General features: G+C 46.5%; 50 protein-coding genes and 1 pseudogene (1 of these 51 running past the window's edge). 27 read left to right on the forward strand and 24 right to left on the reverse strand.

The features are described from left to right. From Q0882_RS11145 to Q0882_RS11160, 4 genes and pseudogenes are all read left to right on the forward strand, one after another. Positions 1-195, forward strand: a pseudogene (locus tag Q0882_RS11145) (isocitrate lyase); the annotation flags it as partial. A 202-nt stretch (positions 196-397) separates the two neighbouring features. Continuing rightward, the gene (locus tag Q0882_RS11150; protein ID WP_299181548.1) at positions 398-877 is read left to right on the forward strand and encodes a DUF523 domain-containing protein; all 480 of its coding nucleotides are present in this window, start codon (positions 398-400) and stop codon (positions 875-877) included. Positions 878-899: 22 nt separating this feature from the next. Continuing rightward, positions 900-1,736: a mechanosensitive ion channel family protein gene (locus Q0882_RS11155; protein WP_299181550.1), complete on the forward strand. Its 837-nt coding sequence runs from the start codon at positions 900-902 to the stop codon at positions 1,734-1,736. A gap of 75 nt (positions 1,737-1,811) precedes the next feature. After that, a complete protein-coding gene (locus tag Q0882_RS11160; RefSeq protein ID WP_299181552.1) occupies positions 1,812-3,536 on the forward strand; it encodes a proline--tRNA ligase in 1,725 nt (574 codons plus the stop codon). Positions 3,537-3,567: 31 nt separating this feature from the next. Here Q0882_RS11160 and Q0882_RS11165 read toward each other — a convergent pair whose 3' ends face one another. Genes Q0882_RS11165 through Q0882_RS11175 form a run of 3 tightly spaced genes read right to left on the reverse strand, consistent with a single transcriptional unit; the run spans position 3,568 to position 6,169 of the window. Continuing rightward, on the reverse strand, positions 3,568-4,581 hold the full coding sequence (locus Q0882_RS11165) for an HDOD domain-containing protein (RefSeq protein ID WP_299181555.1): 1,014 nt from the start codon (positions 4,579-4,581) through the stop codon (positions 3,568-3,570). Positions 4,582-4,627: 46 nt separating this feature from the next. Continuing rightward, a complete protein-coding gene (locus Q0882_RS11170) occupies positions 4,628-4,903 on the reverse strand; it encodes an acylphosphatase (protein WP_299181558.1) in 276 nt (91 codons plus the stop codon). A 9-nt stretch (positions 4,904-4,912) separates the two neighbouring features. Further along, positions 4,913-6,169, reverse strand: a complete 1,257-nt coding sequence (locus Q0882_RS11175; protein ID WP_299181561.1) for a YihY family inner membrane protein — start codon at positions 6,167-6,169, stop codon at positions 4,913-4,915. 146 nt (positions 6,170-6,315) lie between these two features. On the opposite strand from Q0882_RS11175, the gene arsC reads away from it, so the two are divergent. The 8 genes from arsC (at position 6,316) to Q0882_RS11215 (ending at position 11,583) form a co-directional block, all read left to right on the forward strand. Then, positions 6,316-6,666, forward strand: coding sequence for an arsenate reductase (glutaredoxin) (gene arsC, locus Q0882_RS11180; protein ID WP_299181564.1), 351 nt, complete (start codon positions 6,316-6,318; stop codon positions 6,664-6,666). 1 nt (position 6,667) lies between these two features. Beyond that, positions 6,668-7,261, forward strand: a complete 594-nt coding sequence (gene wrbA, locus Q0882_RS11185; protein WP_299181567.1) for an NAD(P)H:quinone oxidoreductase — start codon at positions 6,668-6,670, stop codon at positions 7,259-7,261. A 29-nt stretch (positions 7,262-7,290) separates the two neighbouring features. Then, a complete protein-coding gene (locus Q0882_RS11190; protein WP_299181570.1) occupies positions 7,291-7,731 on the forward strand; it encodes a DUF2069 domain-containing protein in 441 nt (146 codons plus the stop codon). Positions 7,732-7,741: 10 nt separating this feature from the next. Next, complete coding sequence (locus Q0882_RS11195; protein ID WP_299181573.1) at positions 7,742-9,388, forward strand: SufS family cysteine desulfurase; 1,647 nt, start codon at positions 7,742-7,744, stop codon at positions 9,386-9,388. A 19-nt stretch (positions 9,389-9,407) separates the two neighbouring features. After that, positions 9,408-9,878, forward strand: a complete 471-nt coding sequence (locus tag Q0882_RS11200) for a nucleoside triphosphate pyrophosphohydrolase family protein (protein WP_299181575.1) — start codon at positions 9,408-9,410, stop codon at positions 9,876-9,878. A gap of 5 nt (positions 9,879-9,883) precedes the next feature. Further along, positions 9,884-10,138: a zinc ribbon domain-containing protein gene (locus Q0882_RS11205; protein WP_299181576.1), complete on the forward strand. Its 255-nt coding sequence runs from the start codon at positions 9,884-9,886 to the stop codon at positions 10,136-10,138. Between the two features lie 107 nt (positions 10,139-10,245). Beyond that, positions 10,246-10,650, forward strand: a complete 405-nt coding sequence (locus tag Q0882_RS11210; RefSeq protein WP_299181577.1) for a hypothetical protein — start codon at positions 10,246-10,248, stop codon at positions 10,648-10,650. A 36-nt stretch (positions 10,651-10,686) separates the two neighbouring features. Then, a complete protein-coding gene (locus Q0882_RS11215; RefSeq protein ID WP_299181579.1) occupies positions 10,687-11,583 on the forward strand; it encodes a LysR family transcriptional regulator in 897 nt (298 codons plus the stop codon). 92 nt (positions 11,584-11,675) lie between these two features. Here the strand turns inward: Q0882_RS11215 and Q0882_RS11220 are convergent, their stop codons facing one another. Next, the gene (locus Q0882_RS11220) at positions 11,676-12,539 is read right to left on the reverse strand and encodes a LysR substrate-binding domain-containing protein (RefSeq protein ID WP_299181582.1); all 864 of its coding nucleotides are present in this window, start codon (positions 12,537-12,539) and stop codon (positions 11,676-11,678) included. Positions 12,540-12,661: 122 nt separating this feature from the next. Between Q0882_RS11220 and Q0882_RS11225 the strand changes: the two genes are divergently transcribed. After that, entirely contained in the window at positions 12,662-13,855 is a 1,194-nt protein-coding gene (locus Q0882_RS11225; RefSeq protein ID WP_299181585.1) for a YbfB/YjiJ family MFS transporter, read from the forward strand. 169 nt (positions 13,856-14,024) lie between these two features. Here Q0882_RS11225 and Q0882_RS11230 read toward each other — a convergent pair whose 3' ends face one another. The 4 genes from Q0882_RS11230 to Q0882_RS11245 form a co-directional block, all read right to left on the reverse strand. Beyond that, on the reverse strand, positions 14,025-15,431 hold the full coding sequence (locus tag Q0882_RS11230; protein WP_299181587.1) for a lyase family protein: 1,407 nt from the start codon (positions 15,429-15,431) through the stop codon (positions 14,025-14,027). Between the two features lie 11 nt (positions 15,432-15,442). Continuing rightward, positions 15,443-16,054 carry a hypothetical protein gene (locus tag Q0882_RS11235; RefSeq protein ID WP_299181589.1) on the reverse strand — a complete coding sequence of 204 codons (612 nt, stop codon included), beginning with the start codon at positions 16,052-16,054 and terminating at the stop codon, positions 15,443-15,445. A gap of 323 nt (positions 16,055-16,377) precedes the next feature. Then, entirely contained in the window at positions 16,378-18,321 is a 1,944-nt protein-coding gene (locus Q0882_RS11240; protein ID WP_299181592.1) for a DNA topoisomerase III, read from the reverse strand. A 298-nt stretch (positions 18,322-18,619) separates the two neighbouring features. Beyond that, complete coding sequence (locus Q0882_RS11245; protein ID WP_299181595.1) at positions 18,620-19,612, reverse strand: serine/threonine protein kinase; 993 nt, start codon at positions 19,610-19,612, stop codon at positions 18,620-18,622. 155 nt (positions 19,613-19,767) lie between these two features. Between Q0882_RS11245 and Q0882_RS11250 the strand changes: the two genes are divergently transcribed. The 3 genes from Q0882_RS11250 (at position 19,768) to Q0882_RS11260 (ending at position 23,655) form a co-directional block, all read left to right on the forward strand. Beyond that, positions 19,768-20,325, forward strand: coding sequence for a DUF2058 domain-containing protein (locus Q0882_RS11250; RefSeq protein ID WP_299181597.1), 558 nt, complete (start codon positions 19,768-19,770; stop codon positions 20,323-20,325). A 31-nt stretch (positions 20,326-20,356) separates the two neighbouring features. Further along, a complete protein-coding gene (locus Q0882_RS11255) occupies positions 20,357-22,342 on the forward strand; it encodes a monovalent cation:proton antiporter family protein (protein WP_299181600.1) in 1,986 nt (661 codons plus the stop codon). Between the two features lie 170 nt (positions 22,343-22,512). Next, the gene (locus tag Q0882_RS11260; protein ID WP_299181602.1) at positions 22,513-23,655 is read left to right on the forward strand and encodes a DUF5610 domain-containing protein; all 1,143 of its coding nucleotides are present in this window, start codon (positions 22,513-22,515) and stop codon (positions 23,653-23,655) included. A 62-nt stretch (positions 23,656-23,717) separates the two neighbouring features. Here the strand turns inward: Q0882_RS11260 and Q0882_RS11265 are convergent, their stop codons facing one another. Beyond that, entirely contained in the window at positions 23,718-24,086 is a 369-nt protein-coding gene (locus tag Q0882_RS11265) for a hypothetical protein (protein ID WP_299181605.1), read from the reverse strand. Between the two features lie 77 nt (positions 24,087-24,163). After that, positions 24,164-24,760, reverse strand: a complete 597-nt coding sequence (locus tag Q0882_RS11270) for a pyridoxamine 5'-phosphate oxidase family protein (RefSeq protein WP_299181608.1) — start codon at positions 24,758-24,760, stop codon at positions 24,164-24,166. 90 nt (positions 24,761-24,850) lie between these two features. Here Q0882_RS11270 and Q0882_RS11275 point away from each other — a divergent pair, with 90 nt between their 5' ends. From Q0882_RS11275 to Q0882_RS11285, 3 genes are all read left to right on the forward strand, one after another. Next, positions 24,851-26,293 (forward strand): PLP-dependent aminotransferase family protein, encoded by a 1,443-nt coding sequence (locus Q0882_RS11275; protein ID WP_299181611.1) that lies wholly within the window; start codon positions 24,851-24,853, stop codon positions 26,291-26,293. A gap of 86 nt (positions 26,294-26,379) precedes the next feature. Further along, entirely contained in the window at positions 26,380-28,137 is a 1,758-nt protein-coding gene (locus Q0882_RS11280) for a DEAD/DEAH box helicase (RefSeq protein WP_299181613.1), read from the forward strand. Between the two features lie 205 nt (positions 28,138-28,342). Beyond that, on the forward strand, positions 28,343-28,807 hold the full coding sequence (locus Q0882_RS11285; protein WP_299181615.1) for a cyclic nucleotide-binding domain-containing protein: 465 nt from the start codon (positions 28,343-28,345) through the stop codon (positions 28,805-28,807). 42 nt (positions 28,808-28,849) lie between these two features. Here the strand turns inward: Q0882_RS11285 and Q0882_RS11290 are convergent, their stop codons facing one another. From Q0882_RS11290 to Q0882_RS11310, 5 genes are all read right to left on the reverse strand, one after another. Then, positions 28,850-30,619, reverse strand: coding sequence for a diguanylate cyclase (locus tag Q0882_RS11290; protein ID WP_299181617.1), 1,770 nt, complete (start codon positions 30,617-30,619; stop codon positions 28,850-28,852). Positions 30,620-30,744: 125 nt separating this feature from the next. Further along, the gene (locus tag Q0882_RS11295; RefSeq protein WP_299181619.1) at positions 30,745-31,035 is read right to left on the reverse strand and encodes a HigA family addiction module antitoxin; all 291 of its coding nucleotides are present in this window, start codon (positions 31,033-31,035) and stop codon (positions 30,745-30,747) included. A gap of 116 nt (positions 31,036-31,151) precedes the next feature. After that, positions 31,152-31,910, reverse strand: coding sequence for a Ni/Fe-hydrogenase, b-type cytochrome subunit (gene cybH / locus Q0882_RS11300; RefSeq protein WP_299181621.1), 759 nt, complete (start codon positions 31,908-31,910; stop codon positions 31,152-31,154). Positions 31,911-31,956: 46 nt separating this feature from the next. After that, positions 31,957-33,765 (reverse strand): nickel-dependent hydrogenase large subunit, encoded by a 1,809-nt coding sequence (locus Q0882_RS11305; protein ID WP_299181622.1) that lies wholly within the window; start codon positions 33,763-33,765, stop codon positions 31,957-31,959. Beyond that, complete coding sequence (locus Q0882_RS11310) at positions 33,765-34,841, reverse strand: hydrogenase small subunit (RefSeq protein ID WP_299181625.1); 1,077 nt, start codon at positions 34,839-34,841, stop codon at positions 33,765-33,767. The genes Q0882_RS11305 and Q0882_RS11310 overlap by 1 nt, the downstream gene beginning before the upstream one ends. Before the next feature lie 376 nt (positions 34,842-35,217). Here Q0882_RS11310 and Q0882_RS11315 point away from each other — a divergent pair, with 376 nt between their 5' ends. Then, positions 35,218-35,625, forward strand: a complete 408-nt coding sequence (locus Q0882_RS11315; protein ID WP_299181628.1) for a hemerythrin family protein — start codon at positions 35,218-35,220, stop codon at positions 35,623-35,625. 471 nt (positions 35,626-36,096) lie between these two features. Beyond that, on the forward strand, positions 36,097-36,567 hold the full coding sequence (locus tag Q0882_RS11320) for a hypothetical protein (RefSeq protein ID WP_299181631.1): 471 nt from the start codon (positions 36,097-36,099) through the stop codon (positions 36,565-36,567). 110 nt (positions 36,568-36,677) lie between these two features. Here the strand turns inward: Q0882_RS11320 and nhaA are convergent, their stop codons facing one another. Both nhaA and Q0882_RS11330 read right to left on the reverse strand, forming a co-directional pair. After that, the gene (gene nhaA / locus Q0882_RS11325; RefSeq protein WP_299181633.1) at positions 36,678-37,943 is read right to left on the reverse strand and encodes a Na+/H+ antiporter NhaA; all 1,266 of its coding nucleotides are present in this window, start codon (positions 37,941-37,943) and stop codon (positions 36,678-36,680) included. 448 nt (positions 37,944-38,391) lie between these two features. Then, positions 38,392-41,394, reverse strand: a complete 3,003-nt coding sequence (locus Q0882_RS11330; protein ID WP_299181635.1) for an EAL domain-containing protein — start codon at positions 41,392-41,394, stop codon at positions 38,392-38,394. A gap of 119 nt (positions 41,395-41,513) precedes the next feature. Here Q0882_RS11330 and Q0882_RS11335 point away from each other — a divergent pair, with 119 nt between their 5' ends. Beyond that, positions 41,514-42,314 (forward strand): ABC transporter substrate-binding protein, encoded by an 801-nt coding sequence (locus Q0882_RS11335; RefSeq protein WP_299181638.1) that lies wholly within the window; start codon positions 41,514-41,516, stop codon positions 42,312-42,314. 114 nt (positions 42,315-42,428) lie between these two features. On the opposite strand, the gene Q0882_RS11340 is transcribed toward Q0882_RS11335, so the two are convergent. Then, entirely contained in the window at positions 42,429-42,830 is a 402-nt protein-coding gene (locus Q0882_RS11340; protein ID WP_299181641.1) for a DUF2750 domain-containing protein, read from the reverse strand. A gap of 272 nt (positions 42,831-43,102) precedes the next feature. On the opposite strand from Q0882_RS11340, the gene hisC reads away from it, so the two are divergent. Beyond that, positions 43,103-44,182 carry a histidinol-phosphate transaminase gene (gene hisC, locus Q0882_RS11345; protein ID WP_299181644.1) on the forward strand — a complete coding sequence of 360 codons (1,080 nt, stop codon included), beginning with the start codon at positions 43,103-43,105 and terminating at the stop codon, positions 44,180-44,182. Between the two features lie 5 nt (positions 44,183-44,187). Here hisC and Q0882_RS11350 read toward each other — a convergent pair whose 3' ends face one another. Beyond that, positions 44,188-44,970, reverse strand: coding sequence for a helix-turn-helix transcriptional regulator (locus tag Q0882_RS11350; RefSeq protein ID WP_299181647.1), 783 nt, complete (start codon positions 44,968-44,970; stop codon positions 44,188-44,190). A gap of 116 nt (positions 44,971-45,086) precedes the next feature. Here Q0882_RS11350 and Q0882_RS11355 point away from each other — a divergent pair, with 116 nt between their 5' ends. Together Q0882_RS11355 and Q0882_RS11360 are read left to right on the forward strand one after the other, a co-directional pair. After that, on the forward strand, positions 45,087-46,475 hold the full coding sequence (locus Q0882_RS11355; protein ID WP_299181650.1) for an SLC13 family permease: 1,389 nt from the start codon (positions 45,087-45,089) through the stop codon (positions 46,473-46,475). Positions 46,476-46,833: 358 nt separating this feature from the next. Beyond that, entirely contained in the window at positions 46,834-47,457 is a 624-nt protein-coding gene (locus Q0882_RS11360; RefSeq protein WP_299181653.1) for a LysE family translocator, read from the forward strand. Here Q0882_RS11360 and Q0882_RS11365 read toward each other — a convergent pair. The 3 genes from Q0882_RS11365 to Q0882_RS11375 form a co-directional block, all read right to left on the reverse strand. Next, entirely contained in the window at positions 47,441-49,507 is a 2,067-nt protein-coding gene (locus tag Q0882_RS11365; RefSeq protein ID WP_299181656.1) for a GAF domain-containing hybrid sensor histidine kinase/response regulator, read from the reverse strand. The two genes, Q0882_RS11360 and Q0882_RS11365, sit on opposite strands and share 17 nt — an antisense overlap. A 109-nt stretch (positions 49,508-49,616) precedes the next feature. Beyond that, positions 49,617-53,000 (reverse strand): PAS domain S-box protein, encoded by a 3,384-nt coding sequence (locus Q0882_RS11370; protein WP_299181658.1) that lies wholly within the window; start codon positions 52,998-53,000, stop codon positions 49,617-49,619. Between the two features lie 5 nt (positions 53,001-53,005). Continuing rightward, complete coding sequence (locus Q0882_RS11375; RefSeq protein WP_299181661.1) at positions 53,006-54,130, reverse strand: FIST N-terminal domain-containing protein; 1,125 nt, start codon at positions 54,128-54,130, stop codon at positions 53,006-53,008. A 255-nt stretch (positions 54,131-54,385) separates the two neighbouring features. On the opposite strand from Q0882_RS11375, the gene Q0882_RS11380 reads away from it, so the two are divergent. Beyond that, positions 54,386-55,477 (forward strand): two-component system response regulator, encoded by a 1,092-nt coding sequence (locus Q0882_RS11380; RefSeq protein ID WP_299181663.1) that lies wholly within the window; start codon positions 54,386-54,388, stop codon positions 55,475-55,477. Positions 55,478-55,528: 51 nt separating this feature from the next. Here Q0882_RS11380 and fghA read toward each other — a convergent pair whose 3' ends face one another. Both fghA and Q0882_RS11390 read right to left on the reverse strand, forming a co-directional pair. Further along, positions 55,529-56,371, reverse strand: a complete 843-nt coding sequence (gene fghA / locus Q0882_RS11385) for an S-formylglutathione hydrolase (RefSeq protein ID WP_299181665.1) — start codon at positions 56,369-56,371, stop codon at positions 55,529-55,531. 60 nt (positions 56,372-56,431) lie between these two features. After that, the gene (locus tag Q0882_RS11390; RefSeq protein WP_366915931.1) at positions 56,432-57,562 is read right to left on the reverse strand and encodes an S-(hydroxymethyl)glutathione dehydrogenase/class III alcohol dehydrogenase; all 1,131 of its coding nucleotides are present in this window, start codon (positions 57,560-57,562) and stop codon (positions 56,432-56,434) included. 105 nt (positions 57,563-57,667) lie between these two features. Here Q0882_RS11390 and Q0882_RS11395 point away from each other — a divergent pair, with 105 nt between their 5' ends. Further along, on the forward strand, positions 57,668-57,671 hold the beginning of the coding sequence (locus Q0882_RS11395; protein ID WP_299181669.1) for a LysR substrate-binding domain-containing protein. 869 nt of this gene lie beyond the right edge of the window; 4 of the gene's 873 nt are visible here — the first part of the coding sequence; its start codon is at positions 57,668-57,670; the stop codon falls past the right edge of the window.

A 57,671-nucleotide genomic window follows, 5' to 3' on the forward strand; every position in this document is an offset into this window, starting at 1 on the left:
GAGTACTTCGGTGATAAGGCGATGCTGGGCTACGTTGAAGGCGTACAGCGTAAAGAGATCCGTCAGGGTATCGCATGTGTTAAGCACCAGAACATGTCTGGTTCTGATATCGGCGATGACCACAAAGAATACTTTGCGGGCGAGAACGCTCTGAAAGCTGGTGGTGCGAAAAACACCTCCAACCAGTTCAACTAAGTAAGACGACTTAATAGTTGCTCTAAAAAGGACACTTCGGTGTCCTTTTTTGCATTCACCATTAAGAACTTAATCATCGGTTAGGATAAATTTCCATTAGCTGACCCTAATCAAGCATTTCACCTAACTTTTATACTTTAGTTTATTGCTAACTTTTTCTGCATCCGTAGAATGCGCCACAAAATAACAATAACGGCACATCATGAAAAAGATACTCATAAGCGCCTGCATGCTAGGCGACAATGTTCGCTATGACGGCGGCCACCACCTGATAAAACACCCCGTACTCCAGCGCTGGCAACAAGAGGGACGCCTGGTCCCGATCTGCCCCGAAATCGCCGGAGGCATGAGCACTCCGCGCCCTCCTGCGGAAACACAGTGTAAATTTCCTATTCTTGTCACCACTAAAGAGGGTGATGATGTTACTCCTGAATTTCTAATTGGCGCCGAGAAGACTTTGGAGATAGCACAGCGCGAGAGAGTCGCCTGTGCACTGATGAAAGCCAAGAGCCCATCATGCGGCAACAAGCGCATCTATGATGGTAACTTTTCAGGCAACTTAATCGATGGTGCAGGTATTGCGGCTGCCGAACTGATGCGCAATGGTATTCCTGTTTTCAGTGAAAAGGAGCTTCCTGAACTCTTTGCTTTCATCGAAGATTCTGAAAGGATGTCAGCCTGATAATTACATCTAAGGGCGATCAATGGATCAGGAACTACAGAACGAACTAGAAACACTTACCCGCCTCAGTAACGCTGTAATCGATTTCTTTGTCAATTACAGCTTCCAGGTTATCGGTGCGATACTGATATTCTTGATCGGGCTCGTCGTCGCTCGTTGGTTTGGGCGCTTTGCTCTACGGATTTGTGAAAAGCACAACGTAGATATTACCCTAAGCGGCTTCATTGCCAGCACTGTTAAATTGCTAATAATCGCAATGGTGCTGGTTGTCTGCCTTGGTAAATTTGGTATCAGCGTCGCCCCATTTGTAGCCGCTATTGGTGCCGTTTCATTAAGTATCGGTCTCGCCCTTCAAGGTGTTTTCTCAAACTATGGAGCGGGATTTACCATAATCCTTACCCGCCCCTTTGTCGTCGGCAATACGATTGAGATCAATAATATTTCAGGGATAGTCAAAGAGATTAAATTGGCTTACACCGTTCTCTCTACTGAGGATGGAGAGATGATTACTATTCCAAATCGTCACATAGTCGGTGAAGTCATCACCAACTCCTTTGAGTATAAAGTGGTCGAGGCCTCTGTAGGGATCAGCTACAGCAGCAAACCTGAGATCGCTATCGACGCAATTACAACCGTACTTAAACGCTTTGATGAGATCTCTCAGTCCCCCGCGCCTCAAGTGGGTATCGAAACGTTCGCAGACTCCTCCATCAATATCGGTTACCGTTATTGGGTTCCAACTGAGCGTTACTTCCAGATTCAGTACCAGATTAATCTGGAGATCTTTAATGCTCTTTCTCAGGCAGAAATTGAGATCCCTTTCCCACAAAGGGAAGTTACCTTAAAAAACGCCAGTTAATACTTGGCAGCATCCCAACCGCCCCCTACAATGTGGCGATTTTCAACCGAATTCAGATATTAATTGAGTAAAACTATGCGCACGAGCCAGTATCTCATCTCCACCGTTAAGGAAACGCCATCTGATGCAGAAGTTATCAGCCACCAGCTGATGCTTCGAGCAGGGATGATCCGCAAAGTGGCATCCGGTTTATATAACTGGTTACCACTGGGCCTGAAGACCTTACGTAAGGTAGAACGCGTTGTGCGTGAAGAGATGGATAGAGCGGGCGCGATGGAAGTACTGATGCCTGCGATTCAACCGGCTGAGCTATGGGAAGAATCAGGACGCTGGGAGATGTATGGTCCTGAACTGTTACGCGTAAAGGATCGACATAGCCGTGAGTTCTGTGTGGGACCAACTCATGAAGAGGTTATTACTGATCTGATCCGCCGTGAGATCAAAAGCTACAAACAGCTTCCTGCTAACTTCTATCAGGTCCAAACTAAATTCCGTGATGAGATCCGCCCTCGCTTTGGTGTTATGCGTTCGCGTGAATTTATTATGAAAGATGCATACTCCTTCCATGTTGGTAAGGAATCGCTACAACAGACTTATGAGTTAATGCACCAAACCTACAGCAACATCTTTAACCGGCTCGGTCTTGATTTCCGCCCAGTACTGGCTGATACCGGCTCAATTGGTGGTGCGTCATCTCATGAATTTCATGTACTTGCTGATTCAGGTGAAGATGATATTGCCTTCTCCAACGTTAGTGATTACGCAGCCAATGTTGAACTTGCTGAAGCACTAGCTCCAGAAGGAGATCTTGCTGCACCGACTATTGAGATGTCGACAGTTGATACACCGAACGCCAAAACAATTGCAGAGTTAGTTGACCAATTTGATCAGCCCATCGAAAAAACCGTTAAGACACTGATTGTTGTGGCATCAGAAGAGAGTGATTCAGACTTTGTTGCCCTACTGGTTCGTGGCGATCATGAGCTGAATGAGATCAAAGCTGAGAAGCTGGCTGAAGTAGCGGAACCTCTTGAGTTCGCAACCGAAGAGCAGATCCGCGACCTTATCGGTGCAGGTCCAGGCTCACTTGGCCCTGTGGGTCTTTCGATACCTGTTATTGTAGACCGTACAGTGGCTAAAACATCTGATTTCAGTGCCGGTGCAAATCAGGATGGTAAACACCATTTCGGTATCAACTGGAATCGTGATGTTGAACTACCTGAAGTTGCCGATATCCGAAATGTCGTTGAGGGTGATCCTAGCCCATGTGGTGAGGGGACTTTGGTTATTAAACGGGGTATTGAGGTAGGCCATATCTTCCAACTTGGACAGAAATACTCAGAGGCCCTCAAAGCTGAAGTTCTTGACCAAAATGGCAAGAATGTCACCATGGATATGGGTTGTTACGGTATTGGGGTAACCCGTGTGGTTGCTGCAGCTATCGAACAGAATCATGATGAAAGTGGAATTATCTGGCCAGAAGCCATTGCCCCCTTCCATGTTGCACTGATCCCTCTGCAATACGACAAATCGGCAGAGGTCAAAGCTCTCACGGATCAACTTTATTCAGACCTACAACAGGCTGGCTATGATGTCATAATGGATGATCGTGATAAGAAAACCAGCCCTGGCGTTAAGTTTGCGGATATGGATCTTATGGGTATCCCTCACCGCGTGGTCATCTCCCCACGTGGCATAGAAGCAGGAACACTTGAGTATAAAGGTCGTCGAGATGATGAAAAACAGGATGTTAAGATCGACGATGTGATCCCGCTACTTGCAGAACGCATAAATCTCTAAAAGAAAAAACGGGCCAAACGGCCCGTTTTTTTTACAAGGGATAAAATTCCCGAAACTCTTCAACCGTCGAACCAGCACTTTGTAAACGCCATACCAGCTCAAACTCAGTGATCTCTCCAGCAGCAAATAACGCATTTAATTCAGCAAAAATATTGGCTTGATAAAGCGCGATCGCATCAGGATTATTCATCGCATCAAACTCGGAGATCTGGAACTCATAGACTGGCTGACACCACCTATCTGGAAGCTCCCATACCTCACAAGCTCTTCGAGTCAAGGCGTCCGAGTAATCATTCAACAACGCACTGAACACAACGGGATGAGGTTCCTCTTTTTGTTGCGAAAAAAGCTCAACCAGCTTTTTAAAGATAATTAATTTACCAATATCATGAATCAAACCACAAAAATAGGCGAGGCTTGGATCACCTCCCCCTCTCTCAGCGAGTTTTCTGGCATTATTCGCGACTTCACCAGAATGTTCCCAAAGCGCTTTACCGAACGATCTGAAGTAATTGCATTCGATATCAAATTGATCACTGACCAAAGCGGACATGACAACATGCTTAAGCCGCGCCGTACCCAACATACTAATTGCGTGTTCAAGACTGGCAATCTCGATATCAGCACTCAGATAAGCTGGCGAATTAGCCATAGATATCACCTTACCCGCCAACCCTGGATCTTTGCTTATCGCTTCATCTAGCTGTTTAAAACCAACTTCAGGATCCATCATGACCTTAAACAGCACGATGGCATCATTCGAGAGTTTAGGAATCGAATCTTCACTAAGACCAATCAACTCCGCGTCGAGTAGCGCTCTCATCTGTGACGCCTGAACAGCAGACTCATCTGTCTCAAGCGCTCTTACACCGAGAAGCCCACTGATAAATGAAAGCGTTAACTCTCTTGCCTGCCTGACGGTCTCAGCACCTTCATGTGAAGCGCTAGAGTCGGTGCTCGATACAACCTCATCACAATTTAATTGCTGCTCTTTAGCTTTATTCTGCTTACCCTTCCCGAATATTTTTTTAAACTTTGATAACATTGCCAACTCCCTGACTACTAGCAACAATTAGCATCTACTCTACCGATTATCTAACTTCAAACAGTTGAGGGATATCAGGCTTTTCGATTATAGAACTGCTTACATCAATCACATTCGCCAATTCAGGTCCCTGACTCAACCAAGCCTCAAGCTGTCTGACAGCCAGCTGTTCACCAGCTGCGATCAGTTCAACCCGACCATCCTCTAAATTACGAACCCAGCCTGCTATTGCTAAGGACTCAGCCTTCTCTTTTGCAGATTGACGATACCAAACACCCTGCACTCGTCCACTGATATAGGCGTGAATACAAATCTCTGCCATCCTTCCACCTCAGCTTGTTTTACTATTCTGGTTTTCATTAGCCCGTTCAGGCATGCGTTTTGAAAACAGATCCTCTATCGATAAACTGAACAGATCCTGTTCTCGTTGATTGAACAGGTTTAGCTTGTCATCGAGTTGCCTTTCCCATTCAACGATCGAACTAACCCTTCCCGGTTTGGGCAACGGCCAGGGTAATAATTCGCATAATTGATAAATTGTAAAATGGCTCAAATCACGACTTAAAATATATTCGCCTTCATCGGTACGTGTAATGACCCCACCCTCTTTCAACATCATCAGGTAGGTATCCCATCGTCCCTGATCCAGCGACTCCACCTCTTTCAACAAGCGCCTGTCGCTAAGCGTTCGCCCCTGTTTCTGCGCATTCCACAAACAGTGTAATACCGAGATCACCGTAAACAGGTGCGGCGTTTGACCGATGTTTTCAGTTGATCGATATACAGTGACACAACGGGTCAACTCAGCTCCCAACAGGATGATCACCCAACTGATAAAGATCCATAAGAGAAAGAGAGGAACCGCAGCAAAGGCGCCGTAGATGAGTTCATATGAGGGGAACTGAGTGACAAACAGGGTAAAACCACGTTTTGCCGACTCAAATAGCAGTGCGACAACAACACCACCCAGCAACGCACTTTTAAACGGTACACGGCAGTTAGGTACAGCGATATACATCAAAGTAAACGCGGCTGCTGACAAAAATGTCGGCAACATACTCAACAGCCGTCCTCGTCCTACAACCTCTGTCGCCTCAGTCACCAGCGGTAAGGTGGCTATGTATGAGGTCAAACCTAACCCAAGACCGATCAGAATGGGGCCAAGACTAAGAACCGCCCAGTAAAGTAGAAAACTGGATAAACCTTTTCTCGGTTTGGCTACACGCCAAATGCGATTAAACGCTGCTTCAATGTTCTTCATCATCATGATCGATGTTACAGCTAGCAGGACAATACCCACGACCGTCAGCTTTCGAGCTTGCGAGGAGAAATCATTAAGGTAGTCCTGCACTACCGCCCCGGTTGCCGGTACAAAGTGCTCAAAGACCCAACCTTGTAACTCCTGGCCAACCCCCTGAAACGAGGGTACAGCGGCCAGCATCGCATAAGAGACGGTCATCAGCGGAACAACTGCGAAGAGCGTTGTATAGGTCAGCGCCGCAGCATTCAGGATCCCTTGATTAACCAGAAACTGCTTAAACAGGTATTGGATAAACAGGACAAAACGATGATTCTTTAACTGTTCCATAATTCACTCGCTAAACACACTGACGCAACACGAAAAACTCATTCAATCATGAAATATCGATTGCAGCCGTATACAATACCGCAACATAACCCAACACAAACATCTGATCATCAGCTCATGATGATCTATTAGTACGGTATAGCACAATGAGTGAAGTGATTATCTACCACAACCCACGCTGCTCCAAATCTCGTCAGACTTTGGCTCTTCTTGAAGAGAATGGGATTGAACCTCAGGTTCGTAAATATCTTGATGATGCTCCCAGTGCCGATGAACTTAAGTTAGTCCTGGCTCAATTAGGTATCACAGCACGTGATCTTCTACGTAAAAAAGAGGCCGAATTCAAAGAAAATGGTCTGGATGATAACGCTCTGACGGATGATCAGATCATCAATATCATGACCCAGGTGCCTAAACTGATCGAACGACCTATTGTCATTAAAGGTGATCAGGCACGTATTGGTCGTCCACCAGAATCTGTACTGGAAATCCTCTGATATGGGTTCGCCCTTCGTCCTGGTTCTCTATTACAGTCGCCATGGTGCCACACGGGACATGGCGAAACATATTGCCCGAGGTGTTGAGCAATCGGGTATCGAAGCACGCATAAGGACTGTACCCGCTGTTTCAGCCAATTGTGAAGCGACTGAACCCTCTGTACCCGATGCAGGTGCATTGTACTGCAGCGAAAGTGATCTGGCTGAGTGTTCAGGTTTGGCAATGGGCAGCCCAACACGCTTTGGAAATATGGCTGCGCCACTGAAGTATTTTATTGATAGCACTAGCAGCATGTGGATTTCTGGCGCTCTGATCAATAAACCTGCCGCTGTTTTCAGCTCAAGTTCAAGTCTTCATGGTGGGCAAGAGAGCACCCTTCTGTCGATGATGCTCCCACTTCTTCACCATGGTATGGTGCTTGCCGGCCTTCCTTACAGTGAAACCGAGTTATTGAAGACAACCACTGGCGGAACACCTTATGGGCCAACTCACCTTGCAGGACAGGATAATCGCGCGCTTGATCAGGATGAGATTGCTCTGTGCATCGCACAGGGCCGCCGACTAGGTGAATTGGCACAGAAGCTGATTAATTGATCCCTAAACCGTTTTGATGAGACCCTCTTTTGAAAGCTTATATACCTGACGATCACGACTATAAAACAAAATCACGCTTCAGCCGGATAGTTTGTCTCGCAAGTTATCTAGGCCTCATGGCTTGGTTCACTCTGTGGCATCTGTTTCTTATACCCGTACCCACAGGTAATCCCTGGGTGATCTGGTTAATTCATATGGCCCCTCTCCTGGCGTTTAGTCATGTCATGATCACCGGCAAACCTCGTGGTCATGCCTGGCTCTGTTTTGTCCTGTTGCTGCTTTTTATCCAGGCAGTGCTATCCGCTTCAAACCCAAATACAGTTGTGTATGGATTAGGTTATTCCATTTTGGTGAGTACACTGTTTACCAGCGCCATGATGTATACCCGCTGGCGCGCCCGTTATAACAAGCAACTCGCACACTGGGCGGAACAAAAAGATAAATCCGCCTCTGACAATCCAACAAAATAAGACTGAAAAGATGAGCATGCCCGAAGCGGATATTCTCAAGATCAGGCAGCAGTTCCCTACCCTGTCGACTTCAGTCAATGGTGAGCCGCTGGTCTACTTTGACAATGCAGCCACCACTCAAAAGCCTGAAGCTGTGATTCGCTGCATTGATGACTATTACCGTCGCACTAATGCTAATGTTCATCGCGCCAGTCATTATCTGAGTGCGATGGCAACTACACGTTTTGAACAGGCTCGGGAATGCGTTGCAAACTATCTTAATGCGCAAAGCTCTAAAGAGATAATCTGGACACGTGGAACAACTGAAGCGATCAATCTGATCGCTAACAGCTGGGGGGATTCACTAAAAGCCGGTGATGAGATCATGCTCAGCACACTGGAACATCACGCAAACATCGTCCCCTGGCAGTTACTGGCAAATCGTACCGGTGCAGTCATCAAGGTAATCCCGTTACTTGAAAACGGTGATCTGGATCTTAACTCTTACGCACAGCAACTGTCAGAGAGAACCAGACTGGTTGCCATTACCCATGTATCCAATGCACTGGGCACCATCAATCCACTTAAAACAATCATCAAGCAGGCCCATCAGTATGGAGCTCTTGTATTAGTTGACGGTGCACAAGCACTTCCCCATCTACGCGTTGATCTTCAGAAGCTTGGTGCAGATTTCTATGTATTTTCCGGGCATAAGCTCTACGCCCCCACAGGCATCGGTGTGTTGTATGGCAAAGAGGAAATACTGACAGCGCTACCACCCTGGCAAGGCGGCGGCGAAATGATTAAAGAGGTAAGCTTCTCAGGCACCACGTTTAATGATCTGCCTTTCAAATTTGAAGCGGGAACACCTAACATTTCAGGGGCTATCGCACTGGCTGAGGCGATCAACTGGCTACAAGCGCAAGATCATCAATGCTTGTACGACCATGAGAGTGCTCTGCTCCACCATGCACTTGAAGGGTGCCAAGGGATCAAAGGGTTTCAACGCATCGGAGCTCCAGAGAAGACAGTCAGTATGCTCTCTTTCATGATCCATGGCGTTCATCAGCAGGATATCGGTACCCAGCTAGATCATAAAGGGATCGCGGTACGCAATGGCCATCACTGCGCAATGCCGTTAATGGAGGCTTTAAAAGTACCCGGCACCACACGTGCCTCATTTAGTTTTTATAATACTTTTCAAGAGATTGACCGTTTCATACAGGCTCTGGATGAGATCTCTCAACCATTTTCCCTACCCGTCAATATCTCTGAAATAAAGTTGACCGGTTTATATGAGCGACTAATAACCCTTAAGGGCTGGAATGAACGTTACCGGGAGATCATGCTGGCCGGTAAACAGCACACGCCATTGGAGCAGCATGACAAGCAGCCACAGTATCTGGTCAAAGGGTGTGAGAGCGATACCTGGCTTATAACTAAGCTCAACAAGAATGGACAATACCAGTTCAAAGCAGATTCCGACGCAAGAATCATCCGCGGACTACTGGTGCTGGTACTGGATATTTTTAATAATAAAACAGCAAAACAGATAAAACGTATCGATATTGATTTATTATTCCGTGAGTTGGAGCTTGAGCGTCACCTCAGTCCCTCACGTGGAAACGGTCTACGTGCTGTTATAAACAAGATTTATCAGGTTGCCGATCAGGCATAACCCTATATTTGGAGCAAGAATGAGCAATTTTACTGATGTTTCATACCTCAATACAGTTTTCGGCAATGAACAGGGCGACCTGAAAAAACCGAACTGGGAAAAGGCAGACAAACAACTCCATCTGATTAAAGAGGAGCTGGCCGAATTAGTTGAGGGTATCGAAAACAAAGATGTTGCTGAAATTCGTGATGCTGTTGCCGACATTCTGGTCGTAACATATGGCATGGCACACATTATGGGGATCGATGCCGATAAGGATATGGCTGCAGTACAAGCAAGCAACCTATCAAAGCTATGTAAAACCCAGGATGAGATCGATCAGACTCTGGCGTTTTATCAGAATGAAAAAGGGCTCGAGGTTTATGCCGGAGGAGAACTTCCAGAGGCATATATCAAGTCCTCCAATGACCAAACCGGTAGTGACGGTAAGTTTTACCCCGCACATAAATTTCTAAAATCTATTAACTGGCACGAACCTAAGCTGGACTAACCACTATGCCCACTTATGATTATCGCATTGAAGCGACCGGCGATGTTTTTGAAGTAAAACATACCATGGCATTGACGCCACGAAACTGGGGTGAACTTTGCGAACTGGCAAATCTGAATCCACAAGATATTCCTGTGGATTCAGCGGTCACAAAGCTACTCACCACCGCAGGGGTTGTCAAAAGCACTACACTGAAAAATCCGGAAGCACCACCCTGTATGAGTGGTGGCGGGTGCCCAAGTGGCGGTTGCGGCATCTAATCGAGCAGACATACTCGGATAGCGGTTTTAGCAGTACAATCAAATCAAGGGTTTAAGGGATTAAAAAATTACCCTAGACTTGAAACAGGAAACTATGGGGAAGGACAATGAAGAAAACAATTCATCTTACAGTTGCAAGTCTTGGATTATTGAGCGCATCACTCTTATCACCCCTGACTCAGGCTGAAACCATTAATTACCACTGCACCTATACTCATGCGAGCTATACAGCTCCCTTCATGAAGACTCCCGGCACACGAAACTGCCCCGAAGGCCGCTGTAGCTATGATGTTGTCATCAATGGCGCTCAGGGAAGTATCAACGGTGTTTCCGGGTTCGACGTTTTCCAGAGTGAATCACAGATTGTTCTCGGCCGTACTGCAAGAGATCCTATTATGGGGGGGATGGATACAGCCACTCTCACTATACAAAAAAGTGACATGAGTTTTGTGGGCGTTAAAGAAACCACTCCGTCCGTAGTACTGACAACCAAAGGCAGCTGCACTCAATAATCATGAGGCTGACCTAAACGGCTAAGGGGATGCTCTTTGAATTTAAATGATGTTCGACTATTCATTCAGGTCATCGAGCATAACAGCTTTACCTCTGCAGCCGATAAGCTTGGCATCCAGAAATCCACTATCAGCCGCAGAATTGCCCAGCTCGAAGATGAGCTGGGTGTACGTCTGTTACAAAGAACAACCCGCAAACTCAGCCTGACCGATGAGGGTGAAAACCTCTACCGTCGCTGCCACCCCCTGTTTGATGAACTCGATACCATAGAGGATTACGTCACTTCACGACAGGAGGAGCCGAAGGGGCGTTTGCGCATCACGATGCCGCTCGAGATCAGTATTTTTATCATGAATGATGTGATCTCATCATTCCTGCATAAATACCCACTGATACAGCTCGACATGGAATTAAGCGCGAGGCTGGTTGATCTCGTCGAAGAGGGAATTGATCTGGCACTCCGTGTCGGGGATCTCTCCGACTCCAGCCTGATTGGACGTAAGATCGCTGACGCCAGCTCCGAACTGTATGCGAGCGTCAACTATCTGGAGAAATATGGAGTACCTGAAACACCCGATGATCTGATATCACATCAATGTATCGGGACCAATCTTGGTTCTAATGACTGGGTGTTTGAAAACTGGGAAGCAGCTAAGCCGGTCCCTATTAACTTTCGTCTACGGGCTAACAGCCTCTCCTTCTGTCGAGAGATGATAAAGCAAGATCTGGGAATTGGCCGTATGCCAAAGGCATTTTGCATTGACGACATCAATGCTGGGCTGGTCAGAGAGGTACTGCCTGACTACAAAGTCCCCTCAGTTGGAATTCACGCACTCTACCCGAGCAGAAAGCACTTAAACCCCAGAATACGCCTATTTATAGACCATATGATCGCAAGCCTGAAAACCCACCCCTGGCTTTCTCATCATTGATCCATAATAAAGTGTGACGGCTATTACTAGTCTGCGCTCTCCACGGTTTAGTTCAGTATTAACTTACCCAGAAAGCTGTAGTGGATTGAACTTCAGGCTGCAGATTCCCATTCAGGCAACGAATCAGCAAACATTTGCAGCAGAGCTTCTATCCCTGCCATCGACATCACATCTTTACGCGTGACCATAAGCGTAGGGACTTGGCTATACTCTGGCTCCAACGGTTCTAGGTTCAGATCATTTGCATAGTGTGATTGCGCCACAACTTTCCTTGGCACCAGTGTACAGCCAAGCCCAACCGCCACACACCCCAGAATTCCTTCCTGAGTCCCCATATCGAGCACCTGAGTATTCACCTCACCTTTATCTTTTAACCATCTCAAGGCTCTTTCACGGTAGGCACAGCCCTCACGAAACATGATCAACGCATCTGCAACCTCCATCTGCTTTGCAGATACGAGTACAAGCTCTTCCACTAATACCTGATGAGTTAGCAGCTCCGGATGATCAACCGGCCCCCCAACAAACGCACAATCCAATCTGTATTCGAGCACATCCTGAACCAGTTGGCTGCTGGTTGATGACTGAACACGCGGCTTAAGTTTTGGTAACGCTTTCTTTAAGGATTGCAGAACGCCTGGCAACCTGACTGCGGCAAACGACTCCATTGAACCGATCCTGATCTCCCCAGCCGCTTCACCGACCTGGCTGACTGCTATACCCGCCTGATGCTCTAATTGCAGAAGTTTTTCAGCGTAATCTAATAAGGTATGCCCCGCTGGGGTCAGCTCAAGTTTGCGTCCTTTGCGATAAAACAGCGGCGTATCAAGCTCCTCTTCCAAGCGTTTGATACGTGCCGTTATATTAGATTGCACTGTATGCAGATGTTTTGATGCCGCCTGAACGCCCCCCAATTCGACAACCGCCTTGAAAGTTTTAAGTGAGACCAGCTCCATTTAATTCACTCCCGGTAATTACACTTCACTTTTACAGAACATAACATTCTGTAATATTCATTTGTAGTGATAAATAAACGCCGCTAGTCTAAATAGCTCAACCTTTTAATAAGATAAAAGCTATGCCAACTCACATCGATAAATTAAAGGTCTTAATCGCGGGTATATTCAGTCTGATTCTGATGCTTGGTGTAGCCCGTTTTGCTTATACCCCTTTGTTGCCACTCATGCAGGTACAGGCAGGTGTGAGTGATTCCCTCGGTGGTTGGCTGGCAACGTTTAATTATATGGGCTACATGAGCGGTGCATTGATCGCAGCCACCATTACCGATCTCAATTTAAAAGATAAGCTCTACCGGATCGGTTTATTCGTTGCCGTCATTACAACGGCTGGTATGGCTGTCACCGATAATATATTTATCTGGTCACTGATGCGCTTTTTTGCCGGGCTAAGTAGCGCGGCAGGGTTGCTAATCGGTTCAGGCTTAATTCTGAACTGGTTGATGAGAAACAATTTCCGGAGTGAACTCGGTATCCACTTTTCGGGAGTTGGCCTCGGCATTGCCTTCTGCGCCGTCGTTGTTGAGTGGATGGCAGGAAGCTACGACTGGCGTGAATTATGGTGGTTGTTTACGCTGCTCGGCGCCCTGCTTGCTATTCCTGCATGGTGCTGGTTACCCCGCCCTAAGCAGGCCGGTTCTTCACCCGCTGATTCAAAGATGCAGGATAACCCTCCCAGTAAAAGGTTCATGTATCTCATGCTAGCCGCTTATTTTTGTGCGGGATGGGGCTATGTTATCAGTGCCACTTTCATTGTCACCATCGTTGAACGCTTACCCTCACTCGAGGGGTATGGCTCCATCATGTTCCTGATTCTCGGATTATCCGCAGCACCTGCTTGCATTAACTGGGACCTCATCGCCCGAAAAACAGGCGTGTTAACCGCCCTACTCATCGCATATCTGGCACAGATTATTGGTATCATCATACCTGCTTTGAGCGATTCGGTTTGGGCGGTAACATTTAGTGCGATGTTGTTCGGCGGTACTTTTATCGGAATTGTCAGTCTGGTTCTGACGATGGCTGGACGCTTTTATCCGACCAAACCTGCAAAACTCATGGGTAAGATGACGCTCACCTACGGTATCGCCCAGATCATAGCACCAGCAGTCACGGGTAATCTGGCGGAACGCTTTGGTAACTTTGACCTGGGGCTTTGGATAGCCGCTGCGATGGTTCTATTCGGAGCAGCCATTATCGGACTGATTATGATCCTGGAACGCAACACATACTCTGAAGCCCTAACAAGTCACTAACCTTTGCTCGGGCTTCTGAATTTTATAGCAGTTTCCTTTCTGTTTCAGTACGTTCGCTGAAGTGCCTTGATTCCCTAAATCAATGCATAAACAGCACTTCCATCATTATATTCACAATTTTTTCCAGGATTGAGTTAATAACACCCGCTAATGACCACTTCTCCACTTTTTATTCTGATAAATGTGCTCTCAATTGTTTTTGTAGAAGTGCCTCAAACTCTTCATGGTCATACAATTTCAGTGATTCAGCCGCTTGCGCTAAAGAGATGTTTTCCCGATCGGCTGCACGAGCAATCTTGGTCGCTACCTCATACCCAATAGTAGGCGCTAACAGAGTTATGACCGATAAATTGTTGTGCATATTGACCTCGAGCTGTTTGCGATTAAGCGTTAAGCCTTCAACACAGTTTGTTGAAAAGGAACCAATGGTATCACTCAATAACTCAATGCTTTCCATAACGTTATGAATAATCACCGGCCGATAGGTATTGAGTTGCAATTGCCCATTCGATCCTGCAAGCGATACGGTCAGATCATTACCGAACACCTGTAAACACACCATACTCAGTGCCTCACATTGGGTCGGGTTCACTTTTCCCGGCATGATAGAGCTGCCCGGCTCATTGGCGGGTAAATGCCATTCATTGAAACCACAACGCGGGCCACTACCAAGCATGCGAAAATCATTGGCTATTTTAAGTAACGCTGCTGCCAATTGTTTCAACGCGCTGCTGTAGCGCACTAACGCATCCTCTCCCGACACCGCCGCGTATAAATTAGGATGCTGCACAAAAGGTAATTGATAATGTTCTGCAAGCATTGCAATCGCTTTCTGACCGAACAAGTTCGGCGTATTAGCACCTGAGCCTACCGCCGTACCCCCTAGAGCTAATTGATACACGGCCTTCAAACTTTCGTTTATCGCGTTTTGTGCCGCACTCATTTGATGGCAGTAACCCGATAAAACCGCGCCTGCACGGATGGGCAGCGCATCCATCATATGGGTGCGGCCAACGGTGTAGCTCTCGTTGAATTCATCTCGCTTAAGCGATAAGGCTTGTTGGATTTGTTCAATTGCAGGTAATAATTTTTGATGGGTTTTCTGTGCAACAACCAGATGCATGGCGCTGGGAAAAACATCGTTTGACGACTGTGAACAATTCACATGATCATTGGGATGAATACTACCATCCTTAAGCTTAATATCGTTCAGCTGCCGATTGGCAAGCGTCGCAATCACCTCATTAACATTCATATTGGTCTGGGTACCAGAGCCGGTTTGCCAAATGCGCAATGGAAATTGATCGCTGTATTCACCTCGAAGCAGGTCATCACACGCTGACACAATGACCGCGTATTGCTCAGCAGATAACAATCCGTGCTCCTGATTCACTTGGGCACTGGCCCGTTTAATTGAAACTAACGCATGGATAAAATCTAAATCGAAGGATTGCTTTCCAATATCGAAATAGTTAAGAGAGCGCTGGGTTTGCTTGCCCCATAGCGCATGTTTATCTACTTTAATCGCAGCAAACTCTTCCGGGCTTTTATCTTTAGGTGTCGGTGAGTGCGTCATGATATTTCTCTTTATTTAGCCTGTACCGTCAATTGATTCGCAACAAAAGGTAAGACGCTCCCGGCGATTAAATAGTCCAGATTGCGCATCACAGAACCCGACACATAACTGTAGGCTTCACCCAGTTCTCTTACTTCAAACCAGAGCTTTACAGGATCGGAAATACCGTATTGCAGCCCCCTCTCGAACCGAGCGGCATTTAAGTCTCCGGCCAGCATCGGCTTTTCTCGACGCCCTTGTTTGTTGCGTGGACCTTGATAAGGGTTATCTTCACCGAAGGTTACAAATCCAACCTTCTGCTTAAGTTGACGTTTTTCCGGCACGGTCTTCGCTAAAACAATGCTCATTGGAAATTTAAGATGAAAGCCTGTCGGTACGCACTTGATGTATTGACCGATTCGCTGAATAGCAGCAACCGAATCACTGAGGGCGTTATAGAATGTTGGCCAGAAAGTGTTCGTGAAAGAGGAGATAGATAGAAGTGTGACAAAATCAGTTGGGTTGCCACTCGGAAGGTGTTTTTTAAAACGGTGAAATCTACTACTCAATACATCATGCCGATCTGGTAGTGATTTGTTGCCTCCCCCCCAGGGGGCATCTGGTGGATCATTGTTTTGGTTCATGTGCATACCCTCCATCGATAGACGAAAATAATTTACGTCTTACATGCTAATTAGGGTTAAAAGAGAACCACAGGTGAACATCAGATTTTGGACCGATATTTCGGTGCAAATCAATCACACTCCTAGTCAATAATCATAGCTCAGTATCAGTGTCACCACCTCTAAAAAGCCGCTTCACTAGCAATCATAGGAGGGAAGAAAAAAGGCTCTGAATGCAATGCAATGAAATGACTTACCACACAACAGCACCATTTATTGTTGGTAAGTGTTGCAATCAAACAAAACAACCATAAACAAACCAGACGCAAAAAATTTAAAATCAATTAGTTAGTAACAGATCTCTTTCCAGCAGACGCTTTACGATTTCCCCTTTTTCGCCTCACTGACCTCTTCCCTAATCCCTTCAGACTACGAAAATCAGCTTCCACGACTTCATCAATCAACTGCTTCAAACCGGCTGTCAGTAGTTCTATAAATTGACCATATCTGAGTCTTTTCTGACTGATATCTTCAAGCTGAGATTCCCAATGTGCGGTCATATCAGGGACGACCATTCGCTCCGGCAAACTCATCACCAACTGCCTGCCAATATCAGTTGAATGAATCTCCTTGCCCTTCTTGATCAAAAACTGCCGCTTGAACAGAAGATCAATGATCCCTGCGCGAGTCGCCTCAGTCCCTAGCCCATCTGTATCTTTGAGAACCTTCTTGATCTCTGGACTAGATACAAATCGAGCGATACCGGTCATCGCGGCCAGCAGGGTGGCATCTGTGAAACGCTTAGGTGGACTGGTTTGCTTTTCATCAAGTTTGGCATCAGTACAGGTGACGGTATCACCGGTTTTGACATTAGGCAGGGTAACCGAGGGGAGAACTGAATTGTTCTTTCCACCTTTATGTTTTGGAAGCAGTGCTTTCCAGCCATCTGAAAGCACTGACTTCTGTCTGGCAATGAATAAACCACCCTCAACTTCACTATTAATTTGATGCTCTTCATACTGAAATGCGGGATAGAACTGCATCAAGTACTGCCGTGCAATCAGCTCATAAATATTTCTTTCATCCTGTGATAAGCGCTCTGCAGATAATGATCTTGATGTAGGAATAATCGCATGATGAGCACTAACTTTGGAGTCATTCCAGGCTTTACTTTTAAGTGTCAGGTCAGCATGGGTTACAGCGTCATCAAGCCCTAGCCCCACTGCAGTTTTAGAGATTGACTGGGTAACCCTTTCGCGTTCTTCAAAATGACCATTTGGCAAATATCGACAATCAGATCGTGGGTAGGTGATCAGTTTGTGACGCTCGTAAAGCTGCTGGCATATATCTAATGTTTTCTTAGCATTGAGATTAAACCGTTTAGACGCATCAATCTGGAGTGTAGATAAGTTATAGGGCAAAGGAGGCGGCTGTTTCTTTTTATCTTTCTTTACGGACTTAACGCAGCCACTCTTTCCTGTCACTTTCTCCAAAACTTTCTCAGCTAGCTTTCTGGATAGGACGCGACCTTCTTCATCCATGTACGGCTCACAAGCAGCGCTTGGTTTCCACTTAGCAACAAATGGCTCTCCAGTTAACGTCTGAAGCGTTATAAACACTTCATAGAAAGGTTTGGAGACAAAGTTCTCAATTTCCAGATCACGGTGAACAACTAAACCTAATACAGGGGTCTGAACCCGACCGATAGATAAGACTCCATTATAGCCTGCACCCTGCCCCTCTAAAGTACACAGACGAGTCATATTAATACCATAGAGCCAGTCTGCTCTGGCCCTCGCCAGGGCAGACGTTGCCAACGGAATAAAGTCTGTATTGTTTCGGAGATCGTTCAATGCTTTTTTGATGGCAGCAGGGTTCATATCATTAACTAAACACCGCTTTGCAGACTCTCTTTTAGTCTTGCTTACACCAGAATAATTGATGACTTCATCAACCAGGATTTGCCCAACACGGTCAGGGTCACCCATATTCACCAGCAGATCAGCTTCCTTTATTAGCCTCTTTACCACATTGAACTGTTGACGTGTTTTAGGCTTTACCTGCTGCTTCCACTCCAGCGGGATGATTGGTAAGTGCTCTTTCCGCCACTTCTTATAGTCAGGGTCATAAGCTTCTGGTTCAGCTTGCTCCAACAGGTGCCCAATGCACCAGGTCACCACATCACCGTTAGCGACTTTGATAAAGCCTTCACCTTTCTTATGTGGTTTCGGTAGAACATCCGCTACTGCTCGAGCCACACTGGGCTTCTCGGCTATATACAAAATCATTGATGAGTTACCTTTTTCATTTCAATGACTTTCGTCGAACTAATCTCATCTTGAACAGTTTCAACTGTTTCAACAATGCACACTCAAGACTCGCCTGTTTCAGCAACTGCCTACAGCACCCGCTGGCAACAATAAATTTTCTGCCCGACTGCTGCCATCCTCTTTTTGAGAGGGTTTTGTAATAACTCTGCGAGAGCCCACCCCAGATTTTTTCAGACATCTATAGAACAGCAAAAAACACTGTATAAAAAAACAGTTCTAAGCTTAATGGATTCTATTGGGTGTTACCAGCGTCTATCTACATCAAAACAAGAGGAGGCTCGTCCAGCATCGCCATCTGTTCACGCAGCTCCAGAACATGTTCGCCCCAGTAGCGTTCGGTATTAAACCAGCCAAAACTGTGAGGGAAAGCAGGATCCTCCCAGCGACGCCCTAACCATGCGCAGTAGTGCATAATCCTCAGGCTTCGTAACACTTCGATCAAGCGGATCTCATTAGTACGGAAATCATGAAACTCATTATATCCATCAACGATCTCAGACAACTGGCTGGTCTGTTCATGACGATCCCCGGAGAGCAGCATCCAGATATCCTGCATCGCTGGTGCCATACGAGCATCATCAAAATCCACAAAATGGGGAGCATCATCACGCCATAACATATTCCCTGAGTGACAATCACCGTGTACCCGTATCATATTGAGATCGCCACAGGATGAGATGATCTCATCAACGGCTTGTAGCAGGTCCCGTGTAATTGAGTCATATGCGGGTTTCAGCTCAGAAGGGATGAAGTGCTCGCTGATAAAAGCCACGCTGTCATGACCGAAATTCTGACTGTTGATCTCAGGACGGAATTTAAACGGCTGACTCGCACCCACCCGATGCATCCGCCCTAATAACCGCCCCAGCGTGAACAGGTTATCCATATTATCCAGTTCTGGTGCATGTCCGCCTTTACGTGGAAACAGAGAGAACATAAATCCATCATATTCAAACAGGGTATCCCCCTGATTGTCTTTCAATGGGGTGACCACCGGTAGTTCCTGCTCAGCCAGTTCAAAACTGAAGGCGTGCTCTTCAAGTATCTGTTCGCGACTCCAACGGTTAGGCCGATAGAACTTAGCGATCAATGGTTCCTGATCCTCAATGCCTACCTGATACACCCGGTTCTCATAACTGTTCAGCGGAAAGGTACGTCCGTCACACCAATAACCCAGTGTTTCAACAGCATCCATCAGAAATGAAGGGGTTAATCGTTCAAATGGATGTATCAGGTCATTTTCAGACATGGGGGTTCCGGATATATATAGACAAGGAGCTGCAGGTTACGCTGATGCCTTAATTCCATCAAGTAAGCCGCTCGATTCTCTGTTATCTGCTGCTCTGAAGTGAAATCTTTTGCTATAGTTTCGCGATCATCAATTTTACGTTCCAAGAGAGTGTTATGGCAGGTTCCCTGAAAGACCAATTACTGAATATCGGTCTGGTAGATCAGAAAAAAGCAAAACAAGCTGACGCAGAGAAGCGTAAGCAGAAGAAAAAAGCTAAGAATGCCCGGAAATCCGGCCAGACACTGGTTGATGAGCAGAAACAGAAACAGATCGAACTTGAGAAACAGCGCAAAGAGAAACAGGAACGTGATCGCCTGCTCAATCTGCAACGTGATGAGGAGCGTCGCCAGCGTGAAATTGAAGCACAATGCCGTCAGATGATTCTCCAGCAGAATGTTTTCATTCCAGACAATGCTGAACAGAGCTATAACTTTGTTTATGCAAACAAGGTGAAAACCCTTTATGTCACCGATGAGCTTCATGCACAATTGATTAGAGGTCAGGTTGCCATCGCAACGCTTGACGAAAAGTTCTATCTGATCCCGGATAAGTTTGCTGAAAAAATCCAGCAGCGTATTCCTGATTATGTGATCCGAGTTGAAGCAGAAGAGGAGCCTGATGAAGATGATCCTTATGCAGATTACAAGATTCCTGACGATCTGATGTGGTAATGTAAATAACGGCATAACGAAGGGATTTTAGATGTCACAGGGTTTCTTTGAGCAGTTTCTGATCATCCTTTGCTGTGCCGTTATCGCCATAACACTGTTTCGTCGTATCGGATTACCCCCCCTTCTTGCCTACCTCAGCGTAGGAGCCATAGTAGGCCCCTACAGTCTGGGCATCGTTGTAGATATTCATAGCATTGAGCTTCTCAGTGAGCTCGGGGTTGTTTTCCTGCTGTTTATGCTCGGGCTAGAGTTCTCTGTCACACGAATGCTCGCTATGCGCAAAGCAGTATTTGGTCTTGGAACCCTGCAGGTTCTGATCACCTCCCTCTGCCTTATCGCACTTTCACTTGCTCTGGATCTGCCGTTAGCAACCGCCCTTGTCATTGCCGGTGCACTCTCCCTCTCCTCTACCGCCATCGTCAGCAGAGAGCTGATACAACGTAATGAACTGGACTCCACCCACGGGCAACTGTCCGTAGCTATTCTGATCTTTCAGGACTTAGCGGCCGTTTTCTTCCTGATTCTGATCCCAGCCCTCAGTGGTAACAGTGGTGAGATCGATAGCACTACTGTCGCTATTATGTTTTTGGAAGGTGCCACCCTCCTGATGCTTTTACTGCTGGTTGGCAGAGTGATCATGCCGATGCTGTTCCATGAATCAGCTTACAGCGGCGCCAGTGACATGTTTGTTTTAACAACCTTGGCGGCAGCTCTCCTTGCAGCGTGGATTACCCATGCTGCTGGCCTGTCCATGGCTCTCGGTGGTTTCCTGGCAGGCATGATGTTGGGTGAGAGCCGCTACCGCTATCAACTTGAAACAGATATCCGTCCCTTCAGAGATGTGCTACTGGGACTGTTTTTTGTCTCCGTCGGCATGCAGTTAGATCTTAATGCGCTGTTGAACAGCTGGTATTGGGTACTTTTAGCAACAGCGGGAGTGATTGTACTGAAGACACTGATCATCACACTCCTCGCCACGCTACTGCATAAAGACCCGGCGAATGCGCTCAGGGCAGGACTCAGCCTCAGTCAAGGCGGTGAATTTGGTTTTGCACTGCTCGCTCTGGCGCTGGGTAATAACCTGATTGGTGCCGATATTAATGCGATCGCAGTGACCACCATTATCATCAGTATGATCGTCACGCCTATCTTGATGAATCACACCGCCAAACTCAGCGGCTGGCTCAAACCTGATGAGGCTAATGGGGTCAATATCTCCACACTACCCGAAGCTGCCTCGCTTGATCAGCATAATCTATCGGATCATGTCATCATCTGTGGCTTCGGACGGGTAGGACAGGTGATCGCTCGTTTTCTGGACCAGACTCAGATCCCTTATATTGTCGTAGATAATGATCCTGTCCGAGTGATGGAGGCATCTGTCGCAGGAGAACATATCTGTTTTGGCGATGCCCGGCGGGATGATGTGATGGCTGCGATCGGAGCAGATAGAGCCAGAATGCTGATCCTTAGCTTCCCAGACCCAGATAGTTCACTGGATGCCCTGAAACATATTCATACACGATTTGATAAGCTGCCAGTTCTCGTCAGAACACGTGACGATTCGCAACTAGAGCTGTTTAGACAGGCTGGAGCAACCGAAATTATTCCTGAAGCACTGGAGGGTAGCCTGATGATGATCTCGCATATTCTCTCTCTGCTCAACGTTCCTCATGAACAGATAGACACCCAGATTAATCAGGTACGGGCTGAGCGTTATCAGATGCTACACGCGTACTATCACGGCCAGCACTCTGTCAAAGTGGACAGTCGCGGTCGAATTAAAGAGATCCTGCATCCCGTTCCAATTGAAGCAAGCAGTCGGGCAATCGGTAAAGCGTTAAGACAGCTGTCTGTGGCAAAACATAACGTTAAAGTTACAATGATTCGCCGGCGTAATCACTCCGAGCTACACCCTGATGGGAACACAACACTGAGGGAGGGCGACATCGTCATTCTTCAGGGCCCTTCCGATAAGATTGATATTGCAGAAGCACTTCTATTGGCCGGCAGATAATCACTCGATCCGTGGAATATGCCAGACCGATCTACAAGGTGAAACAATTTCATCTTCAATTAATTTATCTAAAGCGAAATCCACTTCGGACGATAACCTAAAAACCGAATACGAATATCTGAGGATTTCGGGCTAATTAACCCCAACCGGCCTCAGTGGAGGAATCTACCGTGCAAGTTTTATTGAGTAGCCAGACAGCATACAGCCAGATACGCCAGGAATCTCTGGTCTCCGGCGGATTTGCGGATGGAAAAGACAGCGAGGGTCGCTCAGCGTCTGCTGCCGATCAGCTGGTTACTTCACTTGCAGAGAATATTCCGGGTATGAGCGCATCCGAGATGAAGTCGCTCGATGCGAATGACTATACACCTGAGAAAATTGCAGACCGAATTACCGGATTTGTTGCTCAGGGTCTGGAGCAAGCACGCGCCCGGGGAGCATCAGATGCTGACCTTGACCGTATGTATCAGGCGGCACTCTCGGGTATCGAAAAAGGTTTTCAGGAAGCCACAGATATTCTCAATGATCTGGAGTTGCTGACACCAGAACTATCAGCCTCTATTGAGCAAACTAAAGATCTGACGTTCGAAGCGCTGGCCGGCCTTGCGCCTACCAATGAAACAGCGCCGTCCCGCCAGACCTCCCTCTCTGCTGCAGAGCGTTTTGCCAAAGCAGAAACATTCTCTCTGGATGTCATGACCAAAGAGGGTGACAAAGTGTCTATCCGCTTTAACAGCCAGGCCAGTGAAACAGCATCATTAGGTGTATACAGTGATGATGATAGTCGCGCTATCTCTTTTGGGCTTGAACGCAGTGCCAGCAGTAGTTACAGCTTCAGTGTTAAAGGAGATCTGAATGAGGACGAGCTGGATGCACTCACCACACTGATTCAGGATATTAACCTGATCGCAGATGACTTCTACAGCGGAGACGTTCAGAGCGCTTTTAACCAAGCGACTGAATTAGAAATGGACAAATCTCAATTGATGAACTTGAATGTAACTATGACTCAATCGGCAAGCTTCTCAGCAGTAGCCGCTTATGAGCAAGTTCAACAGCTGGATGCCCCACTAGGTAACAATGGAAGACATCTGGGGCAGTTAATGAATAACATGGAGCGCTTTATGAATAGTCCTGCTCTGGACTTTATGGAAAGCCGCTCTCTGTTCAGCGAAAACCTACTGGATAGCCTTATCCATCAGGATATTCGCTATAAAGATGCTGATGAAGAATCCCAGAGCAAACTGGATGATAACTTCGAGTTATTAAGCGACCTTATGACCCGGTTTGATCAGGACGACGCAGACGATTAACCCCCCTTCTTAATCGCTGCGATACACTTTAAACCGGCCTTATTGGCCGGTTTTTTTATACCCTACCGAAATACATCCGGGCAGCCGGCATACTCATTAAATTGTGGGTCCCAACGCCTGACATCATTTGCTCTACGCCAACGGCTATGAAAAAACTCCATTAAGCAGAGACCTGAATCCACTTCAATCAGTAGAGTGTCATGCTCTTTAACCTGATTGTACTCTGGATACTCGCTCGTTTGCCCCCAGGTAATACCACCGCTGCGCTGTGCGTATGAGTGCCAGAACTTGACCGGTGATACCCATTCAGACTGATTAGCATCCCAAACCTGATCCGGGTTACCCGAAATAAATTGCCCATCTCTTTCGCCGTCTGCAGCGGAGACCATTCCGGAAAATAATACTGCAAATACAATTAGAAAACGCTTCATGTAGCCACTCCTCATTTCTGTTCATGTTGGGACCACAGCAACCATAGAACAGTTCCCTGAAGAACACTGAAATAACGTCACTCCAAAACCAACTCCCCCAACGTAAGACTCATAGGTTGCACACCTGACCAAATATCCAACAGCTGATCTTCAGGGTCGTCTACAGGCCCCCCGGTTCGAACCTTGGCTGAAACCTCACTTATTTTGAATGCCAGAACTTCTGTCGCCTTCATCTCCGTATCGTTAGGGGGTCTTGCTTCCAGTGAGCGGCCCACTCTGATTTTTTCTAACATCAGGTCGAGTAACCGGCGTTTCTGATCGGGTTCATCCACTGTAGATGCTTGTCCATAGAGCATGACACTGCGATAGTTAACAGAGTGATGAAAAGCGGATTTAGCAAAGACCAACCCATCCAGTAGCGTAATCGCAATAACAGCTTCCTGGCCCTCCTTAAGCGCCCTGAATAAGCCATTTTTACTTGAACCATGGATATATAGGTACTCCTGATCACGCCAGTGCAGGGTGGGTTGGATCAATGGACGCCCCTTCATCTGCGTAGCGACATGACAAACATAAGCCTCATCCATGATTCTGAATATCACCTCTTTATCATAGGAACCACGCTTTGCGCCCCGCTTCAACTGTGTTCTATCTGTCACTTCAAATCTGCTCATGGTCAAACTCCTTTATTTTTATCGAGATTAAATCCCAGATAAGGTCTAATAAAGGTCCATTTTTAAAATACAATTAGGCCCATTTTAAGAATGATTGACCCATCACTGATTCAGAAACTTAAAACCCTTCCGCGAGAGTCAGGGGAATCAGATTACCGCCTACTATTCAGACATTTTCAGCGGTTAATCCTACAGGGACATCTCACAGGAGGTAGCCGGCTGCCCGCTTCTAGAGCGTTGGCCGCTGAACTTAAGATCGCCCGTAATACAGTAAAAACCGCTTATGAGATACTGATCGCAGAGGGGTTTGTCGAAACGCGTGTAGGCGCAGGTAGCTATGTGGTTGATCTATCAGATAAGTTATTACAAAAAGAGGTAGATTCCGTTGATCCTAAACGCCCAGCCCCAATTCATCTCACCGATTATGCCAAACAGCTGTTAGCACTCCCTAAACTGAATCCCACAAACAGCCTTCAGCTTCAACCCGGCGTCCCTCTCCTGCAGGAATTTCCCCTGAATCAATGGAAACGTTCCTTGAATCAGGCGACAGTCAATTCCTCCTTAAACGCAAGCCCTCCTGCAGGTGAAGTCCGACTGCGTGAGCAGATCCGTCACCTGTTGTTACACACTCGAGGTATTGAAGTTACGTCAGAGCAGATCTTAATTACATCGGGCTCACAACAAGCAGCCTTTATGGTCGCCCAACTGCTAACCAATGTCGGTGAAACTGTACTGGTTGAAACCCCTGGTTTTCCTGGAACTTCGGGCGTTTTAAAAGCGGCGGGCTGCCAAATTAAAACGGTAGACCTCTATAAACAAGGGGCACTGCCAGATGGGCGTATGATCAATATCACCCCCTCACGCAATTTCCCGTTGGGGCATACCCTTCCTCTTGAACGACGCCTTGAGGTGATCCACTGGGCTGAGACTCATAATAGCTGGATCCTTGAAGATGACTATGATTCAGAGTTTGCGGCAGGGCGCCCTGTCTCTGCACTCTTCGCGATCAGTAAAACTGAGAGGGTTATTTACACAGGAACCTTTAGCCGCACCATGTTTCCTGGATTACGTTTGGGCTACCTGGTGCTGCCCCAGACCCTGGTTCCACTATTCACTCAGGCCAGACGTCTATTTGATGGAACACTCTCCGTACCCGCTCAGATAGCAACTGCAATTTTTATTGAGCGAGGATACTACTCACGTCACCTCAAACGGATGCGTGAGTTTTATAAGCAGCGGCAGGAGGAGATTCTGCAGTTTATATCAGAGAGTCCATTAGCTGAACTTCCACTACTCAGTGACGAAGGAGGCATGCATATCGTGTTGGGACTGCCTCAAAAGATCCCAGACCACGAGTTGGTTTCTCGACTGGCCGAGGCTGGTTTAGGTATACGCGCGCTATCCAGTTATGCATTGGGTCACAAGGAGCTGAACGGTTTGGTTATTGGGTGTAACTACCGAAACAGGCCTGATCTCAAAAGAGCTTTTGCACTGCTCAGGAGCTGTTTTGATTCCTTTTCCCTATCGGATTAACAACCTCCCGATATGCAATACTTCAGCGCACAAAGGAACATTGTTGAGGTATCATTAAACGCTCTATTCAGAACCCGACCTTTAGCATGACAGCCACCTTCACACTCCGACCGTATCAGCAGGAAGCCGTTGACGCTACCCTTACTCATTTTAGAAAGACCGATGATGCGGCGGTTATCGTCCTTCCAACCGGTTCGGGTAAAAGCCTGGTCATTGCAGAACTGGCCCGACTTGCGCGTCGAAAAATTCTGGTACTGACCCATGTAAAGGAGCTGGTCGAACAAAACCATGCTAAATATGAGAGCTATGGTCTGAGTGGAGGGATTTTCGCAGCAGGGCTCAACCGCAAGGAGAGGCAGCTTCAAGTCACTTTCGCCAGTGTTCAGTCAGTTGCAGCTAACCTGGACGATTTCACAGATCAATACTCGCTTATTATCATAGATGAGTGTCATCGGTTTAATGAGGATGAGAACAGTCAGTACGGTAAGATCATCACCCAGCTAAAAAACACCAATAACAACCTGAAAGTACTCGGTCTAACTGCTACCCCCTATCGGCTCCAAATGGGTTGGATATATCAGTATCACTACCGTGGATTTGCCCGTAGTGAGCAGGAGAAACCCTTCAAAAACTGCATTTATGAGCTCCCTTTGAGCTTTATGATCAGCAAAGGATACCTGACACCACCTCGCCTCGTTGACGCAACAATCGAGCAGTATAATTTTTCAGCATTGGAGCAAAACCGCTGGGGAGAGTATGCCGAAAAGGATGTGAATACATTGCTCTCCAAACATCAGCGAGTTACCCGCTCAATCATTGAACAGGTGGTGACACTTGCTGCTGATCGACAGGGCGTTATGATCTTCGCGGCAACGGTCGACCATGCCAAAGAGATTGTCAGCTACCTCCCTTCTTTTAACAGTGCTTTGATCACCGGCAACACGGCTCTACAGGAGCGCGATAAGCTGATCGATGCTTTCAAAAGCCGTAAAATTAAATTTCTTGTGAATGTAGCGGTCCTCACCACCGGTTTTGATGCACCACATGTAGATTTCATCGCGATTCTCAGGCCAACGCAGTCGGTCAGCCTCTATCAACAGATCGTTGGACGAGGTTTACGCCTTTCAGAGAACAAGACAGAGTGTCTGGTTATCGATTATGCCGGTAACAACTTTAACCTCCATTACCCTGAAGTCGGTGAGAAGCGCCCTGCCCCTGATACCGAACCGGTACAGGTGTTCTGCCCTGGTTGCGGATTTGCCAATATATTCTGGGGTAAAACCGACAGTGATAGAAAGGTGACTGAACATTACGGCCGCCGCTGTCAGGGGTTATTAGAACAACCAGACGGTGTTACCGAGAAGCCTGTTCAGTGTGATTACCGATTCCGCTTTAAAGAGTGCCCCCACTGCCAAGCTGAAAATGATATCGCCGCTCGCAGGTGCCATCAGTGCCAGCAGGCGATCATCGATCCTGACGACCAGTTGAAAGATGCGTTGAAACTCAAAAACTCAATGGTGCTCCGCTGCTCCGGTATTGAACTGATCGCTCAGGAAGGATCGATCAAAGTGGTCTACCACGGGGAAGATGGCGAATCAGTCAGCGAGTCATTTAACTTTTCTAAAAGAGCTCAGCGCAATCTGTTCAACCATCTGTTTGGCCGCCGCATAGCCGATTCTCAGGCACCACAATCATTCTCAAATATCAAAGAGGCAATGGCATATGCTCCTCTGATGAGCGCGCCAGATTTTGTCATCGCTCGCCAACATAAAAAATTCTGGCGGGTACAGGAGCGGATCTTTGATTATCAGGGCCGATTCCGTAAAGCGAATCAGCTCTGCTAGATCCAATCGATATAACGGGGTAGGAATCAATCAACAGATTTAGGGATTTGCGGTCATCACAAAGTTAAATACCTAATACATTTACAAGCCATCAATAAGAATAGAAGATTTAGCGTTTATACCGGTTGCTGGTCACCTGGGGTCTTATCATGCAAGCCAGCAATGATTGAACTACTCTGAAATAAGAGGTATTGAGATAGTTACCATGATGCAGTTGAGTAGAGATCAATTTGATCACGAATTTACCACCGAACACCTTCAGGAGTTATCAGTGTTTGGTGCTCTGAATCAGGATTTTGTAGAACATCTGGTTAATCAGTGCGAAATATACCGAACAGAACCGGGCGACCTTCTATTCCGGGAAGATGAGTCCCCCAATGGGTTCTACATCCTCATCGATGGCGAAATCACTCTATACTGCGGGCCTGAGCATCAAAACCAAATTGTGAATATTCTCAAACCAGGTGAATGCGTTGGTTTTATCAGTATGCTTTCTATGCATCCGGTGATTGGTGATGTAACAGCAATTGAAGGGTCTATAGTGCTTCATATCAGAAACCCTGTGTTTGCCACCCTGCCAGAAATTGCAGGTGAACAATCATTCATCCTCTTGATGAATCTAACCAGAAATGTCTGCCGCGCCTATATCAAGCATGCGATTCAGAATTAAGGGATTCAAGTACTCCTAAATAATTGGAGTTACTGATGTCGGCTAGGTCTCTCCAGAAACCTCGTGAGTCAGTACAATATTTTGCTCCGAGTTTTTATCGTAACCCACCTGATTACGGCCAGAGCGTTTCGCTTCATAAAGGTATTTGTCCGCTTCATTCAGTAAGATCGAAAAGTTCTGAGCATCTGTTCTCAGGCTGGAAACACCGATACTGGCTGTCACACTCACGGGCTCACCTTTATAGCTCAGGGAGAGTTGAGCTACCTTCACTAACAATCTATCAGCTAGAGAAACCCCCTCCTGTAGATCAGTTTCCGGCAGTAAGAGCAGAAACTCCTCCCCACCCCAGCGACTGATCACATCACCGGTTCTTACCTCCGCTAACAAAATATCAGCTAGTTGCTGAAGCACCAGATCACCGACACCATGACCGTAGCTATCGTTGATCGATTTGAAATGATCAATATCCAGAATCATCAGGCTCAGGTTACGCTGTTTGCGGATCGCTGTACTGAAGATTGGCTCTTTGATCTTCTCAAAACCACGGCGATTGTAGAGCCCTGTCAGTTGATCGATATCCGCCAATCTTTCAGCTTTAATTTTACTCTCCTGATCAATTCGGAACTGGTAGGCCAGAGCCAGAGCGAACAAAATCGCCTCGATCAGCATGCCGACCTCCACAGCATGAAAACCGATGGGGCGATATGTAACGACACCTGAAACTGTGAGCGCAGTACAGATCGCTCCGATGGTTGCAAAAAGCGTTGCTGCCAGGAAATAGCGTGCTTCTTTCATCCCCTGATAGAGCGCGAGCGCCCCTGAAAAGATCATCAACACGGAGAAAACAGGGATCATGATAAATGCGATGTAGAGCATGAACACTGCATCATTAAGAAATATTGCTGCTATCGATAACAGTAGAGAACAGCTGGTTAGTACATTGATAAAGCGGTTCAAGCGCGGCAGATAGTGACGCATTGCCAGAAACCGTTGCGCAAAAAAGAGTCCTGAAACTGCGTAAAGCACCATCAAAAGCGGATTGGACCAGCGTTGCCAGGTTACCATTTCAGGCCAAAGCCACTGAAACGCATGCCCTGTATAGGATAGATTCATCAGCAGGAAAAACAGTAGATATTGCGAATAGAACAGATACCTACGGCTATTCAAGCTAAAGGTTAGAAGAGCGTTATACGCCAGCAGAGCGATTAGAAAGCCATATAGCAGTCCATAAACATAACCGTTCTGAACATCGATCTTCTCCAGTTGCTGATCGGTCAGAATATAGATCGGTACAACCAGTGGATCCTCTGCTTCAACCCGGAAGTAAAGTTCAGCAACCCCCGGTTGAAAAGCAAAGGAGAAACTGACAAAGCGGTCACCATGCTGACGTAAAGAGAATGGGATCGCATCACCACCCGTTTTATAATCAAGCAGTTTTCCTTTCTGCAGTTGATAGGCTTCAATTTTATCCAGCCAGGAGGTCTCAAACTTTACTGACCGGTTCACGACAAAACGATCAGGATTATTCACCGTTAGCTTTAGCCAGACCGGCCTTGCATTGATGCCAAAGCTCAATACCGACTGGTCTGACTGAATTCCCTCCAGCTTTAAGAGGGCCCGGGCCTGATTAATGTCCAATGACTGCCCCGGTTCGGGAATAAAGGTGACATGTTCACCAAGAGATTCTGACAAAGGGGTAGAGAGGTCAATTTGAGCGTAACAAAGCGATGAAAGAAACAGAAACAAAAGACCCGAGACGATATATCTCAGTGAAGAGGAAGCATATGATTTAACTACCTTTAGGTCAGACACGATCATCCTTAATTTTGACCTTACTGTGAGTAGAATGACTATAGCTTAATCTTGATTTGTACAGATACAACCCAATTCCACAAATTCCTTATGTTTTTAACAAATATTGTTAAAAACCTCCCCGTTTATTTACGACTGGCTTCATAAAGCTCCCATAGCTGTTGTTTCTCCAACCAGAACATAGGGGTCGTATGAAAGAACTCTGCCAGCCTTAATGCGGTGTCTGCACTTATCGCGCGCTGCCCATTAACAATCTCATTGACACGACGACGAGAGATGCCGAGCTGGCGCGCGAGATCCGACTGACTGATCTTCAGAGGACGCAGATAACAACGTTCCAGCAAAGCGCCGGGATGTTCGGGCCGCCGGGAGGCATAGCGCCACCGTTGCGTATGGATCGAATCTTCTGGCTGCAACAGAGCACCTCAAAATAAAAAAACCGGGGCAAGCCCCGGCAGAAAAACACAAACAAGATGATAGGAGCGTACAGTGCCCCTCCGGGTAAACCCGGAAAGGGCTTGGTAAAAACTACTCAATCAGGTCGGTCATCCTTAAACATACGCCATCCCCCCACCATCGTGGAGATCAGGCTCTGACGGGACATGATATCTTCACGAATCGCCACATATACGTGGATCATCACAAACGTTATCAGATACCACATTCCCAGATGGTGCCAGGTGTGCACATCCTGACTCTGCCCCATCAGCGGTATCACCCATCCAAACAGCATATCTGCCCAGCTTTCCTGCCCTAATCCTTCGGAGTAAAGAGCAAAACCGGTAATGATCATGAAGGTAATCCCCACAACAAAGAATGAGAACATCGCCAACTGGCCTAATGGATTATGGCCAATATATTTTTTTGGCGTTTTCTCCAGGAACAGGTACCAACGCACCTCATGCCCAACTTCACGCCAGAATTTCCCACTAAAAAATGGTGGCAGAAATAGTTCTCGCGCATGGTGATTGCCGACAAATGCCCAGTAGATTCGCCCCACAAATGCAATTGCTACGATATACCCAGCGGTAAAATGAGCGAAGCGGATATACCCCATAAGGTAGTTATCACTGGCTTCACCCGGCATAGCAGGCAGCGGTGCGCCAATAAAGTAACCCGTGATACAGAGTGTGATCACCGATAATACTGTCACCCAGTGCCACAAACGAAGAGGTGCCTCATACACATATACAGCAGTCTGCTTCCGTGTAATCATCTCTTCGGATGTGTTTCCCTGCACGGCTACTTCCTGATCTTTAACTGACTCGCCTTTTTTAACAGATGCAGTCATCTCTATAGCCTCCTGAGAAGCGGTACGGAGGTCCGTACCAGTTCTCTTAGCGAATTTTCACCTTTGTTAGTTCCTGCCCATCTTCGGACATGACATGTGTGGAACATGCCAGACATGGATCGAAACTATGCAGGGTACGAAGGATCTCTACGGGTTCATCAGGGCGCTCCATTGGTGTATCCAACAGTGACGCTTCAAATGCACCGATATTGCCTTCACTATCACGCGGTGATCCATTCCAGGTTGTCGGAACGATCGCCTGATAGTTATCAATTTTGCCATCTTTGATTTTGATCCAGTGGCCCAGTGCACCGCGAGGCGCTTCATTAATCCCGACCCCTTTTGCTTCTTTCGGCCAACTACTGGGATCCCACTTTTCAACATTTGCGGTCGAACTGTCACCGTTCTTGATGTTATTGACCAACTGATGCCAGTCATCCAGCATCGTATCGCAGCACAATTCGCACTCCAGAGCCCGGGCTAAGGTCCGACCCAGTGTTGAAGGCAGGAACTGCTTCAGTCCCAGATCAAGGCCCGTTGCCTGGTTAAAGCCAGCAAGTGAACGATCAACCTGCTCCTGTACATACTCCTTACCAGATACATATGCGATGATGTAACGCGCTAATGGCCCTACTTCCATCGCATGACCACGCCAACGTGGCGCTTTAATCCAGCTGTACTTAGCAGATTCGTCGATCTCTTTAATATTTGTTTTGGTGCCCACTGTATTAGGACCTAACTCAAAGTTAGGCTGGGTTTCCCCCTCCCATGGGTGCAACCCTTTCTTACCACCCTCGTAGTTGTACCAGGAGTGATCTACAAACTCCTGAATCTGTTCAGGGTCACGCACATCAACCGGTAATATCTCATCCCAATTACCGTTTACGATAGCACCCGCTGGCAGCAGATCCGTCGACTTGTCATAAGGCACCTGAGTATAGGTGCCATAAGAGAGCACATTTTGAGACGCAAGACCGCCTCCATGCAGCCAGTCTTTATAGATACTCGCCACAGCCATCACGTCAGGCAGATAAACATTTTTAGTAAATGCCTGAGCTTCCCGGATACGCTCCAGAACAAAGTTCAGACTGGTCATATTTACCGGAGCACCTGAAGCACCAACACCATCAAGATTGATGGCACATGCAACACCACCCACCATGTAGTTCGGGTGCGGATTTTTACCGCCAAAAATTGTATGGATCTTTACAATATCTTTCTGCAGATCCAGCGCTTCCAGATAGTGGGCCACTGCCATCAGATCCGCTTCCGGTGGAAGCTTGTATGCAGGGTTATCCCAGTAGCCATTGGCAAACAGACCCAGCTGTCCGGTTTCAACAAACTTCTTCAGACGGGTTTGCACATCTTTAAAATAGCCAGGGCTGGATTTCGGATGATGCGGCGAAACCATCTGCTGCAGTTCAGAGGTGGCTTTTGGGTCTGCTTTAAGAGCATTAACCGGATTTACCCAGTCCAGGGCATGCAGATGATAGAAATGAACGATGTGATCATGTATCTGTAGTGTTTTATCCATCATATGACGGATAAGATGTGCATTGAGGGGAACCTGAATACCTAACGCATCCTCAACCGCTCGTACAGATGTCAGAGCATGAGTACCTGTACACACACCACAGATTCGCTCTACAAAAGCCCAGGCATCACGCGGATCACGCCCCTTAAGAATTACTTCAAGGCCGCGCCACATGGTTCCGGTTGAAACCGCATTACGGATAATATTGTTCTCATCCACATTCACTTCACAGCGCATATGGCCTTCAATACGGGTCACGGGATCAACAACTATGCGGCGCCCGCTGTTATCTAAACTCTTTGCATTCAACGGGTTATTCATTATTCCTGATCTCCTTTATGTTGCGCACGCTTAATCGCGCTCACTGCAGCATGTGCTGCAATCGCTGCACCTACGCCACCAGCAACAGCTGTTCCGATCTCATCGGCGTTCTTCTCGATCCCGAATTGGTGAATATCGGTCAGACGATCATAGAAGGAGCCCTTATCCCAGAAGCCATCTTCTGAACAACCGATACAACCGTGGCCAGCCTGAATCGGGAAGGAGGTCCCTTCGTTCCAGCGAACGGTTGAACACGCGTTATAGGTTGTTGGCCCTTTGCAGCCAACTTTATAAAGGCAGTAACCTTTGCGGGCCCCCTCATCGTCCCACTTCTCAACAAACTGTCCTGCGTCAAAATGAGGGCGTCGATAACATTTATCGTGAATGCGTTGACTGTAGAACATCTTTGGACGTCCCTGACGATCAAGTTCAGGTAACTTACCGAAGGTCAGCATATAGGTGATGACACCGGTCATTACCTCTGCGATGGGAGGACAACCCGGAACCTTGATGATCGGCTTATCCGTAATGACTTTATGAATAGGTACTGCCTGAGTAGGATTTGGTCGCGCAGCCTGAACACAGCCCCAAGAAGCACAAGACCCCCATGCGATGATCGCAGCAGCATCTTTTGCAGCATGTTTTAGCTGATCCAGGAATGGCTTACCCCCCACAATACAGAACATGCCATCTTCGTTCAGAGGTGGGTTACCTTCTACGGCCAGAATATATTTACCCTTATATTTCTGTATTGTCTCTTCAAGAATCGCCTCCGCCTGATGACCCGCTGATGCCATCAGAGTGTCGTCGTAATCCAGCGAGATCATCGATAATACGACGTCCTTCACCAGAGGGTGTGCAGAGCGAATAAATGATTCTGAACAGCAGGTACACTCAAGACCATGTAACCAGAGCACAGGCGTGCGCTCTTTTGTTTCCATGGCATGGGCGATCTTAGGAGCAAAGGTTGGGCCCAGGCCCAGCGCAGCTGCTGTCAGACTACAATATTTCAGGAAGCTACGACGTGTAATACCCTGCCGTCGCATGACCTCGTAGAAGGTTTCAATTTGGGACATGTGTCTCTCCGCCAGTGTGAAGCACTGAAGGCACGTTTACCGCATAGCCTTTTGGGCCGAAAACAGAGTAACGCGCGTTATCATTTTTGTTATAAAAGCTTTCAGCTACATCTATGGCAATTTTTAGGCCAACCCCAAAAAACCTTTATTTTCATCAAGATAAGAGACAACAGGAAAATTAATCAGGCAGCTCAGTTACCAGTTTCAACGCCAACCGGTTACTGAGTTAGCATAGACAAAAGTCGCATCAAATAATTACAGGATCTATTTAGTAAGTTCTAGATTAATGTATTCATAATATATGTTTTGATGCATATCAATCCATGCCACTCTGGCAGGAGGTATGATGCATACAGTTAAACTCTGGAGAGACCCGATGGCACATATAGATTCTGCCGCTATCCCTCAGGTAGCCATGGCATTTATGAACGATGATCACCAGGAAGCTGTTGATATGCTCAACACAATTCTGGATAGCCTGGAGACAGGTGATGATCTTGCAGTCACTGAAGCGATGCAGGCTTTTTACCAACACAACATCGAACATTTCGCACGGGAAGAGGAGCAGATGCTACGGGTCAACTTTCCACCCTACAGCTGTCATAAAGGAGAGCATGAACGCGTTTTGGAAGAGCTACGCGGTGTCATAGAGCAGTGGAACCAGGAGTATAACCGAGAACTACTGGGGTTATATTTGAATGAAACAGTGGTCAGTTGGTTTGTAAATCATATCAACACCATGGATACCGTGACAGCGATGTTTATCAGCCGTCACAGTGCATAGCATTAGCTCAACGAACTCCCTTCCTTAATCCCCTGTCGCGTCTCGCAATGGGGATTCTCTTTTCCCCGAAACCTGATTACGCAATTGTTGTAAAAGAGTCCAGATAAGATAACGGTATAAACTATAGCTTAGGGTTATCCATTTTGATAATCAGTTTCGATTCCCAATGTCGAATCTCGTTTAGAATGAAATGGGAACAAAAAAAGCAGCTGGCTAGGCTGCTTTTTTGGAGTTAATGCAGTAGGGGTCTGCCTTATGCCATGTATGTATTTAGCAAGTAGGTCAGATAACGGCACAAACCAGACTTTCACAGCCACCTGATTTTTGCTTTTGCTGGTGATCCTCCCCAACTCGCAGCTACCCCACAGACATGGGCGCAAGACTATCTATTGGTAATTGTTCTCCTCTAGGTCTACTTTTAGGTTGTCACTGAAGCTGATAGAGAAGGTGCTCTGTCACGAGGAAGTAGCTATGGAATTCATTACCAAAGGCAACACGATTAACTGCATTCGCATTATCAAAGATAAAGTTTCAGGTAAGGAAACCCACATCACTGTGGCCTCATTCAATGCCCGAGTTGACCGCCTCCCTCCCCATGTTGCGGCAGTACTATTCACTGAGGAGGTAAAAGAGCTTTTGTTATGGCTAGAGGATCGCACTAAACTACAGTCCAAATTAGCGAAGCAACCCATAGAAGACACTATCCTGGAATCACTTCCCTTCCTACTCAGGCAGGCAACCCAAGCACTTAAAGATGTGGATGGGCTGGACTTGATGCTCTTTCGTTCAATCAACGAAAGGCTGGCAGAACTATCTGAGGCACTTGATAACACTGAGCGTTTTACTGCTACTCGCAGAGCTGGTTCGATGCTGATGCAAAATAGCGAGGAGCAAAAAGAAAGATTGGATACAATCAAGCAGGACATCGAAAAAAACGAATAATGTCCATCCTGAACTGCGTTGACGGTTTTTCGCGTCCTTTTTTGAATGCTTTATAAATGCTCTTGGCTACAAATACCACAACTGTTGTCATTGCGAAATGATGGTATGACTCACCGTTTCATTCGCGGCTCACTTGAGGAAATATTGCCACGTTCAGGCGAACACATTAACAGTGCGAGACCCGCCGCTGCGGAAACAATGGATGCTAGGAATATTCCCAGTTTAGCGCTATCGACAATATTCTGGCTATAAGCGAGGTTTGCTATAAACAGCGCCATGGTGAAGCCAATTCCGGCGAGCAGGCTGCCGCCTGCAAGCAACCGCCAAGTAAGTTCCGGGGGACGGACCGCGATATGCAAACGCACAGCGAGCCAACTAAACAACAAAATACCAATAGGTTTACCAACCACAAATCCTGAGAATACCGCCACTGTAACCGAACTAAAAAGGTCGCTAGAAGTTAGAGGCAACCCGGCGTTGGCAAATGCGAACAATGGCATGATGACAAAAACCACCCAAGGATGTAGAGCAATCTCCATTCGCTCCACTGGAGCCAGCGTTTCACGCGCGGCAATCTCAGCTATCTGCAATGTCTGTCGATCCACGGTGTCCCTACTACTTTCATCACTGGTTGGATGAGCAATGACCTGATCCAAGATCGCGTACAGACGTTCATTGCTGACCCATCGGCGCGCCGGAGTCATCAAACCTAGTATCACGCCGGTGATGGTGGCGTGGATTCCGGACGCATCAATTGCGAACCAGATGACCCCGCCCACGAGGAAGTAGAGGGGAAAGCTTCGAAAGCCGATAACTGCCATTGTGCGAACAAATACGATGCCAAGTGCTGCTACCGCTAATACGCTCCAGTTGATGTTGCTAGTGTAGCCGATGGCTACGACAAGAATCGCACCAATATCGTCAACGATCGCCAAAGACAGCATAAACACTCGCAAGCTTTTCGGAATACGTGAGCCCACTAGAGTCAGGCAAGCAACAACAAATACTGTATCGGTTGCCATTACCGTCCCCCAACCATCCTGACCGGGTTGTCCTACTTGCAGCAATAGATATATCAAAGCAGGAACGACCATACCACCTAAGGCGGCGGCTATTGATAGAGCAGCCATTCGAGGCTTTTTCAATTCTCCGAGAACCAACTCCCGCTTTAGCTCCAAAGCGACCAGAAAAAAAAACAGAGTCATCAAGCCATCGTTGATCCACTCTCGTAGTGATCGTGTAAACTCCAGTGCGCCAAACTGAAAACCGATCTTTAGCTCCAACGCGTGCTCGTAAATGTGATCCCACGGTGAGTTGGATAGAACGAGTGCGGTAATGATGAAAAAAATTAGTATCGCCCCACCGGCTGACTGCATATGCAAGAATTGCACAAAAGGGGGCGCTAGCCGATCAATGAATTCCTTCGGCAATCCGGTGGCTTTTGAACTTGCTTTCCGATCTATAGCTATAACAAGGCTCCCCTCCCACGCGCGAACATTTGTATATCAACCTGGGGGATTTTTCTGCGCTTAATACCAGCGAAATTTAACAATAGCCATTTGATTCAGAAGAAAAATCAGTAAGAGGGTAGCTTTCAATTCCGGATAAAACGACCTGTGTTCTCATCCCCAGCAATCTGTGTCCTTCTCGGCAGAATTGGAGGATGGTTACATTTGATTCTTATACAGGTTTAATCAATTTGCCAGAGATAAGATCAAAGAGGCATACCTCATAGGACAGCTTCGGGTCGGAAGCTGACCTTCTAACACCCCTTTCCCACAGAATTGGATCATCCCTTTTTGCTAATTTCTTGGTATTTCTGAGCTATTTTTCATTGAGCAATGCCATCAGATTCTCATCTGTCATTGGCTTATTAAAGAGGTACCCCTGAATCAGCGGATCGCCATATTCCCTTATTAAGGCAAGCTGCCCCTCAGTTTCTACCCCTTCCACAACGGTCTTCAGTGAGAGAGAGTTGGCCAGTGAAATTATGCCTGCAACCAACGCACGACCATCACTGTCCCGCTCTAAGTCCTGAATAAATGACCTATCAATTTTAATACGCTGGATTGGGTATTTCTTGAGATAACTCAACGATGAAAAGCCCGTTCCAAAATCATCGACCGATATCTGCATCCCCATCGATTCAATCTGATAGAGCTGGTCATCAATTTTCTTTTCATCAATTAACAGAACACTTTCAGTAATCTCAACCGTTAGCGCGCTACCTTTGATGCCATTGCGATCCAGTTCCCTTTTGATGGTTCGGTCAAGACCGCTTCGCATAAACTGCAAACTGGAGACATTGAAGCTGATTTTAGGCGGATGGCTGTAGTTATCCTGCAACCGCTTTGCAAACTGACAGCAGCGTTCAATCACCCAATCACCGATCTCATGAATCAGGCTGGATTCCTCCGCCAGTGGGATAAAGTGAACCGGAGGGATCAGCCCTTTTTCAGGATGTTTCCACCGTATAAGGGCTTCAACTGACTCGACCCGAGTTCGGTCAATATTCCAGATCGGTTGATATACCAGAAAAAACTCATCTCGTTTAAGTGCCTGATAAAGATCTTTTTCAATTGAACGGCGTTTATTAAAGTCTCTGTTCAACGCTTCGTTGAAGTATTCATGGGTGTTACGCCCCTTCTTTTTCGCTTTGTACATAGCGCTATCGGCGTTGACAATCAGCGTTTCAGGGCGCGTACTATGGTCTGGATAAAAGGCGATACCAATACTACAAGAGATAAACGCCTCGTTTTCATTCAGCTGATAGGGTTTGGCAAGACTATCAAGGATTTTAGTAGCGACTTTTTCAACCACATGTTGCTGCTGTAAATTCGAGATAATAACGGCAAATTCATCTCCTCCCAGTCTCGCAACAGTATCACTTTTTCGAACTTCAGCCCGGAGGCGATCAGCGACCTGCTGCAACAACAGATCGCCCATATGATGCCCGTAGGTATCATTCACATATTTAAATCGATCCAGATCGATAAATAGCAGCGCAGTTTTCGTTTTGTTCCTGTCAGCTATAGAGAGAGCCTGATTCAGCCGATCAGTAAACAGATTTCGATTGGGTAGTGCTGTGATTGAATCATAGTTTGCCTGCTGACGAATCAGCGCTTCATCTTTCTTCCGTTTGGTAATATCAGCAAACAGTGCCACATACCCTTCCAGGTTTCCTTCCTGATCATACCGTGATGAGATCATCAGCCATTGTGGGTAGATTTCACCATCTTTTCTACGGTTCCAGATCTCCCCCTCCCAGGCACCACGTTCTTTTAATACATGATAAAGAGAGTCATAAAATTCTGCGGAGTGTTTACCCGACTTGAGTAATGACGGCGTTTTACCCAGAACCTCTTTTTCAGAGTAGCCCGTTATCTGCTGGAACGCGGGGTTAACCATCTCAATATGTTTATCAGTATTGGTCACCATAATGGCTTCCGTTGCCGAGTCAAAAACGGTCGATGCCAAACGCTGCTTTTGCTCCGCCTGCTTCTCTTTATCAATCGGCTGTTTCAATGCAATGAAGTGCGTAATGTTCCCATTGCTATCTCTCAAAGGACCGATAGAGGCACGTTCCCAATATAGTGAGCCATCTTTTCTTTTATTGTGAAACTCACCCATCCAGGTTTGACCGGACTGCAACTGCCGCCACATCTCCTGATAATCACGCTCTGTTTTATCACCAGATTTCAGAATATTAGGATTGCAGCCGATTACATCTGACCGGCTATAACCAGTCTCTCTCTCAAAGCTCTCATTGACGTACTTAATCAGCCCTTTTGAATCGGTAATAACGATGACTGTTGGGGTGTGCTCCACGACTTCCGATAATAGGTGAACCTCTTCACCCATCACTAAAGCACGACGGTTACTTCGAATAATAAAACCCGCACCGAAGAACATTGATAGTGTCACCATAAAGATGATCACCAGAAGATTACTTTTCTCTCTAACCCAGCTTTGCAGTGATCCTTTATGACTGGTAACCAGGGCAACAGCAATAGGATACTTTTCACCCAATTGAACGGTGGTTGTATTTTCAGGCAGATAGCCATCGCGCTTATCAAACTGAAGTACATCCACCCCTTCAGAGATAGCTTCAGTAATAAGATTGCGAACCTGAGCTTGATAGGGCCCAAATAGCCCGTGCTGAATTAAGGAGTTGCTTTCCAGATCAGTGATATAAACCCGATCCAGATCATGCAGGGGTAACTCCCTGATCGTACGCTTTATATAACTGGGGTTAAAAGCAGCGATGATGCGAAAGGATTCTCCCGTATCACTGATAAAATCAAGACCGATCGGGACAATTTCACGATATTCAGCCTCATCTGGAAAATAACCTTTGTAGGGGAAGAAGCGGCCGCGGATCTGTGTGCCTATCATCATACCCAGTGAGAACTGACTGACCTGATTCTCATCAAACCCAAGCACAGCTTCGTTGATATCCAGTGCAGGGGCCTGACGTGTATCGATCAGTGTAGCCCCATCCTTAATTACTACAATCTGCCTTAGCTGTGGTGCAAATCTGAGGCTTTCAATCAGACGCCCTCTAAGCTCAGCTATTTTTTCAGAATTGAGTTGCTCTTTTGAAAACTCACTGGCCAGGGATGAAAGTGTTACTTCCAATGCTTCAAAAGTGCGTGACAGTGTTTCCTCAACCATCTGCGAATATAGTGATGCCCGGTTATTCCGTTCTTGAACACTTTGCTCAAAGCTATGACCCAAGGTGATGAGAATCAGGCATACAAAACAAACAACACCGCCAAAAATCAGTGCTGCAAAAGAGGATGTTTTTCTATTTGAGTGACTACTCATACAACCTTAAGCCAAATCAATGAAAAAAATTATATACCCATTCAACTGAAGTTCAGGGCTTGAAAAATGCGACTAAATCAAAGCTAATGGATAACCATTCAAGAATCAGAGAGGTTTCGATGAAACAGCTAAATCGGATAATAGTTTCCTTTTTGGGATCCGCTTTACTTGCTACTCCACTACAAGTTATTGCAAGTGATCGCTCGGAGCAAATTGTATCTGCCGGTGAGATCAAAGTCTGCATCTGGCCTGACTATTATATGATTACTTATCGCAACCCCCGATCACAGAAACTGGAAGGGATCGATATAGATATGGCTCATGCCTTCGCAGAGGAACTTGGTGTCCGGCTCAGTCTTGTGGAAAGTTCCTTCTCGCAACTGATTACTAACCTCAAACAGAGCAACTGCGATATCGCCATGCATGGAGTCGGTGTACGTGATAGCCGTAAGCCTTACATGGAGTTTTCCAAGCCCTATCTCTCAAGTGGAATCTATGCGGTCGGCACAAAAGGAAATCCCCGAATATCGAAGTGGAACGATATTGATCAACACGGAAATGTAGCGGTTGTTCAGAAAGGAACCTACATGGAACCTGTGACTAAGGCGGCCTTCAACAAAGCTGAAATATCAGTTGTAGATAGCTTCAAAGCGCGTGAACAGGAGGTTATGAGTGGCCGTGCAGATGTATTCATGACCGATTACCCCTATGGTACACGTATGGCAAAACTGACAGATTGGGCAGTACTCCTGAAGCCAACAGAACCATTAGCCAAAACCGATTACGCATACGCAGTTCCAAAGGGTGAAATCGAATGGCTGAATGAGGTAGATGCCTTCCTGCTTAAAATGAAACAAAACGGTAAGCTGGCCGCTTTTGCTGAAAAGAATGGTTTAAGTGAGATTGTCGTTCTGGATTGACCCCTACCTGCACGAGTGCAGAAACCTCTAAATTACGACTGACATAATCTATTACTACGAGCGCGCGGTTAAAACCGCAGCGCTCAGCCCGAAACGCTTCTGCGATTCCGTTACCTACTTCTCTGAAACTTTGCGCTCTCTTTTTCGCAGCGCTTTGTCCAGATCCTCAGGGTATGCAACCAGTCCATCTTGACTTTCAACTGGACAGATCACAACAGCAAATCCATCCTCTTCAAGCCCTGGCGTCCAACGGCTGTACCAGGTTTCGAGGCTTATCTCCTGAGCGTTACAGTCCGCCCATTCACCGGTAGCCCATGCCTCTGCAAGTTCCACATTTGGCCAAACCGGCACACAATCCTCATCATCCGTATTTAGCATGACACTGCCGTAATGATCAGTGAGGATCCAGATCTTTTGTTGAGCCACTGCCTCATGAATAAAGAAGGCATAAAGCTGTTCTGCATTCATTTTTTCAACCGCGGTAACTTCTTGCAAAGGTGTATTATCTGTGGGCATAGATCTTCAGATCCTTAGTAGTGTATTCAGGCATTCTTGAAATGACAGTTATCACATGCCTAACCTGCGACAACATTTAGAACTGTTAAGCTCTGAGTGTATTAGCGAATGTCCGCATAAAATGGATAATCGCCGAGTATCTGTCGAATTATACCTCAGCCCAGCACTGTTCTGTCTTATCCGCATTAAAGATTTCTGCTATTCTTGCCGCCCGGTAACCCTTAAGTGAACGCGTGGAAAGGTCACCGTTCAGGTCACAGTGGATTGAAATAATGAGCAAATTCTGGAGTGACGCTATTCAGCGTCTGACACCCTATGTACCCGGTGAGCAGCCCAAAGAGGGCGGTATCACAAAACTGAATACAAACGAGAACCCCTATCCGCCATCACCTAAAGCATCAGCGGTGATTAACAATTTCAAAACAGCACGATTACGCCTGTATTCTGATCCTGACTGTACTCAGCTCAAAGATGCACTGGCTGTTCATTTTGGAGTTGAGCGTAATAATGTTTTTGTCGGAAACGGTTCAGATGAGGTACTTGCTCATACCTTTGCAGCCTTTTTCCAACAGAAAAAGCCTCTACTTTTGCCTGAATTTACCTATAGTTTTTACCCGGTGTACTGCAACCTGTTCAACATTGAGTATCAACAGATCCCTCTGCGCGATGAGTTTGTCCTCAATCTGGATGATTACAGCACCGAAAACGGCGGTATTATCTTTGCCAACCCCAACGCGCCTACTAGTCGTGCTATTGAGCTGGGGGAGATAGAGGCACTACTTCAGCGTAATACCGAATCGGTCGTTGTGGTCGATGAAGCCTATGTAGATTTTGGTGCCTCTTCTGCAGTAGAACTAACCAAAAAATACCCGAATCTATTGGTCATTCAAACACTTTCAAAGTCACGCTCCTTAGCGGGGATGCGGGTAGGATTTGCGATTGGGGATGAGAAGCTAATCGCCGGGCTTGAACGGGTTAAGAATAGTTTTAACTCCTACCCACTGGATATGCTTGCCATAGAATCAGCGGTTGCAGCTATTGAAGATGTCTCCTATTTCGAAAGCTCAACCCAGAAGATCATTGACACGCGCGAGTGGACAGCGGAACGTCTGGCCGAGTTAGGTTTTGTCAGCCTGCCGTCGAAAACGAACTTTCTCTTTACCCGCCACCGTTTCCTTGAAGCTGCTGAGCTTATGGGCTACCTGCGTAGCAAGAAGATTCTCGTACGCTATTTCAGCAAGCCTGGAATTGACAATTATCTACGTATCACTATCGGCACCGATCAGGAGATGCAGCTGTTGATCGACACGCTTGAATCACATCCCGATCTTTTCAAGATGGATGTAAGCTAGCCGACTCAACTCAGCTCTTTCAAATATTGTCCCGGAGGTTTTCCCAATGACTTTCGGAACATAGCAACAAACGCACTGGGGCTGCGATAACCCAGTTCCAGTGCGATATCGATCACGGCTCTGCCACTCCCCAACCGATCTACCGCTTCTTGTAAGATCAACTGTTTACGCCACTGCTGAAAACTCATTCCGGTCTCTCTGGTGAATAATCGGCTGATGGTACGCTCACTCGCCCCAACCGTTGCAGCCCAATGATTAAGCCCAAGCTCTGCATTGGGTTTCGCTATCATCGCTTTCATCACCCGTAGCAGGCGCCGATCCTGTGCGCCCGGCAGATAGAGCAACGAAGCTTTTAAAGCCTGCAGCTCATCCAAAATAACAGCGCAGATGCGGCTGGCAGGGCTATCTGCCGAGTAGTGGATACCAAAATCAGCTACACGCATGATCAACTCACGTAACAGTGGGGAAACATCAACTACACTGCACTGATTGGGCAGTCCACTTAAAAAATCAGGATCGACAAAGAGGTGACGTAGTTCCGCATTAACCTCAGCAGTCGTACGATGAAGCGTATTGCCGGGAATCCAAACTGCCTGACTTGGCGGAACCACCCAGGCTCCCTCATCGGTATAGACCCGAATGATCCCCTCTGCAGCGTAGGCGAGTTGCCCTCTGGGGTGAGAGTGTGGGTCCATATCGACATCCGCTGCCAATGAACCTCGTAACCCTATAATAGGGCGGAGTGGATCAATCCGCTGACCAATCTGAGAGGGTAAACGCTTATCCATGCTTTGCAATTCCAGTCATTTTGGCCTGTTTACAACACTTATTGTCAATTTATCGATTAAACCACTATCTGTTTCTTGCGACAATGGAGCTGTATTCATCTGAAGCTGAAATTACTATGACCAAGATAGCACTCAGTAAAGCCCAGATCACCGCTCTGATATTACTCCTCGTGATGCTTGCAGCTCTGTTATTTAGCCCGCTGCAGAGTGCACTCGACTCTACACAACTGATATCAGCCGCACTTATCTTGGGTGCAATTATTCTATTTGCGACCGGTGCCCTACCTGAACATGTCACTGCGCTTATCTTTATGGTTGCAGCCATGTTATTTGCTGTAGCACCTGCTGAGATTGTATTTTCAGGATTCACATCGACCGCATGCTGGCTGATCTTTTCTGGCCTGATCATCGGTATTGCGATCAATGAAACCGGGTTAGCCACCCGTATCGCCTCCGGCTTTTCTCATCATCTCGACAAGAGTTACTTCAAGCTAATTAGCGGTATTGTCATTATGGCAACTCTGCTTGGCTTCCTGATGCCCTCCTCAATGGGGCGTGCAGTCCTCTTTATACCCATTGCTATGGCAGTTGCTGATCGCTGTGGTTTTACCAAAGGCAGTAACGGTCAGATTGGTGTAGCCCTTGCCGCAGCGTTCGGTTGTCATGTACCAACCTTTGCAGTACTCCCGGCTAACGTTCCAAATATGGTGATGATCGGTGCAGCTGAAACCATACATAATTGGACACCGATGTATGCGGAGTACCTGCTGCTCCATTTCCCCATTCTGGGGTTAATTAAAGGAGCACTCATTATCGCGCTGATATTGTGGTTATACCCGGATACACCCAGACCACAGCCTTCTAATACCGTTCTGGATAAGATGTCAGCCTCAGAATACAAATTGATGGTTCTGATTACGATTACGCTGGGTTTCTGGTTAACGGATTCAATCCATCATATCTCTGCAGCCTGGATCGGCTTAACCGCTGCCTGCTTCCTTCTTATGCCGGGAGTTGGACTCGTGAGCCAGAAAAGTTTGAACGATAAATTTAATATCGGCTCGCTTCTGTTTGTGGTTGGCATCCTGGGTTTAGGCACGTTGATCAATTACAGTGGCCTGGGTGCATTGATCGGTGAGCAGCTAAACAACTGGCTACCACTCTCCCCTGAAAACAGTCTGATCAGTTTTCTCTCACTGTCCGTTACGGCCTTCTTCACCGGTGTTATTACCACTCTGCCGGGAGTACCCGCTGTGCTCACCCCTTTTGCCGAACAGTTAAGCGATAAAAGTGGATTCGCCCTCGAATCGGTGTTGATGACACAGGTTCTCGGGTTCTCAACAATATTATTTCCTTTCCAGTCTGCTCCACTTATGGTTGGAATGCAGATCGCCAAAGTACCGATCAAACATGCTGCAAAACTCTGCTTTCTGTTAACAGCAGTGACGCTCTTTATCCTTTATCCACTTGATTATCTCTGGTGGCAACTGCTGCAGTGGATCTGATTAACCCCACTTAAACTAGGGTGACCAAGGCCGCATGGGCTAAACCGGTTAGAGCTCATATGATTGAAATTCACCTTAAGGTTGCTTCTTTTCCCTAAGGTATTGAGTGTCGATACACTCTTCCGTTTTTATTCCATTGCAAGATTTCTGGCGTACAAGGTACGCCATTTTTTTAAAAGCCCCTTTTGATTGACCATATAGATTTCCACAACGCCACTCCTGCTATTGAATCACGATAGGGTACAGCTTAGATAATCAGGCAACGTTTAATTGGATTCATATGCTAAGCTTGCTAGGCAGCTAACAACTTTGAAATCCATGATTAAAGTTTCTCCAGCCACTCCCCACAGGTAAACCGATGTCAATCGAAAGCGCCATCTCTTTTTTCATCGCTGTATTTATTTTCGGTATAACTCCCGGACCGGGCACGTTTGCTATTCTTGCCAGAGCAATAACCCGCGGCGGACCACCATGTTTTTTACTCGCATTAGGGATGACCATCAGCGACATTCTCTATCTTATTGCGGCCTGTTTCGGTCTGGCAGTGATCGCAACAAACTGGAGTGAACTCTTCACATTCATCCGTATTGCTGGCGGCTGCTACCTCTTCTATCTTGGCTGGAAAATGTGGAAGGCCCCTCTGGATTTGAACACCGATAATGACAGCAAAGTCACTCAACAGGGGGATGGGATTCAGAGCTTCATACAGGGGTTTCTTATCTCAGCTTCAAACCCCAAAGTCATACTGTTTTATATCGCGTTTTTACCTACTTTCATCGACCTGACAGCGCAGTCATCTAGCGATATAGTGCTGCTGGCACTGCTAACCCTGATCAGCCTGATGCTGGGATTAATGCTGATTGCAACCTGTGCAAGTCAGGCCCGCCGCTGGTTTAAATCAGAAAAAGCGATGAAACGGCTCAACCGCAGTGCGGGCTCAATCATGGCAGCGGCTGGAGCCTATCTTATTTCACGCCATTAACCTCGCCACGAAAATCATCTAGACAGTTTTCAAGATAGCTGACCATTTTACGGGCAGGCAACCCCTCACCCGCTTTTGCTTTCTGTTCAATAAACTCTGAAAGTGCACTGAGCCTGTCTCCACCTAACAAGCTAGCTGAACCTTTCATAGAGTGCGCTGACTCAAAAGCCGTATCATAATCATTCTGAGTGAGGGCCTTGCCGATACTGTTAATCTCTTTGGGTGCATTCAGCCAGAATACGGCATAAACATTCTCCAGCTGTTTACGCTCAAGTTTAAGTGCTTTTACCCGCTCTCGGTTAAAAACGGGCAGATGACTAAATGATGCCAACTGATCAGCTTCACCCTCTAAGCTTAACTTGTTTATAGGTGGTTCAAGCTGTTCTACAGATGCAATAGCGCTTTCGGTCCTAATTTCGGCTACAGGCAACCATTCTGCCAGGATCTGCTTTAATCTCTTCATATCCAGCGGCTTGGTCAAAAATCCATTCATCCCACTGTTCAGGCATCTCTCTTCGTCACTCTTCTGTGTATCTCCGGTCATGGCAATAATGCCAACCTCCGGGTTCTGGACGCTGGATTTGGGGTTACGAATATTGTGCACGGTTTCAAATCCATCCATCACCGGCATATGACAGTCCATCAATACCAGGTCATAAAAGGTTTCACGCATTTTACTCAAAGCGATAGCACCATTTTCCGCTTGGTGAACCGTCAACCCTAGCTTTTCCAGAATTCCCCGGGCAACAATCTGGTTAACTCGATTATCTTCAACAACCAGCACCGTCCCAAGAAACGCCTCAGGTTCATTCTCTGCGGTTTGTTCAACATCCCGGATCTTTACTTCACTCAATTTATAAGGGAGTTCAACCCAGAATTCACTCCCTTCACCCACTCGGCTATTAACACCAATTTGCCCCCCCATCAGTTCAGTCAGCTGTTTGCAGATATTCAATCCTAAGCCCGAACCAACTCGTAGTGGTGTAAATGAGGAATCGAACTGCTGATACCGCTGAAATAATTTCTCCTGCTGTTCAGGGTTCAAACCAGGACCAGTATCCTGGATACTGAATCTCAACCTGATCTCGTCGCCCGTACCGTCCTCCGGCTCACATCTCAAAACAATCTCACCCTGAGATGTAAATTTAATCGCGTTACTAACCAGATTTCCCAATATCTGAGTTAACCTGCCCCCATCACCCACCAACTGTTGCTTGTATTCAGGAACTCGCTTGTAAAACGAGAGTGATTTCTCATCAGCCAGAGGTTTGAAGCATAGAAAAAGATCATCTAAAAGCTGATTCAGGTTAAAAAGTTCATGCTCAATCTGTAAGCGATCCGCTTCTATCTTCGATAGATCAAGCACATCATTTACGATCCTCAGCAAACCGTCGCTACTACGTTTTAAGGTTTCTACATATTGCTGCTGATTAGGATCCAACTCGGTTTGTTGTAACAATTTTATGATGCCCATGATGCCATTCATCGGGGTACGAATCTCATGACTCACATTGGAGACAAAGATGGACATCAACTCTTTAGCGTTTTCTAGCTCAGAGAGCTTTTTGCGTAACTCTAAACGGGAAACAACTTCATTGGATAAAGTCTGAAGCGCATTTTTCTGCTTTCGACTCAATCTCTTCGGTTCATAACCAATAACACACAGAGTGCCCAGTGCTCGACCTGAGGGGGTAATCAACGGGGCTCCCGCATAGAAACGAATATGGGGCTCGCCACTTACAAGGGGATTATCTGAAAAACGCGGGTCGTCCAAAGTATCTTCGACTTCAAACAGTTCCCGCTGTAGGATCGCATGAGCACAAAATGCGATATTTCGCGAAGTTTGTTCCGCTGACAGACCAACCTTGGACTTGAACCATTGCCGTTCACTGTCGACAAGGCTGATTAAAGCAATCGGAGTCCCGCAAAGGTCAGAGGTGAGCTGGGTTAGATCATCAAACTCCTTTTCCTCCTGAGTATCCAGGATTCCATAATCACATAACTCTTGCAGGCGCTCTTGCTCATCATCACATAAAGGTGCGGAGATCATCCGAAACTCCTTTACAAGTACAGCTAGATTAGGAAAAGGCCCTCAAAAGCCTTTTAAGTTTAGATCATATTCATGCGTTGCAATCTCTTATCAGAAATTCTCCACAAGCCTATAATTTCAATCCCTCTTGTAGGGCGATGATTAAACCCTTCGCTTTCTCAAAATCAAAATTTGTAATCGCTTTTAAAGTTGCGACGAACTGGTCCTGGAGGAGCGGGTCCTCAAACGCATACTGATGAAGATCATCTGCCATCGACAACGCTTTAGTGTCACCCACCTCGACTAGTGGTAACAGCTCCTCAAGTAACTTCCCAATGACATTTCCCGCTTTTGGCTCGCTGCTATCCGGCTTAATAACATCGATCGCAGTTCTCAGTTTATCTAGGCTACAGTTAAGAATGGCCTGCTCTTGCTTTGCACGTTCAACAAGTTGAGCTGGTTTATCATCAGCGAGTGTATTCAAAGCTCCTATAGCTTCTGCCAGTTCAGTGAACGACGTTGCCCCCAAATTAGTACAGACACCTTTTAATGCGTGAGCAAAATTATGCACCTTATCAAGCTCGCCTCGCCGAACCAACTCACTCAACTGATCCGCTATATTGCTGAAGTCAGCCTGGAACTTATTCCAGAGACCTGCATAGAACACCGGATCATATGAAGTCCTCTTCAGTCCAGACGAATAATCCAGGCCGGGTAGTACAGGAGGTAGGCCCACATCGATAAGCCTTTGAGGTAAAGACGGTGTCTGATCTAAATTGATAAGCTGATTTCTGTCCACCCAGCGACGCAATGTCTTAAACAATGTTAGCGGATCTATCGGTTTAGTTAGATGATCATCCATTCCGAGCTCAAGGCTCTTCTGCTTATCCTCCTCCATCGCATGTGCGGTTAAGGCGATAACGGGTAGATCATCGTAACAGCGTTGTGAGCGAATAATTTTTGCAGCAGTATATCCGTCCATCTCCGGCATCTGCAGATCCATTAGCACGATATCAAATGCCTGGTTTTCTAAAGCCTCAAGTGCTTGTTTACCATTATCAACAGCAACCGTTTCAACACCCATTTTATTGAGCATACCTAATGCAACTTCAGTGTTGATCTGATTATCTTCAGCCAGTAGCACCCGTACCCCACTAAGGGAGTGCTGAATATCAACCCCAAAACTATTGTGTAGGGGCTTATTGTTATCATCACTCCCCTGCAGAGCATCCTGAATCGTATTAAACAGGCATGACGGGGTATAGAGTTCAGAGATGATGAACAACCGGAAGCTATATTGATGTCGCTGAATAAATTTTGCTCGATGAATCGTCGTCGCAACGACTACGGGAAGCTGGTTAAAAGCGGGTTGATTATCAATTTCTGATTTCAGAAAGTTGAAAAGATCACTCTCATTATCGGCCCTGTCCACGACAACGATACAATCCGGTTTGCGATTACATTTGGAAGCGAGCGCAACCTCTCCAAATGGGCTCCGCTGATAACTCATCTGAAGGCTTTCGAGTTGTTTTTGAAGTGAAGGTCTGCCCCCAACAAGGAGTATATTTAAACCTTCGAAGAAGGATACATCTCTAGCCTCTGCATGAGTATTTACTTCAACCGGCAGATCCACGGTCACCGTGGTCCCCTTACCAAATTCACTCTTGAGTGATATCGTCCCACCGATCAGTTCGGTTAGCTTGTGTGTTATTGACAAACCAAGCCCTGTCCCACCGTACTTACGGGTAGTACTAGCATCCGCCTGAGTGAATGAATCAAACAGTATGGATTGCTTCTCTTTCTCAATACCCACCCCGGTATCTATCACCTGAACTCGGAGCAGAAGTGAACTTCCATCACACCTGACCGGAAACAGATCAACCTGTACGCTTCCTTGCTCAGTGAATTTTATGGCATTGCTGGTGAGATTGGTCAGAATCTGGGAAATTCGGATAGGGTCGCCGATCAGATTATTAGCCAGTGAGAAGTCACGCTTAACACTGAACTCAATCTCCTTTTCATCAGCTTTTATGTAATTAAGATCGTACAGATCAAGTAACAATTTATCGAGTTCAAACTCAGTATTTTCAATATTCAGCTGCCCTGCTTCAATCTTGGAAAAGTCGAGAATGTCGTTGATGATAGTCAGCAAATTTTTAGCCGAGTCATGAATTTTATTGATGTTGTTGTATTGCTGCTTATCCAACTGTCCAGTGAGAGCCAGATGACTGAGGCCAATAATCGCATTCATCGGTGTTCTGATCTCATGGCTCATATTCGCCAGAAATTCACTTTTAGCCTGAGTCGCGGCTTCTGCTTTCTTTAACGCCAGGAGTCTATTGAGTTCCTCCTCCTTCCGAAGAGAGATATCTTTGAAAACAGACACAGATCCCAGATGTTTTTCCCCCTGAAGCAAAGGTACAGAGGTCACCTCAACGGGAATATTGTGCCCATCTTTATGGATAAAGCACTCATCATCGGAGTGAAAACTTTGCCCTTGTAAATTCCTGAGCATAATGGGGCACTGATCAAAAGGGAGTTGATCTCCTGCGCTGGATTTATAATGGATAAGATTGTGGGCTATCTGGCCAATAAATTCTTCTCGCTGCCAGCCCAGAATTCTTTCTGCCTCATCATTCAGAAAAGTACAGCGTCCATCAACATCCAGCGCAAACACCCCCTCACCGATCGTGTTTGCCAAACCATCAAGGAACTGCTTTTCCAGGTGAATAGAGTTTTCCATCTCCTTTCTGTATGTAATATCGGTTCGTATGGAGATGTATTGTTCAGGTTTTCCATCCACCCCTAAAATAGGCTTGATCGTGGCTGCGACCCAGTAGTAGCCTCCATCTCGTTTACTGTTTTTTAACTCTCCATGCCAGACATTTCCAGATGAGATCGTCGACCAAAGCTCCTTATAAAACGACTCCGAATGCTCACCGGATTTCACCATGCTATGGGTATTACCGATCAATTCAGCTTCAGAGTAGCCTGAGATTTTGCAAAATTTATCATTGGCATAGGTAATGGATCCGTTTTTATCAGTGATACTGACAATAGCGTGAGCATCAAGGGCGTCTTTCTGGAACTGTAACTGCCGTTTTGCCGTTTCATTCTCTTTTAAAAGTTCACGAAACAACTGGGGTAGTTGTTCTACATTTAGCTCTTCGTGGTCATAGGTACGCCCTGAAGAACTCATCAGCGCTCGGATATTGCTTTGTAAAGTACCTATCAGTTGAGTCTGTAGTTCAGCATCTGCACGTAGGTTATCATTAGCCAGCTCCAGTTCTTCATGGCTGATTCGCATACTTGAATGGAGCAGATTTGAATTCCGATCAGATAGAATATAGCTTTCATTCACTTTATGAAGAAGCTGAGCAAAGCAGGATTCAAACTCAGGCTGCTGCATCAACGAATCTACAAGTGATTTGAAATCAACATCTAAAGGATCAGTGACAATGGGTTCAAATCCGGTGAGTTTCAGCTGCCGAAGCAAAAGTCTATGCATGGACATAATTACTACTCTGAAATGACCGTCACTGTCATAGTTTGGTTGTGTAAACTACATTGAGTGAAACCGCTATCCGGACATATTTCACCGTAAGAGTAAAAACCGGTGGATAGAGTTTTGTCCCCTAATATCATATTTACAGCCTCGACCTCTTCGGTTACAGAATCACCCATCACCAGCTTACGTCCGACACAACTAACAAGAATCGCGAGACGATCATGATCATCGCGTGAGATACCTTTAACTGCATTTTCAGCGCCATCAATAAGCCCATCGATGGTTGTATGCATCAACCGTAAATAACCATCAGGATCTATATCACCGGCTAAAATCAAACTGCTGTTATCTTCATCTACACCCAGAATGGTTCGAATAAGTCCCTGCTCCTGCTTAGAAGCCGAAACCATTTCGAAAGGGAATAGCAAACCTGACGAGGGAAGTTCACTGGCATATTCACCTAAATATTGTTTGTAGAGTTCTAGAGCTGGCTTATCATCCAATTCATATAGGATATTGCCTTCACAGCGGGTTACTTTTCTCAAGGGGCCGAAATGCTCCCAGCCTCCGAACGAACCACACTCAATCTTAAGAGCATCACCATAAAAACAGACAGCACATAGCTGGTCAGAATTTACACCATTCCCAGTCAGGGTCGCTGTAGTTTCAAATGCAGTACCATCTGCGGCAAGACCACCGCTAATTGGCACACCGTCGCCAATAACCGAGGTCAGGCCTTCAATTATTGCACTGCCATTAATATTAACCCCCGGAGACAGAAGCAGGACCGCCTTTAATCCCTGAACCTTAATTTTAGAAGCCAGTGCGACCCCAGCATCGAAGGAGGCTTTAATCCCACCTACTCTGGCTGTAATAACATCAATGATGACATCAGTATCAAAATAGACCTCCGTCAGAACCACACCACCATCCATCACTCCGCTCGCTGTAATCTCTCCCGCCGTTGAACATCCTGCCAACTTGGAGGAAGGGTATACTTGAGCTAGCTCTGTAAGTAGCTCATCTGACCTTAGATAGGAGGGATCTGCAAACACCAGAACGAGCTCCGGGTCTCCTGACATCTGGTTAAGCCTCAAAGGCGTCTGTTTATTTATAACCTTCTGTAGCAACTTCATATCACGCGCCTATCTGTTTTAAACAAGTTTATCTCAGAAACACATGTAAATTCATGATCTGACAACAATATAACTCAGGATAGGTAGGGAATTAAGTGAATGCCAAGAATTAAAATAACCCACTTTAATTCATTGTGTTATATGGACAAATAACCCTTCTATTGCTAATTTTAAACTCTGCCAATTCTCCAATTTTTCTATCAATTATCAGTTACCTTTCTGCATCAAACGCGGTATTCAAACAGGCCATTCTTAATGTCAAATGTATTAAAAACCATTTTAGTCGTCGACGATGAACCGATTAACATTATGGTGCTATCTAACCTTCTCAAATCAGATTATAGAGTGCTGGCAGCAAAAAATGGTGAAGAAGCATTACAACGCGCCCAGAGTGAGCACACACCTGACCTGATCTTACTCGATGTCATGATGCCTGATATCGATGGTTTTCAGGTCTGCAGTTTATTAAAAAACAACCCTGACACCTCACATATACCGGTGATCTTTATTACAGCCATGAATGAGGAGATTGATGAGGAGAAAGGCCTTAAAGCGGGGGCAATAGATTACATTACCAAACCAATTTCGCCGACATTAGTGATAGCGCGTGTGCGTAATCACATCTTATTAAAAAGCAGTCAGGATGAGCTCTATTCACTGAATGAGATGCTAGAAGAACGAGTTCGCATCAGGACTCAAGAACTGGCAAAAACTCAAGAGACCACGATCCAGGCCCTGGCTTCTCTGGCTGAGACCCGTGACAATGAGACTGGGAATCATATCCGAAGGACCTCTCACTACGTCAAGGCGCTGGCTGAAGACCTGAGAGATCATAATCACTTTACTGATGAACTGACCGACCGGAATATCGAACTGATCTACAAATCAGCACCACTGCACGATATTGGTAAAGTCGGCATTCCTGACAAGATTCTGCTCAAACCTGGGAAACTGTCTACAGACGAATTTAAGATCATGATGACTCATACGACTCTTGGAGCCGATGCTATCTCAAATGCAGAAAATGAGACTGGATTAACGGGTGTTTCATTTCTTCAATATGCGAAGGAGATCAGCTCCTGTCACCATGAGAAATGGGATGGATCCGGTTATCCAGAAGGACTGAAAGGTAACGATATTCCACTCTCGGGACGCTTAATGGCCTTAGCAGATGTCTATGATGCTCTGATCACCAAACGTGTTTATAAACCTGCTTTTGACCACCAGAAAGCCAAAGGAATTATCCTTGAAGGTCGCGGCAGCCATTTTGACCCACTCATAACCGATTCTTTTATACGAATTGAACAGCAGTTTATAGAGATCGCAGATCGATTCAGAGATGAGTAATCCCCTCCCTGAATAAACCTGCGCGATTAATCTGTTCTCTACAGGTATCTATTAGCTAAGGTATTTGGCGTGAAAGCGCAGATGCTCCTCGATGAAACTCGCGATGAAGTAGTAGCTATGGTCATAGCCTTCCTGCATCCGCAACGTGAGTGGATAATCATGCTCTTTCGCTTCCTGCTCCAACGCTTCTGGTTTTAGCTGAACCTCAAGAAACTCATCACTGCTACCCTGATCAATCAACACAGGTAACTGCTTAGACTGCTCCCCGATCAGTACAGAAGCATCGTACTGTGACCAGGCCCCCTGATCGTTACCCAGATAAGCGCCTAAGGCTTTCTTACCCCAGGGAGATCTCATCGGATTGCATATAGGGCTAAACGCTGAGACTGACTGATAGCGCAGACTATTTCGCAAGGCGATAGTCAATGCACCATGGCCACCCATTGAATGCCCGGAGATGGAACGCTTCCGGGAAACAGGGAAGGTTTTTTCAATTAGATCAGGCAATTCCTGCGTGATGTAATCATACATCTGATAGTGTTCACTCCATGGCTCCTCTGTTGCGTTCAGATAGAAGCCAGCGCCTAAACCCAGGTCATACTCGCCATCAGGATCATCGGCTACACCCTCCCCCCGCGGACTAGTATCAGGTGCTACAAGCGCGATTCCCAACTCTGCAGCGATACGTTGAGCGCCCGCTTTTTGCATAAAGTTTTCATCATTGCAGGTCAAACCCGATAACCAGTAGAGCACAGGTACATTAGCGCCACTACTCACCTGCGGGGGGAGATAAATACTGAAGCGCATATCACAATTAAGGGTTTCTGATGGGTGGCTGTACCGCTTTAACCAACCACCAAAACATCGATTCTGGCTAAGATTTTTAATAGACATTAACTCTCCTTACAGACCCTATGGGCCTGTAAGCACGGGTTGAGGAAGCAAAGGTAGGCACTATTTATCGAAATGGATCACACTACGAATACTTTTACCTTCATGCATGAGATCAAAGGCTTCGTTGATAGCATCCAGCCCCATCGTATGAGTGATAAAGTCATTCAGCTTAAACTCACCCGCCATATACCTTTCAACAATCGCAGGGAGTTCAGAACGCCCTTTAACACCACCAAATGCAGTGCCTCTCCAGACCCGGCCAGTCACCAACTGGAATGGACGCGTTGATATCTCTTGTCCGGCACCCGCTACACCAATGATTACGGATTCTCCCCATCCCTTATGACAGCACTCCAACGCTGAACGCATCACATCAACATTGCCGATACATTCAAACGAGTAATCCACCCCACCCTCAGTTAACTCGACAACGACGTCCTGAATCGGCTTGTCATATTCCTTCGGGTTAATACAATCGGTCGCACCTAGCTGTTTGGCGAGTTCAAACTTACTGTCGTTGATATCAATTGCAATGATACGGCTAGCTTTAGCCATAGTCGCACCAATAACAGCCGATAGCCCAATGCCCCCCAAACCGAAGATAGCAACGGTGGCCCCCTCTTCGACCTTGGCGGTGTTCATGACAGCACCCATGCCCGTCGTTACACCACAACCCAGTAGACATACTTCCTCTAGAGGGGCTGCTTTATTCACTTTTGCCAGCGAGATTTCTGGTAGAACCGTATATTCAGAGAATGTCGAACACCCCATATAGTGATAGATGGGCTGACCATCTTTATAGAAACGGGTAGTGCCATCAGGCATCAATCCTTTTCCCTGAGTCTCACGGATCTTCTGACAAAGATTTGTTTTACCGGATTTACAAAATTTACATTCGCCACATTCTGGCGTGTAAAGCGGAATCACATGATCACCAACAGCAACACTGGTAACCCCTTCACCTACGGCCTCAACGATGCCTCCACCCTCATGGCCCAAAATTGCAGGAAAGATACCTTCAGGGTCCTCACCAGAAAGTGTGAATGCATCAGTATGACAGACCCCCGTCGCGACAATTCTCACCAACACCTCTCCTTTTTGAGGAGGCATGACATCAACCTCTTCAATCGATAATGGCTGGTTCGGCCCCCAGGCAATAGCGGCTCTGGATTTAATCATCTTGTCACTCATCTTAACCTCGATAGACTGTGTAGATTAGGTTCTTAACTTATTGTAGTTAATTACTCTGAGGTGATAATATCTATTTTTGTTAAATACTTTTACTGATTGGTAATAATGT

This window comes from uncultured Neptuniibacter sp., from assembly GCF_947498015.1.
Taxonomy (GTDB): domain Bacteria; phylum Pseudomonadota; class Gammaproteobacteria; order Pseudomonadales; family Balneatricaceae; genus Neptuniibacter.

Coding starts and splice junctions, on each gene's coding strand:
- Q0882_RS11150 (WP_299181548.1), top strand. CDS start 398: ATGAAAAAGATACTCATAAGCGCCTGCATGCTAGGCGACAATGTTCGC.
- Q0882_RS11155 (WP_299181550.1), top strand. CDS start 900: ATGGATCAGGAACTACAGAACGAACTAGAAACACTTACCCGCCTCAGT.
- Q0882_RS11160 (WP_299181552.1), top strand. CDS start 1,812: ATGCGCACGAGCCAGTATCTCATCTCCACCGTTAAGGAAACGCCATCT.
- Q0882_RS11165 (WP_299181555.1), bottom strand. CDS start 4,581: ATGTTATCAAAGTTTAAAAAAATATTCGGGAAGGGTAAGCAGAATAAA.
- Q0882_RS11170 (WP_299181558.1), bottom strand. CDS start 4,903: ATGGCAGAGATTTGTATTCACGCCTATATCAGTGGACGAGTGCAGGGT.
- Q0882_RS11175 (WP_299181561.1), bottom strand. CDS start 6,169: ATGGAACAGTTAAAGAATCATCGTTTTGTCCTGTTTATCCAATACCTG.
- arsC (WP_299181564.1), top strand. CDS start 6,316: ATGAGTGAAGTGATTATCTACCACAACCCACGCTGCTCCAAATCTCGT.
- wrbA (WP_299181567.1), top strand. CDS start 6,668: ATGGGTTCGCCCTTCGTCCTGGTTCTCTATTACAGTCGCCATGGTGCC.
- Q0882_RS11195 (WP_299181573.1), top strand. CDS start 7,742: ATGAGCATGCCCGAAGCGGATATTCTCAAGATCAGGCAGCAGTTCCCT.
- Q0882_RS11200 (WP_299181575.1), top strand. CDS start 9,408: ATGAGCAATTTTACTGATGTTTCATACCTCAATACAGTTTTCGGCAAT.
- Q0882_RS11205 (WP_299181576.1), top strand. CDS start 9,884: ATGCCCACTTATGATTATCGCATTGAAGCGACCGGCGATGTTTTTGAA.
- Q0882_RS11210 (WP_299181577.1), top strand. CDS start 10,246: ATGAAGAAAACAATTCATCTTACAGTTGCAAGTCTTGGATTATTGAGC.
- Q0882_RS11220 (WP_299181582.1), bottom strand. CDS start 12,539: ATGGAGCTGGTCTCACTTAAAACTTTCAAGGCGGTTGTCGAATTGGGG.
- Q0882_RS11225 (WP_299181585.1), top strand. CDS start 12,662: ATGCCAACTCACATCGATAAATTAAAGGTCTTAATCGCGGGTATATTC.
- Q0882_RS11230 (WP_299181587.1), bottom strand. CDS start 15,431: ATGACGCACTCACCGACACCTAAAGATAAAAGCCCGGAAGAGTTTGCT.
- Q0882_RS11235 (WP_299181589.1), bottom strand. CDS start 16,054: ATGAACCAAAACAATGATCCACCAGATGCCCCCTGGGGGGGAGGCAAC.
- Q0882_RS11240 (WP_299181592.1), bottom strand. CDS start 18,321: ATGATTTTGTATATAGCCGAGAAGCCCAGTGTGGCTCGAGCAGTAGCG.
- Q0882_RS11245 (WP_299181595.1), bottom strand. CDS start 19,612: ATGTCTGAAAATGACCTGATACATCCATTTGAACGATTAACCCCTTCA.
- Q0882_RS11250 (WP_299181597.1), top strand. CDS start 19,768: ATGGCAGGTTCCCTGAAAGACCAATTACTGAATATCGGTCTGGTAGAT.
- Q0882_RS11255 (WP_299181600.1), top strand. CDS start 20,357: ATGTCACAGGGTTTCTTTGAGCAGTTTCTGATCATCCTTTGCTGTGCC.
- Q0882_RS11265 (WP_299181605.1), bottom strand. CDS start 24,086: ATGAAGCGTTTTCTAATTGTATTTGCAGTATTATTTTCCGGAATGGTC.
- Q0882_RS11270 (WP_299181608.1), bottom strand. CDS start 24,760: ATGAGCAGATTTGAAGTGACAGATAGAACACAGTTGAAGCGGGGCGCA.
- Q0882_RS11275 (WP_299181611.1), top strand. CDS start 24,851: ATGATTGACCCATCACTGATTCAGAAACTTAAAACCCTTCCGCGAGAG.
- Q0882_RS11280 (WP_299181613.1), top strand. CDS start 26,380: ATGACAGCCACCTTCACACTCCGACCGTATCAGCAGGAAGCCGTTGAC.
- Q0882_RS11285 (WP_299181615.1), top strand. CDS start 28,343: ATGATGCAGTTGAGTAGAGATCAATTTGATCACGAATTTACCACCGAA.
- cybH (WP_299181621.1), bottom strand. CDS start 31,910: ATGACTGCATCTGTTAAAAAAGGCGAGTCAGTTAAAGATCAGGAAGTA.
- Q0882_RS11305 (WP_299181622.1), bottom strand. CDS start 33,765: ATGAATAACCCGTTGAATGCAAAGAGTTTAGATAACAGCGGGCGCCGC.
- Q0882_RS11310 (WP_299181625.1), bottom strand. CDS start 34,841: ATGTCCCAAATTGAAACCTTCTACGAGGTCATGCGACGGCAGGGTATT.
- Q0882_RS11315 (WP_299181628.1), top strand. CDS start 35,218: ATGGCACATATAGATTCTGCCGCTATCCCTCAGGTAGCCATGGCATTT.
- Q0882_RS11320 (WP_299181631.1), top strand. CDS start 36,097: ATGGAATTCATTACCAAAGGCAACACGATTAACTGCATTCGCATTATC.
- nhaA (WP_299181633.1), bottom strand. CDS start 37,943: ATGCAGTCAGCCGGTGGGGCGATACTAATTTTTTTCATCATTACCGCA.
- Q0882_RS11330 (WP_299181635.1), bottom strand. CDS start 41,394: ATGAGTAGTCACTCAAATAGAAAAACATCCTCTTTTGCAGCACTGATT.
- Q0882_RS11335 (WP_299181638.1), top strand. CDS start 41,514: ATGAAACAGCTAAATCGGATAATAGTTTCCTTTTTGGGATCCGCTTTA.
- Q0882_RS11340 (WP_299181641.1), bottom strand. CDS start 42,830: ATGCCCACAGATAATACACCTTTGCAAGAAGTTACCGCGGTTGAAAAA.
- hisC (WP_299181644.1), top strand. CDS start 43,103: ATGAGCAAATTCTGGAGTGACGCTATTCAGCGTCTGACACCCTATGTA.
- Q0882_RS11350 (WP_299181647.1), bottom strand. CDS start 44,970: ATGGATAAGCGTTTACCCTCTCAGATTGGTCAGCGGATTGATCCACTC.
- Q0882_RS11355 (WP_299181650.1), top strand. CDS start 45,087: ATGACCAAGATAGCACTCAGTAAAGCCCAGATCACCGCTCTGATATTA.
- Q0882_RS11360 (WP_299181653.1), top strand. CDS start 46,834: ATGTCAATCGAAAGCGCCATCTCTTTTTTCATCGCTGTATTTATTTTC.
- Q0882_RS11365 (WP_299181656.1), bottom strand. CDS start 49,507: ATGATCTCCGCACCTTTATGTGATGATGAGCAAGAGCGCCTGCAAGAG.
- Q0882_RS11370 (WP_299181658.1), bottom strand. CDS start 53,000: ATGTCCATGCATAGACTTTTGCTTCGGCAGCTGAAACTCACCGGATTT.
- Q0882_RS11375 (WP_299181661.1), bottom strand. CDS start 54,130: ATGAAGTTGCTACAGAAGGTTATAAATAAACAGACGCCTTTGAGGCTT.
- Q0882_RS11380 (WP_299181663.1), top strand. CDS start 54,386: ATGTCAAATGTATTAAAAACCATTTTAGTCGTCGACGATGAACCGATT.
- fghA (WP_299181665.1), bottom strand. CDS start 56,371: ATGTCTATTAAAAATCTTAGCCAGAATCGATGTTTTGGTGGTTGGTTA.
- Q0882_RS11390 (WP_366915931.1), bottom strand. CDS start 57,562: ATGAGTGACAAGATGATTAAATCCAGAGCCGCTATTGCCTGGGGGCCG.